The organism is Xanthomonas campestris pv. asclepiadis (genome assembly GCF_020784175.1).
GTDB classification, from domain to species: Bacteria; Pseudomonadota; Gammaproteobacteria; order Xanthomonadales; family Xanthomonadaceae; genus Xanthomonas; species Xanthomonas campestris_D.
On record NZ_JAJGQM010000013.1, the window covers coordinates 1 to 57,671 of the forward strand.

Annotated in this window: 43 protein-coding genes and 2 pseudogenes (1 of these 45 running past the window's edge); 22 read left to right on the forward strand and 23 right to left on the reverse strand. The window is 65.8% G+C overall.

The annotated features are described in order from the left end of the window. Positions 1 to 689: 689 nt before the first annotated feature. The 3 genes from LL972_RS08295 (at position 690) to fhuE (ending at position 6,901) form a co-directional block, all read left to right on the forward strand. Positions 690 to 1,970: a dicarboxylate/amino acid:cation symporter gene (locus LL972_RS08295; protein WP_228327184.1), complete on the forward strand. Its 1,281-nt coding sequence runs from the start codon at positions 690 to 692 to the stop codon at positions 1,968 to 1,970. A 238-nt stretch (positions 1,971 to 2,208) separates the two neighbouring features. Next, positions 2,209 to 4,209 (forward strand): transketolase, encoded by a 2,001-nt coding sequence (gene tkt, locus LL972_RS08300; protein WP_228327185.1) that lies wholly within the window; start codon positions 2,209 to 2,211, stop codon positions 4,207 to 4,209. Positions 4,210 to 4,735: 526 nt separating this feature from the next. After that, complete coding sequence (gene fhuE, locus LL972_RS08305; RefSeq protein ID WP_228327186.1) at positions 4,736 to 6,901, forward strand: ferric-rhodotorulic acid/ferric-coprogen receptor FhuE; 2,166 nt, start codon at positions 4,736 to 4,738, stop codon at positions 6,899 to 6,901. A gap of 290 nt (positions 6,902 to 7,191) precedes the next feature. On the opposite strand, the gene LL972_RS08310 is transcribed toward fhuE, so the two are convergent. Beyond that, positions 7,192 to 8,163, reverse strand: a complete 972-nt coding sequence (locus LL972_RS08310; RefSeq protein ID WP_228327234.1) for a LysR family transcriptional regulator — start codon at positions 8,161 to 8,163, stop codon at positions 7,192 to 7,194. Positions 8,164 to 8,263: 100 nt separating this feature from the next. On the opposite strand from LL972_RS08310, the gene LL972_RS08315 reads away from it, so the two are divergent. Next, positions 8,264 to 9,025, forward strand: coding sequence for an SDR family NAD(P)-dependent oxidoreductase (locus tag LL972_RS08315; protein WP_228327187.1), 762 nt, complete (start codon positions 8,264 to 8,266; stop codon positions 9,023 to 9,025). Between the two features lie 55 nt (positions 9,026 to 9,080). Here LL972_RS08315 and LL972_RS08320 read toward each other — a convergent pair whose 3' ends face one another. From LL972_RS08320 to LL972_RS08340, 5 genes are all read right to left on the reverse strand, one after another. Continuing rightward, positions 9,081 to 9,809 (reverse strand): M23 family metallopeptidase, encoded by a 729-nt coding sequence (locus LL972_RS08320; protein ID WP_228327188.1) that lies wholly within the window; start codon positions 9,807 to 9,809, stop codon positions 9,081 to 9,083. A gap of 2 nt (positions 9,810 to 9,811) precedes the next feature. After that, entirely contained in the window at positions 9,812 to 10,735 is a 924-nt protein-coding gene (locus LL972_RS08325) for a L,D-transpeptidase family protein (protein WP_228327235.1), read from the reverse strand. 371 nt (positions 10,736 to 11,106) lie between these two features. Then, positions 11,107 to 13,821, reverse strand: coding sequence for a TonB-dependent receptor (locus LL972_RS08330; protein WP_228327189.1), 2,715 nt, complete (start codon positions 13,819 to 13,821; stop codon positions 11,107 to 11,109). A 136-nt stretch (positions 13,822 to 13,957) separates the two neighbouring features. Continuing rightward, a complete protein-coding gene (locus LL972_RS08335; RefSeq protein WP_228327190.1) occupies positions 13,958 to 15,133 on the reverse strand; it encodes a phosphatidylinositol-specific phospholipase C1-like protein in 1,176 nt (391 codons plus the stop codon). Between the two features lie 131 nt (positions 15,134 to 15,264). Beyond that, positions 15,265 to 17,223: an acetyl-CoA hydrolase/transferase C-terminal domain-containing protein gene (locus LL972_RS08340; RefSeq protein WP_228327191.1), complete on the reverse strand. Its 1,959-nt coding sequence runs from the start codon at positions 17,221 to 17,223 to the stop codon at positions 15,265 to 15,267. Positions 17,224 to 17,373: 150 nt separating this feature from the next. On the opposite strand from LL972_RS08340, the gene LL972_RS08345 reads away from it, so the two are divergent. From LL972_RS08345 to LL972_RS08355, 3 genes and pseudogenes are all read left to right on the forward strand, one after another. Then, positions 17,374 to 17,742, forward strand: a complete 369-nt coding sequence (locus LL972_RS08345) for a BlaI/MecI/CopY family transcriptional regulator (protein ID WP_228327192.1) — start codon at positions 17,374 to 17,376, stop codon at positions 17,740 to 17,742. Continuing rightward, positions 17,732 to 19,011 (forward strand): annotated as a pseudogene (locus tag LL972_RS08350) (TonB family protein). The gene LL972_RS08345 and the pseudogene LL972_RS08350 overlap by 11 nt, the downstream one beginning before the upstream one ends. Further along, positions 19,011 to 19,595 (forward strand): hypothetical protein, encoded by a 585-nt coding sequence (locus LL972_RS08355; protein WP_228327236.1) that lies wholly within the window; start codon positions 19,011 to 19,013, stop codon positions 19,593 to 19,595. The pseudogene LL972_RS08350 and the gene LL972_RS08355 overlap by 1 nt, the downstream one beginning before the upstream one ends. A gap of 50 nt (positions 19,596 to 19,645) precedes the next feature. Here the strand turns inward: LL972_RS08355 and LL972_RS08360 are convergent, their stop codons facing one another. From LL972_RS08360 to LL972_RS08400, 9 genes are all read right to left on the reverse strand, one after another. Next, positions 19,646 to 20,203: a flavin reductase family protein gene (locus LL972_RS08360; protein ID WP_228327193.1), complete on the reverse strand. Its 558-nt coding sequence runs from the start codon at positions 20,201 to 20,203 to the stop codon at positions 19,646 to 19,648. Between the two features lie 46 nt (positions 20,204 to 20,249). Beyond that, on the reverse strand, positions 20,250 to 20,864 hold the full coding sequence (gene modC / locus LL972_RS08365; protein ID WP_115677306.1) for a molybdenum ABC transporter ATP-binding protein: 615 nt from the start codon (positions 20,862 to 20,864) through the stop codon (positions 20,250 to 20,252). Further along, the gene (gene modB / locus LL972_RS08370; protein ID WP_228327237.1) at positions 20,864 to 21,550 is read right to left on the reverse strand and encodes a molybdate ABC transporter permease subunit; all 687 of its coding nucleotides are present in this window, start codon (positions 21,548 to 21,550) and stop codon (positions 20,864 to 20,866) included. Before modB ends, modC begins: the two co-directional genes overlap by 1 nt. A 15-nt stretch (positions 21,551 to 21,565) precedes the next feature. Next, positions 21,566 to 22,342 (reverse strand): molybdate ABC transporter substrate-binding protein, encoded by a 777-nt coding sequence (gene modA, locus LL972_RS08375; RefSeq protein WP_228327194.1) that lies wholly within the window; start codon positions 22,340 to 22,342, stop codon positions 21,566 to 21,568. Between the two features lie 76 nt (positions 22,343 to 22,418). Further along, positions 22,419 to 23,243 (reverse strand): MBL fold metallo-hydrolase, encoded by an 825-nt coding sequence (locus LL972_RS08380; RefSeq protein ID WP_228327195.1) that lies wholly within the window; start codon positions 23,241 to 23,243, stop codon positions 22,419 to 22,421. A gap of 13 nt (positions 23,244 to 23,256) precedes the next feature. Beyond that, entirely contained in the window at positions 23,257 to 24,189 is a 933-nt protein-coding gene (locus LL972_RS08385; protein WP_429002132.1) for a S1/P1 nuclease, read from the reverse strand. Continuing rightward, positions 24,161 to 24,775: an OmpW/AlkL family protein gene (locus LL972_RS08390; RefSeq protein WP_228327197.1), complete on the reverse strand. Its 615-nt coding sequence runs from the start codon at positions 24,773 to 24,775 to the stop codon at positions 24,161 to 24,163. Before LL972_RS08390 ends, LL972_RS08385 begins: the two co-directional genes overlap by 29 nt. A 119-nt stretch (positions 24,776 to 24,894) precedes the next feature. Continuing rightward, positions 24,895 to 25,518: an OmpW/AlkL family protein gene (locus LL972_RS08395; RefSeq protein ID WP_228327198.1), complete on the reverse strand. Its 624-nt coding sequence runs from the start codon at positions 25,516 to 25,518 to the stop codon at positions 24,895 to 24,897. 287 nt (positions 25,519 to 25,805) lie between these two features. After that, positions 25,806 to 26,318: an SgcJ/EcaC family oxidoreductase gene (locus LL972_RS08400; protein ID WP_228327199.1), complete on the reverse strand. Its 513-nt coding sequence runs from the start codon at positions 26,316 to 26,318 to the stop codon at positions 25,806 to 25,808. Positions 26,319 to 26,825: 507 nt separating this feature from the next. Here LL972_RS08400 and gap point away from each other — a divergent pair. The 8 genes and pseudogenes from gap to LL972_RS08440 all read left to right on the forward strand — a co-directional run bounded on the left by gap (position 26,826) and on the right by LL972_RS08440 (position 38,044). Continuing rightward, positions 26,826 to 27,827, forward strand: coding sequence for a type I glyceraldehyde-3-phosphate dehydrogenase (gene gap / locus LL972_RS08405; RefSeq protein WP_228327200.1), 1,002 nt, complete (start codon positions 26,826 to 26,828; stop codon positions 27,825 to 27,827). 253 nt (positions 27,828 to 28,080) lie between these two features. Next, positions 28,081 to 28,515, forward strand: coding sequence for a hypothetical protein (locus tag LL972_RS08410; protein ID WP_429002133.1), 435 nt, complete (start codon positions 28,081 to 28,083; stop codon positions 28,513 to 28,515). Positions 28,516 to 29,007: 492 nt separating this feature from the next. Next, positions 29,008 to 31,459: pseudogene (locus LL972_RS08415) on the forward strand (DUF2339 domain-containing protein); the annotation flags it as partial. Beyond that, positions 31,456 to 32,814 (forward strand): DUF3999 domain-containing protein, encoded by a 1,359-nt coding sequence (locus LL972_RS08420; protein ID WP_228327202.1) that lies wholly within the window; start codon positions 31,456 to 31,458, stop codon positions 32,812 to 32,814. The pseudogene LL972_RS08415 and the gene LL972_RS08420, both read left to right, overlap by 4 nt. A 313-nt stretch (positions 32,815 to 33,127) precedes the next feature. Next, entirely contained in the window at positions 33,128 to 34,303 is a 1,176-nt protein-coding gene (locus LL972_RS08425; RefSeq protein ID WP_228327203.1) for a phosphoglycerate kinase, read from the forward strand. Continuing rightward, a complete protein-coding gene (locus LL972_RS08430; RefSeq protein ID WP_228327204.1) occupies positions 34,300 to 34,947 on the forward strand; it encodes an HAD family hydrolase in 648 nt (215 codons plus the stop codon). Before LL972_RS08425 ends, LL972_RS08430 begins: the two co-directional genes overlap by 4 nt. A 340-nt stretch (positions 34,948 to 35,287) precedes the next feature. After that, positions 35,288 to 36,754, forward strand: coding sequence for a pyruvate kinase (gene pyk / locus LL972_RS08435; RefSeq protein WP_205393880.1), 1,467 nt, complete (start codon positions 35,288 to 35,290; stop codon positions 36,752 to 36,754). Between the two features lie 285 nt (positions 36,755 to 37,039). Beyond that, entirely contained in the window at positions 37,040 to 38,044 is a 1,005-nt protein-coding gene (locus LL972_RS08440) for a class I fructose-bisphosphate aldolase (RefSeq protein WP_039519292.1), read from the forward strand. A gap of 163 nt (positions 38,045 to 38,207) precedes the next feature. On the opposite strand, the gene LL972_RS08445 is transcribed toward LL972_RS08440, so the two are convergent. From LL972_RS08445 to cobA, 4 genes are all read right to left on the reverse strand, one after another. Then, complete coding sequence (locus LL972_RS08445) at positions 38,208 to 38,747, reverse strand: O-acetyl-ADP-ribose deacetylase (protein WP_024938170.1); 540 nt, start codon at positions 38,745 to 38,747, stop codon at positions 38,208 to 38,210. Positions 38,748 to 38,945: 198 nt separating this feature from the next. After that, entirely contained in the window at positions 38,946 to 39,422 is a 477-nt protein-coding gene (locus LL972_RS08450) for a methyltransferase family protein (RefSeq protein WP_228327205.1), read from the reverse strand. 231 nt (positions 39,423 to 39,653) lie between these two features. Continuing rightward, a complete protein-coding gene (gene cysK / locus LL972_RS08455) occupies positions 39,654 to 40,613 on the reverse strand; it encodes a cysteine synthase A (RefSeq protein WP_228327206.1) in 960 nt (319 codons plus the stop codon). A 16-nt stretch (positions 40,614 to 40,629) separates the two neighbouring features. Then, positions 40,630 to 41,835: a uroporphyrinogen-III C-methyltransferase gene (gene cobA / locus LL972_RS08460; RefSeq protein WP_228327207.1), complete on the reverse strand. Its 1,206-nt coding sequence runs from the start codon at positions 41,833 to 41,835 to the stop codon at positions 40,630 to 40,632. Between the two features lie 163 nt (positions 41,836 to 41,998). Between cobA and LL972_RS08465 the strand changes: the two genes are divergently transcribed. Then, positions 41,999 to 42,982, forward strand: a complete 984-nt coding sequence (locus LL972_RS08465) for a LysR family transcriptional regulator (protein ID WP_228327208.1) — start codon at positions 41,999 to 42,001, stop codon at positions 42,980 to 42,982. Between the two features lie 646 nt (positions 42,983 to 43,628). Continuing rightward, entirely contained in the window at positions 43,629 to 43,910 is a 282-nt protein-coding gene (locus tag LL972_RS08470) for a hypothetical protein (protein ID WP_228327209.1), read from the forward strand. Between the two features lie 548 nt (positions 43,911 to 44,458). Here the strand turns inward: LL972_RS08470 and LL972_RS08475 are convergent. Continuing rightward, positions 44,459 to 45,655, reverse strand: coding sequence for a GAF domain-containing sensor histidine kinase (locus tag LL972_RS08475; protein WP_228327210.1), 1,197 nt, complete (start codon positions 45,653 to 45,655; stop codon positions 44,459 to 44,461). Positions 45,656 to 45,944: 289 nt separating this feature from the next. On the opposite strand from LL972_RS08475, the gene LL972_RS08480 reads away from it, so the two are divergent. The 3 genes from LL972_RS08480 to LL972_RS08490 all read left to right on the forward strand — a co-directional run bounded on the left by LL972_RS08480 (position 45,945) and on the right by LL972_RS08490 (position 50,197). After that, positions 45,945 to 46,379, forward strand: a complete 435-nt coding sequence (locus tag LL972_RS08480; protein ID WP_228327211.1) for a DUF2946 family protein — start codon at positions 45,945 to 45,947, stop codon at positions 46,377 to 46,379. A 195-nt stretch (positions 46,380 to 46,574) separates the two neighbouring features. Beyond that, positions 46,575 to 48,578 carry a TonB-dependent receptor gene (locus LL972_RS08485; RefSeq protein WP_228327238.1) on the forward strand — a complete coding sequence of 668 codons (2,004 nt, stop codon included), beginning with the start codon at positions 46,575 to 46,577 and terminating at the stop codon, positions 48,576 to 48,578. Then, entirely contained in the window at positions 48,578 to 50,197 is a 1,620-nt protein-coding gene (locus tag LL972_RS08490; protein ID WP_228327212.1) for a PepSY-associated TM helix domain-containing protein, read from the forward strand. Before LL972_RS08485 ends, LL972_RS08490 begins: the two co-directional genes overlap by 1 nt. 127 nt (positions 50,198 to 50,324) lie before the next feature. Here LL972_RS08490 and LL972_RS08495 read toward each other — a convergent pair whose 3' ends face one another. The 3 genes from LL972_RS08495 to LL972_RS08505 all read right to left on the reverse strand — a co-directional run bounded on the left by LL972_RS08495 (position 50,325) and on the right by LL972_RS08505 (position 54,709). Beyond that, positions 50,325 to 51,050 (reverse strand): phosphoadenylyl-sulfate reductase, encoded by a 726-nt coding sequence (locus LL972_RS08495; RefSeq protein WP_228327213.1) that lies wholly within the window; start codon positions 51,048 to 51,050, stop codon positions 50,325 to 50,327. After that, positions 51,047 to 52,753: an assimilatory sulfite reductase (NADPH) hemoprotein subunit gene (gene cysI, locus LL972_RS08500; RefSeq protein WP_228327214.1), complete on the reverse strand. Its 1,707-nt coding sequence runs from the start codon at positions 52,751 to 52,753 to the stop codon at positions 51,047 to 51,049. The genes LL972_RS08495 and cysI overlap by 4 nt, the downstream gene beginning before the upstream one ends. Before the next feature lie 108 nt (positions 52,754 to 52,861). After that, entirely contained in the window at positions 52,862 to 54,709 is a 1,848-nt protein-coding gene (locus LL972_RS08505) for an assimilatory sulfite reductase (NADPH) flavoprotein subunit (RefSeq protein ID WP_228327215.1), read from the reverse strand. A 180-nt stretch (positions 54,710 to 54,889) separates the two neighbouring features. On the opposite strand from LL972_RS08505, the gene cysD reads away from it, so the two are divergent. After that, the gene (gene cysD / locus LL972_RS08510) at positions 54,890 to 55,798 is read left to right on the forward strand and encodes a sulfate adenylyltransferase subunit CysD (RefSeq protein WP_228327216.1); all 909 of its coding nucleotides are present in this window, start codon (positions 54,890 to 54,892) and stop codon (positions 55,796 to 55,798) included. After that, positions 55,798 to 57,671, forward strand: the 5' portion of a protein-coding gene (gene cysN, locus LL972_RS08515; protein ID WP_228327217.1) for a sulfate adenylyltransferase subunit CysN. It continues 103 nt past the right edge of the window; only the first 1,874 of its 1,977 coding nucleotides appear in the window; the start codon lies at positions 55,798 to 55,800; its stop codon lies beyond the right edge, outside the window. The genes cysD and cysN overlap by 1 nt, the downstream gene beginning before the upstream one ends.

A 57,671-nucleotide genomic window follows, 5' to 3' on the forward strand; every position in this document is an offset into this window, starting at 1 on the left:
CCATCGCGGGACACGCTGCAAGTACGTCCTTGTAAGCTCTTACGCGGCATCCATGCCGCGTAAGGTCCCGCGACGGTAGGCGGGCAAGGACCAGTCGAGACGGTCGGTGTGCGCAGTTACAAGCAAGGCATGGCTTTCGCTGTTCGAATCACGTTGCGTCCGATCAGTTCCCCGCGCAAGCCGAGCAACAGGCAGGCTTTCGACACGAAATATGGAAATGTCTCGTCTGCCGCTGCAAGCCGAGCGAAACGCTTTCAATAAAGCAGCCGACTAACTTCCTGGTGCGGTGTCCTCGCCGGTTGCGGGACCGTGTGGCGGCAGGGATGCCGCCATCGAGCCCCCAGGGACGGGTTCACGGCGTGTCCCGCAAGCGGTGAGGGCACCGCGCCCTCGACTTACCGAGCTTTTGATTCAAGCATCCGGTCGCGACTAACTGATGCCCTGGGTCCATGTATCCGTTGCTTTACGCGCTGCGTCCCGATGAGGCCTGGGCACTGCGGACAGAGCACTTGCAGCGCGGCTGATCCGCGGGCTGGTCGCAGGGGCCTCGCCCGCTCCAACGGCTGCATCACCTGATGTCGTGAGAGACACCTACCCTCGGGCAGGCGCACGGCGACAGGCCGGGTAGGTGGCCGCGTCGATGGCGTTTGTTAAGCTCCGGGGCTTGTGTCCAGATAAGGCCCGAACAGATGACTGCATCCCCCGCCGCACGCCGCCCGGGCCTGCCCCTGCATTGGAAGATGGGCATTGGCTTCGCCGTCGGTCTGCTGCTGGGTCTGGCCGTCTACTACCTGGCCGGCAGCGATGCCGACTGGGTGCGCGTGGTCACCAAGTACGTCACCACCCCGTTCTCGCAGATCTTCCTCAATCTGATCTTCATGCTGATCGTGCCGTTGCTGTTTTCGGCATTGGTGATGGGCATTTCCGAAATGGGCGACATCCGCGCGCTCGGGCGGGTGGGGTGGCGCACCCTGGGCTACACCATCGTGCTCTCCGGCGTGGCCGTGTTGCTGGGGCTGGTGTTGGTGAATGTGCTCAAGCCTGGCGCGGGCGTGGATCCGCAACTGGCCAACCAGTTGATCCAGCAGAACGCCGAGCGCACCCGCGAGATCATCTCCAGCTCCGGCACCCAGCCGCAGGGCATGGACATGCTGTTGTCGATCGTGCCCAGCAACGTGATCGCGGCAGCGTCCAGCAACGGCGCGATCCTGTCGCTGATGTTCTTTGCGGTGATGTTCGGCGTGGGCATGGTGCTGACCGCCGACGAAAAAGTGGCCACGCTTAAGCTCGGCATCGAGGGCATCTTCGAAATCTCGATGACCCTGATCGGCTTGGTGATCCGGCTGGCGCCGTATGCGGTGGCCTGTTTCATGTTCAATCTGGCCGCGCTGTTCGGCTTCGATCTGTTGATCCGCCTGGGCGCGTATGTGGGCGTGGTGGTGCTGGCGCTGGGCCTGCACATGGTGGTCAGCTACGGGCTGGCGGTGAAGTTCGCCGGGCGTTCGCCGATTGGCTTCTTCCGGCAGACCCAGGAGGCCACGATGATGGCCTTCTCCACCGCCTCCAGTAACGCCACCCTGCCGACTGCGCTGCGCGTGGCCGACGAGATGGGCCTGCCGCCGCGGGTGTCGCGCTTCGTGCTGACCGTGGGCGCCACCGCCAACCAGAACGGCACCGCGTTGTTCGAAGGGGTGACGGTGATCTTCCTGGCACAGTTCTTCAACGTGGACTTGAGCCTCGGCCAGCAGTTCATGGTGATGCTGGTCTGCATCCTGGGTGGCATCGGCACTGCCGGCGTGCCGTCCGGCTCGCTGCCGGTGGTGGCGCTGATCTGCGCGATGGTCGGGGTCAACCCGGTCGGCATCGGCATGATCCTGGGCGTCAATCACTTCCTGGATATGTGCCGGACGGCGCTGAACGTGACCGGCGATCTGGCGCTGACGACCCTGGTTGCCAAGGGCGAGGAATAGGGAATCGGGAATCGGGAATGGGTAAAGCGGGCTGTTGCGATCGGTACGTGTAATGGGAGGTCATGCCGCACCGGGGCAAGGTTGCGGTGCGAGCAGCGATAGCGGTCAACCTGCAACACTGCATCCGATTCCCCATTCCCAATTCTCCATTCCCGACTCGCCATCCCCCTAACGCGCTCTGTGGGAGAATAAGTGTCTCCGCTTCCAGCGGTGTTCCCCTCCGCTTCCATAGACGCCCATGACCCAGCCCACCCGCCGCCAGCTGGCCAACGCCATCCGTTTTCTCGCCGCCGATGCGGTCGAAGCCGCCAAATCCGGCCATCCCGGCATGCCGATGGGCATGGCCGATATCGCCGAAGTGCTGTGGAACGATTTCTTCCGGCACAACCCGCACAACCCGCAGTGGTTCAACCGCGACCGTTTCGTGCTGTCCAACGGCCACGGCTCGATGCTGCAGTACGCGCTGCTGCACCTGTCCGGCTACGACCTGCCGATCGAGCAGCTCAAGCAGTTCCGTCAGCTGCATAGCAAGACCGCCGGCCACCCCGAGCGCAGCGAAACTCCCGGCGTGGAGACCACCACCGGCCCGCTCGGGCAGGGCTTCGCCAATGCGGTCGGGTTCGCGCTGGCTGAGAAGTTGCTGGCGCAGCGCTACAACCGCCCGGAGCTGGAAATCGTCGACCACCGTACCTGGGTGTTCATGGGCGATGGCTGCATGATGGAAGGCATTTCGCATGAAGCCGCCTCGCTGGCCGGCACCTGGGGCCTGGGCAAGCTGGTTGCATTCTGGGACAACAACCAGATCTCCATCGACGGCAACACCGCCGGCTGGTTCAGCGACAACACCCCGGAGCGTTTCGAGGCTTACGGCTGGCATGTGGTCCGCGATGTGGACGGACATGACGCCGAGAAGATCAAGGCCGCCATTGAGACCGCGCTGGACAATACCGACAAGCCCACGCTGATCTGCTGCCGCACCAAGATCGGCTTCGGCGCACCGAGCAAGGCCGGCAAGGAATCCTCGCATGGCGCACCGCTGGGCAAGGAAGAACTCGAGGGCGCACGCAAGGCGCTGGAATGGCCGTACGGCCCGTTCGAGATTCCCGAGGAGATCTATGCTGGCTGGCGCGCCAACGGCACCGGCACGCTGCGTCAGGCCGAGTGGGAGCAACTGTTCGACAAGTACGGCAAGCAGTATTCGGCCGAAGCCGCCGAGTTGACCCGTCGTTCGCACGCTGAACTGCCGGCCGACTTCATTGCCCAGGCCGATGCCTACATCGCCAAGGCGCAGCAGGACGGCCAGACCATTGCCTCGCGCAAGGCCTCGCAACTGGCGATTGAAGCATTCGCACCGTTGTTGCCGGAATTGATCGGCGGCTCGGCCGATCTGGCGCATTCCAACCTGACCTTGTGGAAGGCCAGCAAGTCGGTGGCCACCGATGACCCGAATGCCAACTACGTCTATTACGGCGTGCGCGAGTTCGGCATGACCGCCATCGCCAACGGCCTGGCGCTGCATGGCGGCTTCATTCCGTTCGACGCCACCTTCCTGGTGTTCAGCGATTACGCCCGCAACGGCGTGCGCATGAGCGCGCTGAATCCGGCCCATGCCATCCACGTGTACACGCACGACTCGATCGGCCTGGGCGAAGACGGCCCGACCCATCAGCCGGTGGAGCACCTGGCCTCACTGCGCTACATCCCCAACAACGATGTGTGGCGCCCGGGCGATGCGGTGGAATCGGCGGTGAGCTGGAAGGCCGCCATCACCCGCAAGGACGGCCCGAGCTGCCTGGTGTTCAGCCGCCAGAACCTGCAGCACCAGCCGCGCAGCGACGAGCAGCTCAAGCTGATCGAACGCGGTGGTTATGTGCTGGCCGAGGCCGAAGGCGGCGTGCCGGACGTGATCCTGATCGCCACCGGGTCGGAGGTCGGGTTGGCGGTGGAAGCCAAGCAGACCCTGGACGCGGCCGGTTTGAAGACGCGCGTGGTGTCGATGCCGTCGACCGATGTGTTCGATCGCCAGGATGCGGCCTATCGCGAGTCGGTGCTGCCGAATGCGGTACGCAAGCGCGTGGCGGTGGAAGCGGGCGTGACCGGCTTCTGGCGCAAGTACGTGGGCCTGGATGGCGATGTGGTCGGTATCGACACCTTCGGCGCCTCGGCACCGGCGGATCAGCTGTACGCGTACTTCAAGATCACTGCCGAGCATGTGGTTGCGGCGGCCAAGGCGCTGTAAGGCCTTGCGTATTGCCTAAAGAAAGCCGGCGAAAGCCGGCTTTTTTTGTGGGGCTCGTGCGCGAAGGGGGGGCATCGTGCAACGGACCCATTGCACGCGTCAGTGCGCGTCGTCGGCCAGCGCTGATGCGCGGATCCTTGTCAGCGCCTGTAACTGCGCATCCCGCATCGGCGGATTGGAATCGTGCCCGGTGCGTGGCAGCACAGGGATGCCTGCTGGGCAGACAGTCCATCGAAACAGGCCCTGCTGCTCTTCTTGGGAACGACGGGATCCGGCCTGCGCTGAATTGGGTGGATCGAGTCGGCGAACGACGGAATACGTTGTGCAGATCGATCTGCAGGTCCATGCCCAGGTAGCGCTCGCTTGAGTCAAGCGAATGCTAAAAAAATGTCAATCCGCTATTTAAAATGTGAATCATTCCCATTAAATGGTGCGCTGCCGGTGGTAAGGCACACGTTTCCTCCCCTTGTTGCCGGCGCGGCGTCTTCGCAGCGCGTGGTCTGATCTGTCTGCGTTGGAGTCCCCGATGATCCGTAGTACCGAATTGCGTCTTGCTTCCGTGGGCGCGCGCCGCCATGTCCTGCCGCGCGCGCTGCTGGCCGCGCTGGCCGAGACGCCCGCTGCCGCACCCGATGCCGAGGTCACCACCCTGGACCGGCTGATCGTGCAGGGCGAGCAGGCCAAGGGCTATACGGTGGAGAAGACCACCGCCGGCACGCGCATGGATCTGTCGCTGCGGGAGATTCCGCAGTCGGTCACCGTGATCACCCGCGACCGCATGGACGACCAGAACCTGCAGAGCATCACCGACGTGCTCAACAACGTCACCGGCATCTCGGTGGCGCAGAGCGACAGCGAGCGGCTGGAGTTCTACGCACGCGGCTTCTACATCGACAACTACCAGTTCGACGGCATCCCGGCCTACATGGAGCAGGCCTGGAGCTACGGTGACTCGGCGCTGGACGTGGCGCTGTACGACCGCGTCGAAGTGGTGCGTGGCGCCACCGGCCTGCTCACCGGCTCGGGCAATCCGTCAGCCTCGATCAACCTGGTGCGCAAGCATGCGCTCAGCCGCGACTTCACCGGCACCGTGTCGGTGGGTGGCGGCGATTTCAACAAGACCCGCAGCGTGGCCGATGTCACCGTGCCGCTCAGCCCCAGCGGCAACGTGCGCGCACGGGTGATCGGCGTGTACCAGGACGGCGAGTCGGACATGGACCGCTACGGCCTGCGCAAGAAGATCGGCTCGGCGATCATCGATGCCGACCTCACCGACAGCACCTTGCTGAGCGTGGGCTACGAGTACCAGAAGAAGGAATCGAACGATGTCACCTGGGGCGGCTTCCCGCTGTTCTACAGCGATGGCACCCGCACCAACTATGATCGTTCGTTCAACCCGGCGGCCGACTGGACGTTCTGGGACACGCGTCTGCAGCGCACCTTTGCCAGCCTGCAGCAGAGCTTCGACAACGGTTGGACCCTCAAGGCCAATCTGAGCCACGAGAAGACCGAAGCGGCCAATCACATGTTCTATCCGTTCTATACGATCTTCGGCTTCGACCGCGCCACCGGTGGCGGCGTGGTGCCGTATTCGGGCAACTACCTGACCGAGCGCAAGGCCGATGGCGCCGACGTCTATGCGGAAGGCCCGTTCCAGCTGTTCGGCCGCGAGCATCATCTGGTTGCCGGCGCTAGCTACAACCGCCGCGAGTACGTCAATAACGGCACATTCGATTTCCCTGCGCCGCTGGACAGCTACTTCGGCTGGACCGGCGCGTACCCGGAGCCCAACTGGAGCCCGCGCACGGTGCAGAGCGACGGCACCATCAAGCAGAAGGCTGCCTATGTGGCTGCACGCTTCTCGCTGGCCGATCCGCTGACGCTGCTGGTGGGTGCGCGCTATACCGATTGGCAGATCGATGGCCGCAACTTCGATTCGACCACGCAACGCCTTGTGCCGTTTTCCGACACCCAGACTGAAGTCACCCCGTACGCCGGCCTGGTCTACGACATCAACGATGTGTGGTCGACCTACGTCAGCTATACCGAAATCTTCAATCCGCAGACCCTGCGCGACGCCAATGGCGGCTACCTGGACCCGTTGAGCGGCAAGGGCTACGAGGCCGGCGTCAAGGCCGCGTGGTTCGACGACAAGCTCAACGCCTCGCTGGCGGTGTTCCGCATCGAGCAGGACAACCTGGGCGTGGCCACCGGCGGCTTCGTCCCCGGTAGCAGCGAGTCGGCGTATGAGGCCGCCAACGGCGTGGTCAGCGAAGGCTTCGATTTCGAGGTGTCCGGGCGGGTCACCGAGGGCTGGAACACCACCTTCGGCGCCTCGCACTACACCGCCCGCGACGACAGCGGCACCTCGATCAATACGCATCTGCCGCGCACCACCCTCAAGCTGTTCAACAGCTACACCCCGCAAGGTGCGTGGAGCGATCTGACCGTGGGTGGTGGCGTCAACTGGCAGAACCGCTCGTACTATGTGGACCCGGTCTACGGCGCCTTTCAGCAGAGTGCTTACGCACTGGTCAGCGCGTTTGCGCGCTATCGTCTGTCGCCGCAGTTCTCGGTGCAGCTCAACGTCGACAACCTGCTCGACAAGCGCTACTACGCGCAGTTCAACGGGGGTTATGGCGCATGGGGCGCATCGCGCAACGGCATGCTGACCTTCAACTACACGTTCTGATCGCAGACCGGGCCAGGCGTGATTTCAGCGCCTGGCCTGTTGTTGCAATGCTGCAGGCACCTTGCAAAAGGTACCTGTTTTTTTGTGTCTGCTGCCCCTCTGGGTGATCGTAGATCTGCTGGCTTGCCGCAATGCTTTAACGTCGTGCTTGTATCGGTTTGCTTCGGTGATACCAATGTGGCGCGCAAGCAACTGATGCTTTCCACCAATGTCGGCGCGTTGCAGAGAGACGTCTTGCCCGCACACACAAAAACGCGAAGACGTGTCGGCAATCGCATCGACGGTCAGGGCTACAGGGGTTCCAGATACGGCGCCATCACCTCTGCAACCCAGTCCATGAACGCGCGCACGCGTTGCGGCAGATGGCGACGCTGCGCGTAGAGCAGCGTGACCGGCATCGGTTCCGGCGCGATGGTGGCCAACACCTCGATCAAGGCGCCGCTGTCCAGGTGTGGCCGCAGCGGGCTGGCCGGCGCCTGGATGATGCCCAGGCCCGCCAATGCGGCAGCGAGATAGGCATCGCCGTTGTTGACCGTCACCGGGCCGCGCATTGGCAGCAGATGGTAGGCATGACCATCGTGGTATTCGAAGCCGGGCGAGCGCTGGCCCAGCGTCGGCACGTAATGCACCAGGTCGTGGTGTGCCAGATCGTCCAGGCACTGCGGCGTACCCCGTCGTGCGAGGTAGTCGGCACTGGCGCAGTTGAGGATGCGAAACGCGCCGAGCGGTCGTGCGACCAGGTTGGTGTCTTCGAGCGTGCCCACGCGCAACACGCAGTCGAAGCCTTCGCGCACCACATCCACGCGTCTGTCGGTACCGCTGATTTCTACTTCCAGCTGCGGGTGTTGCGCCAGGAACATGGGCAGCACGGGAATCACGAAATTGCGCGCGATCCCGGAGGACATGTCCACCCGCAGGCGGCCACGCAGCTGGCTGCGTTCGCGCTGAAACATGCTCTGCAACTCGTCCATGTCGTCGAGCAGGTCGCGGCTGCGCTGGTAGAACGCGTTGCCGTCACCGGTGAGCTGCACGCGGCGCGTCGTGCGATGCAGGAGCTGCGTGCCGAGCGAGGCCTCGAGCCGCTGCACGGCGGTGGAGACGCTGGCTTTGGGCAGGCCCAGCGTTTCGGCGGCGCGGGTGAAACTGCCAAGCTCGGCGACGCGCAGGAAGGCGCGCAGCGACTCCAGGGTGTCCATCGATTGGTCGAGGTTCTTGAACGGTGCAATCAGGTTGGACTGATTTATGCGGCGCGGCAAGCGCAATAGTCTTGGCACAGTCAGGCAATGTCACGCACGCCCCGCGGTCACGCACAGCTTTGTTGATCGCTCCACATCGCATCCCAACACGCACCGGAGTCCATCCATGTCGACCACCATACCGATCACCCTGATTACCGGCGGCAGCCGCGGCCTGGGCCGCAATGCCGCGCTTGCGCTCGCTGCAGACGGCAGCGACATCGTGCTGACCTACCGCAGCCAGGCGGATGAGGCGGCTGCGGTGGTCGCGCAGATCCACCAGCTCGGCCGCCGCGCGCACGCACTGCCGCTGGATGTTGCCGACGCCGAGTCGTTCGCGGCATTCGCCGCGCAGCTGAAGCAGGTTCTGGCCGGCTGGGATCGCACGCAGTTCGATGCGCTGGTCAATAACGCCGGCACCGGGTTGCATGCGGCCATCGCCGACACTACGCCGGCGCAGTTCGACGCCCTGGTCAACCTCCATCTCAAGGGGCCGTATTTCCTCACCCAGGCGCTGTTGCCGCTGATCGCCGATGGCGGGCGCATTCTCAATGTGTCCAGTGGCCTGGCACGCTTCGCGCTGCCCGGTGCATCGGCTTACGCGATGATGAAAGGCGGGGTGGAGGTGTTCACCCGCTATCTGGCCAAGGAACTGGGGGCGCGTGGCATTCGCGCCAATACGCTGGCGCCGGGTGCGATCGAAACGGACTTCAACGGCGGGACCGTACGCGATAACGCACAGGTCAACGCAATGGTGTCGTCGGTCACGGCGCTGGGACGGCCAGGACTGCCGGACGATATCGGGCCGGTGGTTGCTGCGTTACTTGCGCCGGGAACGGGGTGGATCAATGCGCAGCGCATCGAGGTATCGGGCGGGATGTTGATCTAAATGCGAAGGCCTGCGCATCAGGCGCAGGCCTATGTCTGCATCGCCACGTCGTGCATCACTGCAGGGGTTGATCGCCATGCAACACGGGATAGGGATTCAAGACCTCTCCCTTCCACCATTGTTTTTCCGGTCCCAAGCGATGGATCTCGAAGTGCAGATGCGGCGCGGCGGGATCGGCATTGCCGGTGCTGCCGACGTAGCCGATGATCTGGCCGCGCTTGATCGACTGCTTTTCCGCCAGGCCGTCGGCATAGCGCTCCAGGTGCGCATAGTAGTAGCAGTACGTCCCGGCCGGGTCGAACTGGTAGACGGTCAGGCCGCCGCGTTCGCTGTTGAACAGTTTCTCGACCGTACCGTCTGCCACCGCAATCACCGGCGTGCCGGTCGGCGCAAGAATATCGATGGCATCGTGTACGCGGCCTTCGCTGCGTGCGTCGGTAAAGGTGTTCTGCAGTTGGCCGCTACTGATGCCTTGCACCGGAATCAGCAGGCCGCTGCCTGAATTTGCAGCCTCAGGAGAGGCTGCAGACGCAGGCGCGGCTGGCGTGTCTGCAGCGGGCATCATCTCGGTGGATGGCGACGATGCGGCAACGGCTGGAGCGGCAACCGCTGGAGCCGCAGAAGGCACTGCCATTGCCGTCTCTGCCGCGTCGGGCTGCGCTGTCACCGCGGGTGCAGCTGCGGACGCCGGTGCCACCGCCGCCTGTGGTGCCTCGCGTTCCAGCCACCAATAGCCGGCTGCACCGAGCAAGACACCGAACACCAGCATCATCAGCAGTTTCATGCTTACTCCTGCATCACCACCGGCATGGACGGGCCCACCACGCTGGCCAGATTGACCACGTCCCAGTTGGTCAGGCGCACGCAACCATGCGATTCGGTCTTGCCGACATGGCCGGGCTCCGGCGTGCCGTGCAGGCCGTAATGCGGCTTGGACAGGTCAATCCACACGCGGCCGACCGGATTGTTCGGGCCAGAGGGCAGGGTGGCCTTCTGGTCGCCCTTCTTCGCGTCCCAGAACAGCTTGGGGTTGTACTTGAACACCGGATCGCGCGCGACGCCCAGCACCTTCCAGCGGCCGATCGGCAGTGGATCGTGCTTGCTGCCGGAGGACACCGGGAACTGCGCATACACCTTGCCGTCGGCATCGAATAGGCGCAGGGTCGACTCGGACTTGTCGACCACCAGCTTGGCCGGCTTGGCCAACGGCGGGACGCCGTCGATGTTCGGCACCTGGATCACGCCACCGGCCTTGTTCAAGTCCACGCCGGGGTTGAGTTGGCGCAGCAGCTCCGGATCGGCATGGAAACCTTCGCCCAGCGCCTCGTCGACCGAGGTATAGCCCAGCGACGTCAACTTGGCCTGTTCGGCTGGCCCCTTCGGAATCGGCAGGAACGGGCCGGCCACATCGGCAGCGGTGAGCGTGTATTGCACCAGCGCCGGCGTGCTGTCGGCCTGCAATGCCTGCCAGGTGGCGTCATCCAGCTCGCCGGTCACCTTGATCTTGTGCGCGGCCTGAAACCCCGACACCGCACGCTTCTGATTGGAGCCACGCTTGCCATCAATCTGTCCCGGCGAAAAATGTGCGCGATCCAGCAACACCTGCGCATGCAGATCCGAACGCGGGCCGGTTGGCGCAACGGTCGCAGCGGGAGTTGCTGCAGGCGCAGGTGTCGTGGCGGGCTGCGGCGCTTGCGCCAGTGCGGCCAGGGAGGTGCCCAGAGCAAGGGCGAGCAAGCAGGCGCGAGCGTAAATGCGTGGTGGCATGAGCAGGTCCGAAAGAGGCATGCGCGCACCTTGCCCGAGCCGCCTGCGTGGTCTGTGTGAAATGGCTGCACCAGGACTGACTGAAGACGCAGTTCCGATGCGAGTCAGAAGTGGATACCTGCTATCTCTTGTCCGCACAGCTGCCGGTTCGATGCGTCCGCCTGCTGCTGATGTTTCTATCCCGGCGACGGAGTGCGTCGCGCACGACGCAGCAATCGATCGCCTGGGTGTCAGTCAGGCGATCGATTTGAAGCAGTGCATACCCGGTCCCTGCAGCGGCAGACATCGCGCCGCAGCTATCTGCAGGTCAGCCGTCAGTAGGTATAGCCCAAGGTCAGCATGTACACCCGCCCGGTCTGCACATAGGCACCGTCGGCACCGGGGTCGTAGGCCATGTAGCGCTTGGACCTGCCCTGGGTTTCGTAGAACGTGGCAGCATTGAGCAGGTTCTTGGCCGACACACCGACGTCGACATGGTGCGGCAGATGATAGGTCGCAGTGAAGTCCAGCGATTTGACCGGTTGCAGATAATAGTTGAGCCGGTCGCTGGTCAGACCAAGCAATTGCAGGCCGGTGTAGTTGTAGCTCAGGTCGGTGCGCAGATGCGTATCGTCGTAGAACATATCCAGGTTGTAGATGCGCTCGGGTGCACGCGGCAGCCAGGTCTTTTCCGGTTGATCGCTGCGTTTGCTGTCTGCTTGGCTGTGTTGCAGCGTGAGGTTGGCGGTGACGCCGACGTTGCTCCACAGGCCCGGCAAATCCTGCAGGCGCTTGCTCGCTGCCAGCTCCAGTCCATAGAGCGTTGCGGTGCCGCCGTTCTGCGGCATGGTCACCGGCACGCCATTTTCGAAGGTGGTGCCGGTCGGTACCAGCCCGCCCAACGTATTGTCGTTGCTGGTCGCCGATTGCGAGGTGTAGATGAAGCCGGTGATGCGCTTGTAATAGGTCGATGCACTGAGTACGCCACCGCTGTGATCGTAGAACTCGGCGGAGAGATCGGCGTTGTCGGCCTTGCTCGGATGCAGATCGGGATTGGGCTTGGAGATGCCAACCACCTGCTGGGTATCGTCGATGGTGTACACCGTCTCGCCGGAAATCAGGCCGAACGCCGGGCGGCTGAAACTGCGCCGCAATGACGCGCGGTACACGGTGAGATCGTCCGGCCGATAGTTGATGCTGATGCCCGGCAGCACTTGCCCATAGGTGCTGCCGGTGCCGACGAAGCTGCCGGTGCTGCCATCGCCGCTGGATTGCCAGGATTGGGCCGAATAGCGTGTCAGCTCGTAGCGCACGCCGGGCAGCACGCTCACCGAGCCGACATGCAGCGCGGCCATTGCATAACCGGAATAGATCGCCTCGGTGCTGGAGGTGGTGTTGGCGTTGTAGTCGTTGGCGGTATAGACACCTGCGCCGTTGGGATCGTTGACATATTTGTATGGCAGCGCCTGCGCAAGCATCCAGTTGCGGTCCAGCAGTTTGAACGGGCCGCCGTAGCGGCCGTCGAACGCGTTGTAGGTGACGCGGCCCGGGATCGCGCTCAGCGGCGGCCCGCCGGCGGTGGGGAACGCGTAATTTGGCCCGCCAAAATAAGGCCCGTTGGTGACGAAGTTGCCGTCCTTGTGGAAGAACGGGTGATCGTAGGCGCCGCGATCGGAGTGGTCTGCAGACAGGCCGAGCTTGACGCTGTCCAGCACATCGCCATCGACCTGGTAGGTGATATCGGTGTGCGCGTTGACGCGGTTGTCGTGACTGCCGGCGTCATGCCCCTGCACCTTCCACAGCAACGACGAATCCAGGTTGTAGAAGAAGTCCTGCAGGCCAGACGAGCTTGGCGCGATGCTGGGATAGCGAGGGTTGCCAAGGTCGAAGGCGAAGCTGCCGGGCGTAAAGCCATACAAACTCGCCGACACGTAGTCCGGGCGGCTGCGGGTGCCACGGCCGACCGAGCCGCCGTAGTCGAAGCGCAAGCGCTCCAGCGTGGTCTGGCCTCCCAATTGCAGCGTCGCCAGCTTCTCGTCGATATCGTGCGTGTTGAAATAACCGCCACGCACGGCGGTGGGCTGGTTGCGATAGGTTTCCAGGCGCGCGCTGGACTGGTCCTGTTGTCCGGTAACGCCGTAGCTGCCGTAGATGGCACGCGCATACAGCGCGCTATTGTCGCCTTGCCAATCGAGTGAGAGGTTGCCGCCGTAGCGTTCGATCTGGCTGGTGTAGAGGCTGTACTTGTAGCGGGTGCTGATCAACGGCCCGACATCGCGCAGGTCGGTTGCAGTGGCCAATGCAGGATCGGCCGGCACGTACTTGCTGTTGGGCGCCGGAGCCTGCGCCATATTGTTGTTCCTGCCGTAATACGCCGATGCGTAGAGGCCGAAGGCATGGCCATCGCCGAACTTCCAGGCCAGCTCCTGCTGGAAGGTGCCGCCGCTGTCCTTGCCGCCCAGCTCCGAGGCCAGCGCATTGAACTGGCCCTGCGCGGTGCTCTTGGCGTAGACATCCTGGCCGAAGTCGAAGGCATTGGGCGTGCGCATGTCGATCGCGCCGCCGATCGAATCGCCGGGCATGTCGGGTGTGGGGGATTTGGACACCTGCACCGACTGGATGCCGAACGGCGCCAGCATGTTCAACGAGATCGCACGGGTCGACGAATCGGTTTCCGGCATGCCGAAGCCGTTGAGCGTGTAGGCGTTGTAGCTGGCGTCCATGCCGCGAATGCTGACGTAGGCGTTTTCGCCGGTGGTGGCCTGGCCCAGATGCATGTCGCTGTATGCGGACAGGCCCGGCATGTGCGACACGACATCGGCGATGCCGCCCGAGGGGATCGCATCAATCTGCTGCTTGCTCATCACGCTGTTGACGCTGCTGGACAGGCGCTGCTCGTTGAGCGATCCCGGCGTGGCGGCGTGCTTGGCCTGCACGTTCACCGAATCCAGCGTGGTGGTGCCGGGCTCCGGCGTCTCGGCAAACGCCGGCGCGGACAGCGCCAGCGCGATGGCGCAGGTCAGGCGATGGATGGTGCGGGGGTGCTGCATGCAGTTGGCTCGCGTGGTTGGAGAACGTGGGGTGCCCGGCCCTCGTGATGCGGGTGCGGGTGTGCAACACCGACGCCTTCCATTGCGACAGGTCTGTGTGTGGTGCGGAGATTGCGACGACGGCAGTGACCCCGATTCAATGCGCGAGGTCGACGCCCTTGCAGTGCGCCTGCGCCAGTTGCGGATTGCAGCGTGCGACCGCAGCGCCATCGAAACGCACCACGTAACCGTTGCCGGCCGGCTCATGTGCGGGGAAGTCGGTGCTGAGCAACTGCGCGCCGCTGGCCAGCATGCGGTCGCGGCGGGTGGTGTCGTGTCGCAGCGCTTCCTTCAGGTCTGCGTCGGTCCGTGTGCGCACCAGATAGCCGGCTTTCACCAATTGGGTGATCGTCTCGGCGGGACCATCGTTGAGTTCGGTGAACGCGGCGTCGTCTTGGCCAGGCACGGCATTGGTGAAGCACACGCGTCCGCGCAGCGACGGATGCCCGGGCAGGTAGCTGGCACCAGCCGCACGTTGGTCGAGCAGGAACACCACCTTGCCGCGTGCCTGGTCCAACGACGGCCAGCCATGCGCACGCACCGCGGCGTTGAGCGTGGCTGCGTTGCCACGGACCTGATCGGGGCTGAGATACTCGCCGGGTCGAAACACCGAGCGCAGTTCGGCATCCAATGCATCCATTGCCTCCGGATCGAACGGCTCCGGCTGCACGGTCGGGAAGGCCAGTTGCACCGGCGCCTGCTTGGTTTCCAGCAGGATGAAGATCGGCACATGCCCGGGGTGCTGCGTCGACCACGCGCGCACTTCCTGCAGGCACGCGAGCAACGGCTGGCAGGTGCTGCGCTGGTCCACATCCTGCACATGCATGACCTTGAAGCCGGGCTTGTCCATCACCCCGGCAGGAGCGCCGGACGCTGCGGGTGGCAAGCCGGCCTTGGCGAGCTGCGCGACAATGGCCGGGTGCGCGTAGCGACCACCGTTGGCATCGGCGAAGACATCCAGTTCGATTTGTCGGACGCCATCGTCCAGTTGTTGGGTCAGCGGCGGATGGCGGTAATCCAGTACCGCGAACAGCTCTGGACTCAGTCGTTGCAGCAGTGTCGCTTCGCTAGGAGCGAAGCCGGCGTGGTAGCTGTTGTGGCTGCCGATATATTGCAGATCGGTGAGGCGGGGCGCGGCATGCGCGGTCACGCCGGCCATCAGCAGCAAGCCAAGACATGCAGCGTTGCGTATGTTGCTTCGCTTCGCGCGCGACGGTTTCGCTCTGCGGTCATCGCCTGGATTCACAGCCGAAACAACAAATAAGCAGCGCATGCAGCCAGGCCGGAAAGAAGGTGGTCGCCATCATCCCGGCCAAATTTGACGCAAGGCTTTCCGCCGTATTGCTGTCGTGCGTCACAGTGCGAAAAACGCGCCATGGCATCGCTTCTCGCGACACGGATGGTTCAGTGCACTGCGGTTTTCCGCAAGGCGTATGCCAGTAGCCGTGCCTGCACGCGCTCGGCAATGCTGCGTGGCGCATCCAATGCCATCCGCTGCAGAGCGGCGGCATCGTTTGCATCGCCGCTCTCGCGTGACAGCAAAGCGCGGTAGATGGTCGTCAGCTTGGCGCTGTTGCCCGCAGTTGCGCGTTTGAGCCAGGTCAGGGCGCGCAGCAGGCGCTGCTCGACCTCGCTGAAGTCGCTGCCGAGCGGGTAGTCGGGCAGGCTGCCATCGCGACGGTACGGCGCCAGCGCCTGTTCCAGTGCTTGCGGCGTGTTGCATTGCGCACGCGCAGGCAGTGCAGGGTCGCCACGTAGCTTGCGCGATGCCTTGGCGGTTGCCAGTAATGCGTCCTGGAAGCGTGCATCGCAGATGCCGGCCATCGCCAGCACGCAATCCTGATCGGTCTGATGGCGCAGGTCGGCGATGCCGTACTCGGTGATGTACAGATCGCGCAGATGGCGCGGGATGGTGGTATGCCCGTAGTTCCAGCGCACGTTGCTCGCTGCATGTGCACCGGCATCGCGCGTGGCCCGCAGCATCAACGCGCTGCGCGCCTGCGGCAGGGCATGTGCCATCGCCACGAAGTTGTACTGGCCGCCGACGCCGGAAACCACACGGCCATCTTCCAGCCCGTCGGACACCGCCGCGCCGAGCGCGGTGGCCATCATGCAGGAGTTGAAGAAGCGCGCATCGCGGCGTTGCAGGCGCTCCAGCGTTTCGTTGCCGCCATATAGCTGGTTGATCTCGCTGATGCGGCGCATGCCGATGGCATCGCGCGTGTCCGCATCCAGGTCGCGCAGCCAGTGGTAGAAATCCGGCGAGCCGAGATAGAACGCACCATGCAGAAACTCGCCTTCGCGTGCCAGGCGCGCGTGATCGGCCGCGTCGGCGCTACCGTCGGCGATGCGCTGCATCAGCGGCAGATCGTCGTGCACCTTGCGGCGGATCACACCACTGTCCACCAGCTGCTTGAAACCTTCATTGAGCATTTCGCTGCAGCCATACAGGCCGATCTCGAACGGTGCCAGGCCACCGCTGGCGCGCACGGCAGGGTGCTGTTCCAGTTCCGGGTCCAGCGCATGCAGCACGCGCCGATAAGTGGCGTTGTCGGTGTGTCGCAAGACCAATGCATGGCTCAGTGCATCGGCCAGGGTGCCGATGCCGATCTGCAAGGTGCCGCCATCGCGGACCAGCGTGCTGGCATACAGACCGATGGCGTAGTCGACTGTCGTCACCGGTTGCCGCGGCAAGCCGAACAGGCGCGGCGACGGACCGGGAATGTCGATGACCAGGTCGAAGAACGCCTCCTCCACCGTCGCGGTGCCACCGATCCACGGCAGTTGCGTGTCCACTTCCGCCACCAGCATGGGGCGCGGCAAGCCGAGTGCCTGCACCGCATCCAGCGTGTCCTGGGTGATGTCGTTGTTGCACGACAACGACAGCCGCGTGCCGCCCGGTTCGCGCGCCACCTTCTGCACGATCAGGTTCGGCGCGCGCTGCGCCACTGCCGCGGCAGCGTGGGTGTAGTTGAGGCTGGTGTAGTCGGCCTGCGCCTGGGTGGAGTGCAGCAGCCCGCCGGACTGCATGTAGAACTCTTCCACCTGCACATGCGCCGGCAGCGCATCGCGCAGCATGTCATCGACGTAGGCAAGGCGCGGGAAATCCTCACCGAAATGGTGCGCAATAAAGGGTGCCGCAAAGCGCGCCTCCAGCCCCGCGCCCGGCTTGGGCGGGTTGAGCGACAACGCCGTGTACAGCGCCAGTGGCCGCGTCGGCGTGTGCTTGAGCTGCGCATATAGCGCGTTCAACAACCGGTGCGGCTTGCCGATGCCCAGCGGCGCGCCGACACGCAGTGGTCCGTCGAGACGTTGCAGGATGTGTGCAACAGCGCTGGGCAGGTCGGTCAGGTGTTCAGTCATCGGTGCAGGGTAGCCGAGGCGATGGCGGGGTGGTTACCCGGATCGTCGACGAGGCCGGGTTGATGCATCCGTTCCCGCAAGGCGGTTGAGACGGACTTGACACGCCAAAGTTTTACACGCGTAATCGATAAAAATTACGGACGTAATCGCATGCCGATCAGTGAAGCCGAAGCGGTGGTGATGCAGGTGCTCTGGGATGCGGCGCCACGTAGCGCCGACGACGTGGTCGCTGCGCTGGCAGGGCACAGCGACTGGGCCGAGCCGACCGTGAAAACCTTGCTCAACCGCCTGCTTGGCAAGGGCGCCATCCGCGCGGTCAAACAAGGGCGACGCTATCTCTACTCGCCGGTGCTGGTGCGCGAGCAGTGGGTGCAGCAGCAGAGCGAGGGATTGCTGCAACGCCTGTTCGGTGGGCGGGTGGCGCCACTGGTGGCGCACTTCAGCGAGCGCGGAAAACTCAGCGCATCCGACATCGCGGAACTGAAACAACTGATCAAGGAACTGGACGATGAACCCTGAGGCCTCGGTCTTGCTGTCGCGCGCAACGCTGTACATCAGCGCTGCGCTGCTGGTCTGTCTGCTCCTGCGTCGCCCACTGCGCAATTTGTTGGGTGCCGCCGCGGCGTATGCGATCTGGTCCTGCGTCCCGCTGGCCCTGGTGGCGGCCTTGTTGCCCGACCCGTCTCTCGGCGTCGCGGTGCCGGGGTTGCCGGCGCTGACTGCCATGTCGGCGCTCCCCAGCGCGCATGGCCAAGGTCAGGCGTGGGCAAGCTGGCTGGCGCGGTGGTGATGGCGATCGGAGTGTGGACGCGGCAACGGTCTTTCATGCGCAGCCTGGGCCCGTTGCACCGGCTTGACGACCGGCTCTGGTCGGCCACGCACGATGTCGGCCTTCCGGCATCGCTGGGACTCTGGTGTCCGCGCATCGTGGTACCGGCCGATTTCAGCGTGCGCTACAACGCCGATGAGCGTGCGCTGATCCTGGCGCACGAGCGCATGCATCTGCGGCGCGGCGATCTGCATGCCAATCTGCTGGCTGCGCTGATGCTCTGCGTCGGTTGGTTCAACCCGCTGATGCATCTGGGCTGGCGTGCGTTCCGGCTGGATCAGGAACTGGCCTGCGATGCGGCCGTGCTGGCGCAACATCCGGGCAAGCGCCGCAGTTACGCCACGGCCATGCTCAAGACCCAGCTTGGAGGCGACTTTACGCCGCTCGCCTGTCATTGGGCTGCATCGCATCCGTTGGCGCATCGGATCGCGGCGCTGCGCGGTTCCCCCATCGCTGCCGGGCGTGCGCGCTGGCGCGTAGCGATGGTCCTGCTGCTGGCGACGACGATCAGTACAGCCACCTGGGCGCTGCAGCCGGCGCGCATTGCGTTAGCGGCACAACCGGCGCTGGCAGCCGGCAACGCGGTGGATTTTTCTACGATGCAACCGCCGAGGTATCCGGCAGCCGCGGTCGACGGCGGTATCGAGGGCTTTGTCGAACTGCAGATTGAGGTCGACCCTGACGGCGTACCGCAGCACATCGCCGTCGTGCAGAGCACGCCGGCCGGTGTGTTCGATCAAGCGGTGCTGGAGGCAGCGCGCCAGTGGCGGCTGAAACCGGCGTCTGCACATGGCAAGGCGATTGCTTCCAAGGTGCGCGTACCGGTGAAGTTCGAACTGGATGCGCCGGAGCAAACGTCTGCGGCCGCCGATGCCGGCGCGGCGCGATCGGAGGCGCCAACGTCCATCCGCCTTGCTGGTTGTGCTTCAGCAGGCTGCGCAATGCAGGAGAGGCCGTGATGCGATTTACTCCGGTATGCGTTGCCGTCCTGGTGCTGTCGCTTGGCGCATGTGCAACGCAAGGCGTGCGGGAACAGCAGCGCAGCCAGCGCGAAGATTCGGTGGACCAGCGCATGCTGAGCGCGCAGTCGGGCGGTGACGGCGCCTCATCCATCCAGTCTTACACGCTGGCGCCGGCACAGCGTTTCCGGATGCCGCGCGCACTGCGCAGCGATGCGCCGGTGCTGCCGGCCGACTCGCCACGGCAGACCCTTCCGCCGACCACCGTATGCGCGCATGTGATCCTGGCCGCCGACGGCGCGGTGCAGCGCGTCGACCCCATGTCCGATCGCGACGAATGCGCGGCTGGTCTGCTGCCGGACAACGCCGATCTGCTGCAGGCGGTGCGTGCCACGGTGCAGCAATGGCGGTTCGTGCCGGCCGCACTGTGCACGTTTGCCGCCGGCGTGGCACAGCCGGCGGCGCTGGACGACTGCAGCGGCGCGATCAGCGAGGAACCGGTACCGGTGACGCTGTCGTTCGCGTTCACCTTCGAAGTACGGCAGGGCAAGGTCAGCGTGCGCACCGGCAAGGTGGCGCAATGAGCACGCGCATCGCTGCAATCAGAGCATTTCGGGTGCGAACAGGGCTGCAATCAGAGCATTTCGGGTGCGAACAGGTGCTGCCGCGAGACTTCGTCGCCGGACAGCATGAAGCGGCCATCGCCGCGGTAGTGCACCGTCCTGGGAAGCGTAGGCCGCCTGGCCACCTGCGCGCTCACCACTTCCCAGACGAAGAGGGCGTGGCGGTTGATCTGCCGCCCGTCGTGCAGGCGGCATTCGAAACTGGCGTAGCACTCGGCGATGGCTGGCGCCGCGACCCGCTGGCCGGGAACTGCAGTCAGCCCGAAGTGGTCGAACTTGTCCATCTGGGCACCGCTGCTGTTGCCAATGCCGATCACGGTGTCGAGCAGCTCGGCGGTCGGCAGATTGATCACGCATTGTTTGCTGCGCCGGACCAGTTCGAAACTGTGGTTGCCGGGAGCGATGCAGCAGGCGATCAGCGAGGGCGAAAACTCCAGCACCATATGCCAGCCCATGGTCATGATGTCGCGTTGGCCCTTGTGGGCCGAGCTCACCAGCACCACCGGCCCGGGTTCGAGGAAGCGGCGCGCCTGCTCCACCGGGAATGCATGTTTCCGATACTGTTTCATGGACACACCAGCTGATTGGATGTGGCGATCGACGGCGTCGATGCGCTCATTCCAGCACATGCACGCTATCGGCGATGCGCTGCACTTCATCGGGATTGTGGCTGACGTAGAGCATCGGCAGGCGGATTTCGTCGCGCACGCGCTGCAGGTAGGGAATCAGTTCTTCGCGGCGCGCCTGATCCAGCGCCGACAAGGGCTCGTCGAACAACAGGATCGCCGGTTGCGACAGCAAGGCGCGGCCGATCGCCACACGCTGCGCTTCGCCCCCGGAGAGATTGCGTGGCCGGCGTTGCAGCAACGGCGCGATACCCAGCAGCGCCACCACATCGTCGAAGCCGAATGGCGCCGCGCCTCGGGCGTGCCGGCCATAACGCAGGTTGCGGCGCACATCCAGATGCGGAAACAGCCGCGCATCCTGAAACACGTAGCCGATCCTGCGCTTGTGCGTGGGCAGGTCCACGCCTTGCCGGGCGTCATACAGGCAGCGTCCGTCGATGCGGATATGCCCGGCCTGCGGCCGCACCAAACCGGCGATTGCGTTGAGCACCGTGCTCTTGCCCGCGCCGGAGGGGCCGACCAGGGCCACCACACGGGCCTGGTCCTGGATGTGGACATGCCGTTGGAAATTGCCGCGCTGCAGGTGCAGGTCGATATCGAGCATCAGCCGTCCTCGCGTGGATGCGGTCTGCGCACCAGCCACTCGGACAGCAGCAACGCCGCCAGCGAGATCGCCAACGCAACGCCGGCCAGCCGCCACACGCCCGATTCCATGCCCGGCACCTGCATCAGCCCGTAGATGGCTGACGACAAGGTCTGGGTTTCGCCAGGGATATTGGACACGAATGTGATGGTCGCGCCGAATTCGCCCAAGGCCTTGGCGAACGCCAGCACCATGCCGGCGACCAGGCCCGGCCAGGCCAATGGCAAGGTGATGCTGAAGAACACCCGCCACGGGCCCGCACCGAGCGTGGCGGCGGCTGCTTCCAGGCGACGGTCGGTCGCTTCGATGGACAAGCGGATCGCGCGCACCATCAACGGGAACCCCATCACCGCGCATGCCAGCGCCGCACCGGTCCAGCGGAACGCGAACTGGATGCCGAGGTGTTCCAGCAACCAGCTGCCGACCGGCCCCTGCGTGCCCAGCACCACCAGCAACGCGTAGCCGGTCACCACCGGCGGCATCACCAAGGGCAAGTGCAGCAACGCGTCCAACAGGGCCTTGCCCGGAAAGCGCCGCCGCGCCAGCAGCCAGCCGCAGGCGATGCCCGGCGGCAGGCTGGTGATGGCCGCGACGATGGCGACCTTGAGACTCAGGCCGATCGCGGTCAGCTCCTGCGGGGTGAACATCGACAACGGCGCGCCTCAATCCTGCAACGAAAAACCACGGCGAATGAAGATCGCCCTGGCCGGCTTGCTGCCCAGCCATTGCACGAACGCGGCGGTGCCGGCATTGCTGCTGTTCTTCAATGCGGCCACCGGATACACGATGGCCTCGTGGCTATCGTCGGGGAAGGTGGCGACCACGCGGACCTTGGGGTCGGCGCTTGCATCCGAGCCGTACACGATGCCCAGCGGCGCTTCGCCACGCGAGACCAGCATCAACGCGGCGCGCACGCTTTCCGACTCGGCCAGGCGATTGCTCACGCCATCCCACTGGTCAAGCTTGCGCAGCGCTGCGGCGGCATACTTGCCGGCCGGCACGCTGTTGGTCTGGCCAACCGCCAACCGACCGCTGTCGCCGAGCGCCCTGGCAATCGCGCCCGGCTGGCGCGGATCCACGCGCAGCTTGCTGGTGGCCGGGGCGATCAGCACCAGGGTGTTGCCGAGCAGGTTGTGACGTTGCGCCGGCACGACCAGGCCGCGCTGCTGCAGATAGTCCATCCATTCCAGGTCGGCCGAAAAGAACACGTCTGCCGGTGCGCCTTGCTCGATTTGGCGTGCCAGTGCAGAGCTGGCGGCGTAGGAGACGCGCACGGGCGTGCCGGTCGCCTTCTGGTAGGCGGCCGCGGCCTCGTCCATGGATTCCTTCAGGCTTGCCGCAGCAAACACCGTCACCGGCGCGCTCTGCGCCGTGGCCAGGACGGGCAGGGCAAGCATCAGCACGCAGAACGCGCGCTGCCAAAAACCGATCATGCGCATGGGGAGCTTCCAGCAGGGTCAGACACCGATCATAGCGGCTGCGCGCGATGCGCCGCGTGGCGGCCACGCTGACGCGTCAGCGAACCACCCCGTCACAGCGTCCGGCCTGCAGATTGGTCTGCAATGCCGGCCGGATCAGCCTGGGCTCGGGCAGCGTGGCATCGCGTGCCTGGCGCTGCGCCACGAACGCATCGACCTCCACGCCATCGCGCACATGGATATTGCTGCGCCGCTGCTCGCCGATGCTGGTCTGGTAGGCCACGTCGCGGCCGCCCGGGCCGTAGTCATGGCAGACGAACACGCGCGTGTCCTCCGGCAGCGCGTACATGCGCTGGATCGAGGCGAACAGTTGCCGTGCATCGCCGCCGGGGAAATCGCAGCGCGCGGTGCCGGCGTCGGGCATGAACAACGAATCGCCGGGAAACAGCGCATCGCCGATCAGATACGCGATGCTGTCGCTGGTATGCCCAGGTACCGCGATGACACGCACCTGCAGCGTGCCCAGAGCGAAGCGCTCGTCATCGGCGAACAGCTGATCGAACTGCGAGCCATCGGCACGGAAGTCCTCCGGCAACGTGTAGCGTGGTGCGAGCGTCTGCTGCACGTCCCGAATGCCGTCACCGATGCCGATGCGTGCCTGCGGCCAGTGTTGCTTCAGCCACTGCGCGGCAGACAGGTGGTCTGCATGCGCATGGGTTTCCAGCAGCCACTGCACCTGCCAGCCGTGGTGGGCGATGGCATCGACGATGGCCTGCGCGGCGCGCGTGCTCACCGCGCCGGTGTCGGCCGCATAGTCCAGCGCCGGATCGATCACCGCTGCCGCCCCGGTCGCCGCGTCGGCGACCACATAGGTGAAGGTGTTGCTGTCGGCGTGAAAGAACGCAAGCACCTCGGGCTGCATCGGCGTCTCCATCTCAGGGCGCGGCCAGCGCCGCGTTGAGCACCGCGGCCAGTCGGTCGCCTGCCACGCGCAATTGGGTCTCGGCAACCGGACGATAGGTCGCGATGTAGTCGCCCGGCAACACGTGCTTGCTCGGATAGACACCGGGCGTGACCGCGATCCTGCAGGAGGCCTGCGCCCATGCCGCAGCCGGCGGTGGCAGCACCGGCGATGTCGCGGCGGCGGCCGGCAACGCCAGCAGGCGTTGCAGATACGCATCGTCATCAAGATGGCGGTCGTTGAGCATGCCGCTGTCCCATAGCGCATGCAGGTTGCTGCCTTTGCCAGCGACCTGCAGCTGGAATGCATTGCCGCCCTTGTCGTGCGCGTAGCCGGCATGCATCGGCTGGTGGATGTCGCCGACAAAATGCACCACGAACTTCAGGGCCTGCCGGCGCACGTCCAGGGGCTGGCTGCGGTCGGCAAGCAGCGCGGGCTGCCGGTCGAGCGCGGCGATCACGCAGTTGCCGTCCGGGCAGTCGCGCGGCGGCGCATACGTGCAGTCGTGCTCGCCAAGATTGACGTAATGCCAGGGCCCGGAGCGCTTGCCCAGCTCCGGATCGTGCTCGCGCAATTCGTCGGCCCAGGTGGCGACACCGGCCAATGTCGGATTGACTTCACCTTTCAGCAATTGCGCCACCTGTGCCCGTGCCTGCGGGCTGAGTTCGGTCTCGGCAATGCGCGCCACCAGACGGTGGCCTTGCGGCCCCCAGGCGAAGGCGCTGATGGGCTGGAGTGCCGCGGCAACGGTTGCGGCAAGAAGGAGGATGCGATGGGAGAAGGTCTTCATCCGGCAATTGTACGCATCGGTCCGGGACGGTTTGATGGCCGTCCCCGGTCGAACACAGCCACGGCTCAGCGTGGCGTCAGCGGCATGCTCAGAAGTACACCAGGTACGACACGCCATAGGTCAGCGGATCGATCCGCGCCTTGCCCAGCCGGCTGCCATTGAAGTCGACGTTGCTGCGCGAATCGGTCCAGCGCGCGTCCACCCGCAGGCCGCTGCGCTCGTTGAAGATGAAGTCCACACCGACATGCGCGGTGGCGCCCACCGAGTCGTCGAAGCTCAGATCGCCATTGCCGAAGGCATCATCGACGTCTTCACCGAGAAACGTGGTGTAGTTGATGCCGACGCCCACGAACGGCGACACCGTGCCGTAGCCGTTGATGTGGTACTGCAACAGCACGCTCGGCGGCACCGACCAATAGCTGCCCACCTTGCCGACGCCTGCAAGCTCCAGATCGTGCTTGCCCGACACCGCGGCATGTACCTCGATACCGAGATTGTTGCGCAGGAAGTATTCGTAGGTGAACGACAGCGCCGGGGCGCCCTTGATCTCGGCACGCGTGCCGCCGAAGCTGCCGCTGTCGGACTTGGGCGAGACATAGCCGGCGCCGTAGCCCGTGGTCCAGTGGCCGGCCGATTGTGCAAGGGCGGGTGCGGCCGAGGCGGCCAATGTGATGGCGAGGGCGGTACGGATCAGCATGCTCATGGAATCCCCGGGTAGGTCGGACAGGCGGTCGACGTGACCAACCTGTCCGCAACTCCGGCGGTGGATTCACGTCCCTGGACGCCAAGTGTGCCAGAGATGCAGCGCGTACGCTGCCGGGCTCAGAACCGGTGCACGTAGGCCACGCCGTAGACCAGCGGATCGATATTGACCGTGCCGATGCGGTTGCCGTCTAGGCGCGCTTCGGTATCGATGTCGATCCAGCGCAGGTTCACCCGCAGCGCGCCGCGCTCGCTGAGCTTGTAGTCCATGCCTGCATGCAGGGCCAGGCCCCAGGAGTCGTCCAGTTCCAGCTCGCTGCCGGCCAGCGCGCCGCGCGTGTCGGTGCTGAAGAAACGGGTGTAGTTGATACCCGCGCCAACGAACGGTGAGAGCTTGCCCTGGCTGTTGAAGTGGTACTGCAGCGAAATCACTGGCGGCAGATGCTTGGTGCTGCCGACCCGACCCAGCCCGCGCAGCGCGATGTCGTGCTCGAACGGCAGCGCAGCCAGTACTTCGATGCCCAGGTTGTCGGCGATGAAGTATTCCGCGGTGAAGGTGGGCTTGATGTCCTTGCCGACGTCCGCCTCGAGCGTACCGCCGACCAGACGGCCGTTATCGGACTTGGGAGCGACCTGGTGGGCACCGACGGCAACGGTCCAGTCGCCTTTGGATTGAGCCAATGCGGGGATGCTGGCGAAGGTGGCGGCCAGGCCGGCGAGCAGAAGGGTAGAGCGCATGCGCATGGAAAGTCTCGTTGTGTGCAGAGGATGGAGAAAGTCTTGGGGCTTTGCCCGATGGATGCCTTGATCCTGATCAATCCGTCCGCGCAATGACGCTGTGGGCCATGCGCGGACGGGAGCAGGGACCGGCAGCGACAACAGCGATCGGCGCCGTGCCGGTGATCGCACCGGCGCATCGCGTCTGACCTGCAACGCGATGCGCTTGGCGCAAGCGGCGGCGCGGGAGGGGCGCGGACGCCTGCATGCGCGGTGGGGCAGGCAGCAAGCGGATGGCTGCAGGGAGCCAGCACTTACTTGACCTTGGCGACCTTGGGCGCATCCACTTCCGGCATCGCCGAGCTGTGGTGGTTGATGATCAGCCACTTGTCGTCGCGCTTTTCGTATACGAAGGTGTAACGCGCCTGCACCTTGCTCTTCTTGCCGTCCTTGTCGGTCAGCGTGAAGGTATAGACGCCGGCATCCACTGCGCTGTCGTCATCGAGCACGCGCACGGTGCGGTAGTTGACGACGCCCTGCGGCTTCTTGGTCAGGAACATCTCGAAGTAGTTTTCGATCTGAGCACGCGAGGCGCGCACCTCGTTGGAGACGGTCGGCAACAACACGCCGTCCGGCGCGTACAGATCGGCCACCTTGTGCGGGTTGCCGGTGGCCAGTGCCGCGTTCCAGGTGTCGAACAGCGCGGCGACTTCGCGCGCTTCGCCATCGGTGGGCAAGGTGGCCTTGTCGGTGTAATGCATCACGCCGCCAGCCAGCGCCGGGGTGGCGGCCAGAGCCAGGACCAGAGAGAGAAGGGTGCGACGCATGGGGAATCTCCGTTGTGATGGATGGGTGCCTCAGCAGGCAGGGCCAGTATCGAAATTCACGGAGCGCCGAAATTCCGCTGTTCGGCATATGCATGGATACGCCTTTCAGCGTATCGCTGTAAGACTTAAGTTATTGAAATAAAATGGATAACTCGAAAAATAAGGCGCTGTTTAGACTGTCGCTTCTGTGCGGCGGGCCGGATCGTCAGGGGTATCAGAATCAGGGACGCATCAGCGCGCACCGCCTCGCGCCTGTGCTGCCGGCCAGCGCATCCTTATCGCGTCGTCGGTTGACGGCACACCTAGGCAGGGTGCCCATCTTCCGATTCCCGATCCCTCAATCCCCAATCCCCAATCCCCAATCCCCACCCCGCATGCACCACGGCACAACGTCCTCACGCTACGTGCTGCAGCGCTGGCTGCAGCACGGCTGCGCCAGTGCGACGCTGCTAGAATGGCCGTCCCTTTCCATCCGCCGCGCCATCGCGGCCGCAGGAGCTAGTGAACATGGCAATCAAGGTTGGCATCAACGGATTCGGTCGCATCGGCCGCAACGTGCTGCGCTCTGCGGTGCAGAACTTCGCCAATGACATCGAGATCGTGGCCATCAATGACCTGCTCGAGCCCGATTACCTCGCCTACATGCTGCAGTACGACTCGGTGCATGGCCGCTTCAAGGCCGATGTATCGGTCGAGGGCAACACGCTGATCGTCAACGGCAACAAGATCCGCCTGACGCAGGAGCGCGACCCGGCCAACCTCAAGTGGGATGCGGTCGGCGCCGACGTGGTGATCGAGTCCACCGGCCTGTTCCTGACCAAGGAAACCGCGCAGAAGCACATCGACGCGGGCGCCAAGAAAGTGATCCTGTCTGCACCGTCCAAGGACGACACGCCGATGTTCGTGTTCGGCGTCAACGACAAGACCTACAAGGGCGAAGCGATCGTCTCCAACGCCTCGTGCACCACCAACTGCCTGGCGCCGTTGGCCAAGGTGATCAACGACAAGTGGGGCATCAAGCGTGGCCTGATGACCACCGTGCACGCGGCCACGGCAACGCAGAAGACCGTGGACGGCCCGTCGAACAAGGACTGGCGCGGTGGGCGCGGCATCCTGGAGAACATCATTCCCTCCTCCACCGGTGCTGCCAAGGCCGTGGGCGTGGTGATTCCCGAGCTCAACAAGAAGCTGACCGGCATGAGCTTCCGCGTGCCGACCTCGGACGTGTCGGTGGTCGACCTCACTGTCGAACTGGAAAAGCCGGCCACCTACGCCGAGATCTGTGCGGAAGTGAAGGCGCAGAGCGAAGGCGCCTTGAAGGGCGTGCTGGGTTACACCGAAGACAAGGTCGTGGCCACCGACTTCCGCGGCGAAACCTGCACCTCGGTGTTCGACGCCGACGCTGGCATCGCGCTGGACTCGACCTTCGTCAAGCTGGTGTCCTGGTACGACAACGAGTGGGGCTATTCCAACAAGTGCCTGGAAATGGTGCGGGTTGTCGCGAAGTAATCCTTGCGCTTAGGCGACGAGTGAAGGCCCCGGCATGCCGGGGCCTTTCGTTTTGTATGTGCCGGAGCGTGACGTGTGCTGATGCCGTCACCGCGTCGTTGGCAGTACGAGAAGTGGACTTTGCGAGGCCCACGTGCGCTAATTTGCGGGCACGGCGGTCGTTCCCGTGTCGTGTACGAAGGATCGGGGAACTCCATGGATCGAGAGAACAAAACTCATGAGTAAATTTCTGGCGGGCGTATTGGCGCTCGGTGTGGTGATTGCGGTGTCGGCTCCGGCGACCACTTGGGCAGCGAAGAAGCAGACCGGTACGCCGGCCTGGATGAATGCCGATGGCGAGGTGATCAAGTCGGCCGATGTCGAGGCGGGCTATGGCGAAACGGTCAAGGGCATCAACGATTACGAAGGCGAGATCACCGGCAAGCCGGCGCCTGACAGCAAGTTCACCCAGCTGAAGATCGGCATGCCGATGAAGCAGGTCACCGATCTGATTGGTCAGCCGAACGATCAGGGCTCCTACGTGACCGGCAAGGCGTTCATCCCGTTCTTCTTCGGCGGCGACCGTTACCGTTATGAGATGGCCTACAAGGGCCAGGGGCGCCTGGTGTTCGCCGGTAAGTCGATGGACACCGGCGGCAACCTGATCTGGATCATTCATAACAAGAACGACAGCGGCTACCGCGAATAAGTGTCAGACGCCCGGTTCTTCCGGGCGTTTTTTTGGGGTGCATGTCCGTGCCTGTAGCCAGTGTGTGCGGGGGCCGTCAACGGCATCGCGTCGTTGCGCTTTCGCCAGTGATTGGCTGCCCAGACGCGCCCTGAGCCTGTATGGTTCGCGCATTCGGCCGGATGCCGACTCAGGGGTTGTGCGTTGGAAACGATGATCGTGTCGGTGGTGCTGTTGCTGCTTGCGGTGCCGGTGGGGTTGGTGATTGCCCTGGTGTGGATCGCCCGGCTGCGGCGGCGCGTGGATGCGCTGGAACAGCGGCTTGCGCAATGGCAGGCCAGTGGCGCAGGGGTCGAGGACGCGACGGCGGTGCACAGATCAGCGCCAACGCCATCGCCTGCCGGGGCATGGGAGCCGCAACAGGCGTCAGACGTCGGTATGTCTGTGTCTGGCGAGCCTGAGCTGCCGCGCGCAGCAGATCTGCAAGCCGCGCCGACGCCGGCGGTCGCACCACTGGCAGTGCCGCCGTCATTGCCGGCAGAAGCTCCCGCATCGTCTGCGGCGCGCAGCGCAGTGCAAGCGCCGCCCCTGGCCTGCCGAGTTCGAGCCGCAAGCGCACGACGTGCCCTCCGGGCCGGGCCCGCTGGCGCGCGTGGCCAGCGCAGTGAAGCGCTGGTTCACTGAAGGCAACGTGCCGGTCAAGGTCGGCATGCTGGTGTTGCTGGCCGGTGTGGCGTCGCTGTTGAAGTACGCCAGTGACCAGGGCTGGATGCGCATGCCGATCGAGCTGCGGCTGGCCGGCATCAGTATGCTGGCGCTTGCCGGCCTGGTCTTCGGCTGGAAGCAGCGGCTGCAGCGGCCCGGCTTTGCGTTGGCGTTGCAGGGCGGGGCCATTGGCGGCTTGCTGCTGACGGTGTTTGCCGCGTTCAAGTTGTACGGGCTGCTCGGCGCAGGCCTGGCGATGGGCATCAGCGTGGTGCTGATTGCCGGCATGTGCGTGCTGGCGGTGGTGCAGGATTCGCGCACGCTGGCGGTGCTGGGTGTGCTGGCCGGCTTCCTTGCGCCGATCTGGCTGTCCACCGGCAGCGGCAATCATGTTGCGCTGTTTTCGTATTACGCGGTGCTCAACGCCGGCATCGTGGCGATCGCCTGGATGCGTCCGTGGCGGGTGCTGAACCTGCTTGGATTCGCCTTCACCTTCGGCATCGGCACGCTGTGGGGCGCACTGCAATACACCCCGGCGAAATTCGCCACGACCGAGCCGTTCCTGCTGTTGTTCTTCGTCATGCATGTGGCGATTCCGGTCCTGCATGCGCGGCGCGGTGATGGCAGTGCGGGCAAGCTCATCGACGGCAGCCTGTTGTTCGGTACCCCGCTGGTGGCCTTCGCATTGCAGGCGCGCCTGCTGGATGGCGAGCGCTTGCCGCTGGCGCTATGCGCGTTGGCGGTGGCTGCGCTGTATGCAGGTCTGGCCAGCTGGCTGCTGCGCCGCGCTACCACGCGTTTGCTGGGCCAGGCGCATGCGATGTTGGCCGTCGGCTTTGCGACCTTGGCGGTGCCGCTGGCATTGTCGGCGCGTGCCACCGCCAGCGTCTTCGCGCTCGAAGGTGTCGGTCTGTTGTGGCTGGGGCTGCGGCAGCAACGTCGGATCTCGCAGTTCAGCGGGGTGGCGTTGCAGTTGCTGGCAGCCGTCGGTGTCGCCTTCGGTGTGGATGCGTGGCGTTACGACGCGGTGGCGGTGGCCAATGCCACCTGCATGAGCACCTTGCTGCTTGCGCTGGCCGGCTGGGCCAGTGCCTGGTTCCTGCGCGATGCAGGGCAGCCGCGCCGCGCGCTGGTGGCGTATCTGTGGGGGCTGGGCTGGTGGACGCTGTGCGGTGTGCACGAGATCTTCCGCTTTGCTGGTGATCTACGCAGCAAGCCGGATCTGCTGCTGGGCTTTGTCGCGCTCAGCGTGTGGCTGGCCGCCGAGGTGCATCGGCGTCGCCCGGCAACGGCACTGGTGTGGACGGCGATGGTCGGGTTGGCGCTGGCGACGCCGCTGGCGCTATGGCAAAGCCATGCGCACACGCAACCGTTCGCGCATTGGGGGGCGCTGGCCTGGTTGGCGTTCGCCGGGGCCGGCGCGCGCGCGCTGTGGTGCCTGCGCAGGCAGCATGGCGCCGGCACCCTGGCCGCACAGTTCATCTGGTGGCTGCTGTGGCCGTTGGTGGTGTCATTGGGCGTGGCCTGGCTGGCCGATACGTTCATGCTGGCAAATGGCTGGCGTTGCGCCTTGCTGGCCGCGCCCTGGTTGATCGTGGCAGCAGTGGGTCTGTTGCGCTGGCCGTGGCTGGCGTGGCCGCAGGGTGCCGGCTTCGATCGGGCACGCAATGCTTTGCTGGGCTGTGTGTTCGCGGTGCTGGGCATCGGTTGGCTGATCGTACTGCTGGACCCGGTGAGCGCCGCGCCATTGCCATGGCTGCCCGTGCTCAATCCGGCCGAGCTGGCGCAGCTGGCGGTGCTGGCCTTGCTGGCGCGGTGGGCCTGGTCTGCGCAGGCGCCGTTGGCCGTGCAACGCTGGCGGGTGACTGCGCTGGGCGTGTCGGGCTGGGCCCTGATCACCGGCAGCACCTTGCACAGCGTGCATCACTGGGGTGGCGTGGCGTGGGATGCCGGCTTGATCGGCGCGACCCTGTCGCAGACCAGCCTGACCATCGTGTGGAGCGTGCTGGGCTGGGTGATCGGCTCGCGGCGCGGTCAGCGAGGGCTATGGCTGGGCGGGGCATTGTTGATGGGCCTGGTGCTGGCCAAGCTGGTGCTGGTCGACCGCCAGCATCTGGGCAATCTGCTCGGCATCGGCTCGTTCATGGCCTATGGCCTGTTGTGCACCGTGGTGGGCTATATGGCACCGGCGCCGCCGCGCCAGCCGGTGGCCGACGAGCAGGCTGTCGGAGACGATGGCGTCGACAAGGATCAGGCATGAAATCGAGGCAATGGGGATGGCTGCTGCTGGTGCCGCTGCTGGCGCAGGCAGCCAATGTGCGCCAGGACTATCGTCAACAGTGGCCGCTGCAGGTAACCGGCGCGGATGCTGGCCTGTATCAGCTGCGTTTGAATGCGGCGATCTATCGCAGCGCCAATGACCCGGGGCTGCGCGATGTCACGGTGATCGACGCGCGTGGCGAGGAGATGCCGGCCGCGCTTTTGCCGATGGATGCCGCGCCGGCTGCTGCGCCGCGTCGGCAACGCCTGCCCTTGTTCGCGCTGCCGGCCGGTGCGGCGCCGGCCAACGGCGATCTGCAGCTGATTGCCGAACGCGATGCCAGTGGCGCGGTGCGTCGGCTGGAAGGCCGCTTCGCCACCGGCACCGCTGCCGTTGCAGGCGCCGGTGGCAGCTGGCTGATCGATGCCAGCGCGTTGCGCGATCGTCCGCGTGCGCTCTGGCTGGACTGGGATGGCAACACGCCGGTGCAGGCCCGGCTGCGTGTGGAAGGCAGCGACGATCTGCGCGACTGGCGCGTGCTGGCCGTCGATGCCACCGTGATGGCGCTGGACAACCAGACGCAGCGTCTGCAGCAGCGCTGCATCGCGTTGGACGCTGGCGCGCGCTATCTGCGCATCGTGCCGGTGTCCGGCGAGCTGCCGGCCTTGCGCGCGGTCGATGCGGAACTGGACGGCGTCTCGGCGCCGCCGCAAGCGCAGTGGCTGGAATTGCCGGGCACTGCGCAGGACAAGGCAGTGGTGTATGCCTTACCCGGGCGCTTTCCGATCACCCAGATCGATGTCAGTGGCGGTCAGGCCGTGGCGGTCGAATGGATCGTGGAAAGCCGCGATGCCGACGACGCGCCGTGGCTGCGGCGTGCCGGGCCATGGTTGGCGTATCGACTCGGGACTGGCAACGGCGCCGCGTCGCCGCCGCAGCAGCTCTCAGCCCCGGTGCGCGATCGCCAGTGGCGGTTGCTCGCCGCACAAGGGCGCAGCACCGCAAAGCCGACGCTGCGGGTGGGCTACCAGCCGGAACGCATGATGTTCCTCGCACAGGGGCAGCCGCCGTATGCGGTGGTCGCGGGCAGCGCGCGGGTGCAACGTGGCGACGCGCCCCTGGCCTCGATGCTGCAGGCGCTGCGTCGTGAACGCGGCGCGCAGTGGCAACCGGCGCCGGCCAGCATCGCCACGCAGGCGCAGCCGCTGGCCGGCGATGCCGCACTGCAGCCGGCCACCACACCGCGCGACTGGAAGCGCTGGTTGCTATGGGGGCTGCTGATCGGCGGCGCCTTGCTGGTGGGTGGTTTCGCCGTGAGTCTGCTGCGCAGTTCAGCGGCCAATCGCAGCCCCTGAAGACGACGTGCGTCGCACGGCGGTTTGCCGCTGCGGCGCGAAGGTCCGACAATGGGCATCCCCCGTCGCCAAGGCAGCCGCATTGCCCGTCGTCCTCGACCGACCATCTCCCGCATCGCCAGCCGTATGGGCGGCGACATGCGGACAGGCAATCTGCAATCTCCGCGACCTGCACGCGGGCCAGACCACGTCGTGCGGCTGCCAGGGCGTCGTCTGCCCGCGCAGCGCCCAGACATCGGCGCCACGTGCACCAGCCGCCTTTTCGATTCCCCAATCCCGATTCCCGAATCCCCAGACTTAGCGAGCTGACCCCATGTCCATCGTCCGCATGACCGACCTCGATCTCTCCGGCAAGCGCGTGCTGATCCGCCAGGATCTCAACGTGCCGATCGACAACGGCCAGATCACCTCCGAGCAGCGCATCACCGCCTCGGTGCCCACCATCAAGCTGGCGCTGGAAAAGGGCGCCGCGGTGATGGTCACCTCGCACCTGGGCCGCCCCAAAGAGGGCAGCTGGACCGAAGAAGATTCGCTGGCGCCGGTGGCCGCGCGCCTGACTGCGCTGCTGGGCGTGGACGTGCCGCTGATGCGCGACTGGGTCGACGGCGTGGACGTCGCGCCGGGCCAGGTGGTGCTGCTGGAGAACTGCCGCATGAATGTCGGCGAGGGCAAGGACGACGAGGCGCTGGCGCGCAAGTACGCGGCGCTGTGCGATGTGTTCGTCATGGACGCCTTCGGCACCGCGCATCGCGCGCAGGCCTCCACCCATGGGGTGATCCGCTTCGCGCCCGTGGCTGCCGGTGGTCCGCTGTTGATGGCCGAACTCGACGCGCTGGCCAAGGCGCTGGATAACCCGGCCAAGCCGCTGCTGGCGATCGTGGCCGGCAGCAAGGTGTCCACCAAGCTGGAGCTGCTGTCCAACCTGGTCAACAAGGTCGACCAGCTGATCGTCGGCGGCGGCATCGCCAACACCTTCATCGCCGCAGCCGGGCATGGCGTCGGCAAGTCCCTGAGCGAGCCGGATCTGATTCCCACCGCCAACCAGATCGTTGCCGATGCGAAGCTGCGCGGTGCGGAGATTCCGTTGCCCACCGATGTGGTCGTTGCCAAGCAGTTCCTGCCCGATGCCGAAGCGACGGTGAAGTCGCTCGACGCGGTGGAGGCCGACGACCTGATCCTGGACATCGGCCCGCAGACCGCCGCGCGCTACGCCGAGTTGATCGCCAGTGCCGGCACCGTGGTGTGGAACGGGCCGGTCGGCGTGTTCGAGTTCGAGCCCTTCAGTCACGGCACCGAAACCCTGGCGCGTGCGATCGCCAGCTCCAAGGCATTCTCGATCGCCGGTGGTGGCGACACCCTGGCGGCCGTGGACAAGTACGACATCGCCAAGGACGTCACCTACATCTCCACCGGCGGTGGTGCGTTCCTGGAATTCCTGGAAGGCAAGACCTTGCCGGCGGTAGCGGCGCTCGAGGCGCGCGGCAAGTGAGTGCAGCCACGCTGTTCTTCGATCTGGACGGCACCCTGGTCGATTCGGAGCCGGGCATCGTTGCCAGCATCGTGCATGCCTTCGACGAGGTGGGCCAGCCGCGTCCGTCGCCGCAGACCCTGCGCGCGTGGATCGGCCCGCCGCTGCGCGACAGCTTCACCGACTGCTTTCCCGGCGATCCGCAGCTGGTGCAGCGCGCACTGGCGGCGTATCGCGGGCGTTACGACGCGGTCGGCTGGACCGAACTGAGCGTGTTCGACGGTATCGGCGAGGTGGTCGTCGACCTGCACCGCGCCGGCCATCGTCTGGCGGTGGTGACCTCCAAGAACGAGCGCTACGCGCGCCGCATCGTCGAGCATCTGCCGTTCGGTGCGTGCTTCGAGGACGTGATCGGGGCCAGCGAAGACGGCGAGCGCCGTTTCAAGCCGGACCTGATCGCCGAAGCGCTGCGGCGCCTGGATATCACCAAGACCGGCTGCGTGATGATCGGCGACCGCCGGATGGATATCGATGGCGCCAACCATCACGGCATCCATAGCATCGGCGTGTTGTGGGGATTCGGCGACGAAGCCGAGCTGCGTGCCGCCGGTGCCGGTGCGATCGCACACACGCCTGCCGGGTTGCGCGCCTTGATCCAGTCGTAGGAGTGACAAACAGAGCAGCTGCGCGCATCGCCAGGCGAGCGCAGCCGGCGCTCGTCGTTGGGTGGCAGCACGCGGATGCGGTGAGGGTCTTGCAGCGTCCGCGCTGCGACGGCCAGTCGCCGTCGTCTGATCGCCGCTGCGACCCGGGGACCTTCACCGCTGCCGCGTTAGGGTGGCAGCCCACAGCACCATCCCGCCGCGCGCCAGCGCTGCGGAAAGCGTACGTACTGTCCCGCACTGTCTTCAGGACATGCCGGGATACGAGGGTGGCTATGCCGCAATGCCATCCTCGGTAGGTGACGCGTGTGTTAAGTTTCGCGGCTTTTACAGGGAGGCCATCATGAAAGAACGTCAACGCCGCACCAAGATCCTCGCAACGCTCGGACCGGCGACGGATCCGCCCGGTGTGCTGGACGCCTTGTTCAAGGCGGGCGTCAACGTGGTGCGCCTCAACTTCAGCCATGGCGACCCGTCCGGCCAGGCCAAGCGCGCGGCCGAAGTGCGCGCCGCGGCCGTGCGCGTCGGTGCCGAAGTCGGCATCCTGGCCGACCTGCCGGGCCCGAAGATCCGCGTCGAGCGCTTTGCCGAAGGCAAGATCAAGCTGACCACCGGCGAGCGTTTCGACCTGGTGGCCGACCCCAATGCGCCTGCGGGCGACCAGCACCAGGTCGGCGTCAGCTACCTCGGCCTGCCGCAGGACGTGGCCGCCGGCGACGTGCTGCTGCTGGACGATGGCCTGGTGCAGCTGCAGGTGACCGAAGTGCAGGGGCAGCGCATCGTCACCACCGTGCTCAACGATGGCGTGCTGTCCGATCGCAAGGGCCTGAACAAGCAGGGCGGCGGCCTGTCGCTGGGCGCGCTGACCGAGCGCGACAAGGAACTGATCGGCATCGTCGCCAAGATCGGCGTGGACTTCATCGCGGTGTCGTTCTGCCGCAACGCCGAAGACATGAACGACGCGCGCCGGATCGCACGTCAGCACGGCTGCGATGCTGCGCTGGTGTCCAAGATCGAGCGCACCGAAGCGATCGAGAACCTGGTCGAGATCGTCGAAGCCTCCGACGTGGTGATGGTGGCGCGCGGCGATCTGGGCGTGGAAATCGGTGATGCCGAATTGCCGGGCCTGCAGAAGAAGATCATCCGCGAATCGCTGGCGCAGAACAAAGTGGTGATCACCGCCACGCAGATGCTGCAGTCGATGGTGGAAAGCCCGATCCCGACCCGCGCCGAAGTGCTCGACGTGGCCAATGCGGTCATCGACGGTACCGACGCGGTGATGCTCTCGGCCGAAACTGCGGCCGGTGCCTATCCGGTGCGTGCGGTGGAAGCGATGGCACGCATTTGTCTGGGCGCCGAGCGCCAGTTCGAGTTCGACACCGACTTCGAAGCGGCGCAACGCAATCTGCAGCGCGCCGACCAGGCGATCGCGATGGCGACCATGTTCCTGTCCGAGCATATCGGCCTGGCCGGCGTGGTCGCCTTGACCGAGTCCGGTGGCACGCCGCGGTACCTGTCGCGTTTCCGTTCCAACATGCCGATCTACGCCTTCACCCGTCACGATGGCGCACGCCGCCACATGGCGATGATGCGGGGCGTGTTCCCGATCAGCTTCGACAGCCGCGGCCTGACCCCGCGTGAAGCCGCACGTGCGGCGATCCGTCTGCTGGTGGAGAACGAGCGCATGGGACCTGGCGACCGCGTGGTGTTCACCAGCGGCGAGCATATGGAAACCCACGGCGCTACCAACACGCTGCGTCTGCTGGAAGTGGGCGAAGACGGCCGCGCCAGCGGTCTGGGCGAGTTGTAACGCCTGGCCTGAGCCGCGCGTGCGTCGCACGTCGATGCATGAGGTGACTCACATTGTTGAGTACAAACACAGCGGCGACCTGCGGGTCGCCGCTGTGCTGTGCGCGGCATGGTCTGCATTGCGGTACGCGCCTGCAGGAGCTCGCAGCGCGAAGCACGCTGCGAGCCGCGCCACACATCCTGTCATGCAGCACGCGTGTAATCGGTTGCAGACATTCCGTGAAGGAATGTCTGCGACTTTCGTCGCTATACTTTCGTTCTCCCCCGCAGCTGCCACAGGAACTACATGAGCATCGAACAGCTTGCCGAAACCGCCCAGGCCATGGTCGCCCCGGGCAAGGGCATCATCGCCATCGACGAATCGACCAGCACGATCGCCAAGCGTTTTGCCAGCGTCGGCATCGAGAACATCGAAGAAAACCGTCGCGCCTATCGCGAACTGCTGCTGACCACGCCCAAGCTGAGCGACTACATCTCCGGCGCAATCCTGTTCGACGAGACCATCCGTCAGAAGACCAAGGACGGCGTGCCGTTCGCCGAGTACATGACCGCCCACGGCATCATCCCGGGCATCAAGGTCGACAAGGGTGCGCAGCCGCTGGCCGGTATGCCGGGCGAGCTGGTCACCGAAGGCCTGGACGGTCTGCGCGCGCGTCTGGAGGAGTACTACACGCTGGGCGCACGCTTCGCCAAGTGGCGTGCGGTCATCAACATCGGCGAGGACATCCCGTCGGGCACCTGCATCGAGGCCAACTCGCATGCGCTGGCGCGTTATGCCGCGCTGTGCCAGGAGCAGGGCCTGGTGCCGATGGTCGAGCCGGAAGTGATCATGGACGGCAACCACGACATCGAGACCTGCTACGAAGTCACCGAAGCCACGCTGCGTTCGCTGTTCGGCGCACTGTATGAGCAGAATGTCGTGCTCGAAGGCACCATCCTGAAGGCCTCGATGGTCATCTCCGGCAAGGGCTGCGAAGAGCAGGCCAGCGTCGAGGAAGTGGCCGAGTCCACCGTGATGTGCCTGAAGTCGACCGTGCCGGCGATCCTGCCGGGCATCGTGTTCCTGTCCGGCGGCCAGACCGACGAGCAGTCCACCGCGCACCTCAACGAGATGCACCAGCTCGGCAACCTGCCGTGGCCGCTGAGCTTCTCCTACGGCCGTGCGATGCAGCAGGCCGCACTGAAGCTGTGGGCCAAGGACATGACCGGCAACTTTGCCAAGGCGCAGCAGATCATCTATGAGCGCGCCAAGGAAAACGGCCTGGCCGCGCTGGGCAAGTGGAAGGGTTGATCGCCGTGCCGGCCGCTTTGCGGCCGGATCGAACGTAGCAAAAAAACGCCGGCAGCGATGCCGGCGTTTTTGTTTGTGTAAATCGCGTTGCGCCTGCACGACTTACCAAACGCAGCGAGCGCCTCGCGGCGCTCGTCATTGCCTAACGTCTGCATTGCAGGCGTCAGGCGGCAGCGGTTTCCTGCGCAGCCAGCGCTTGCTGGTAGGCCTTGAACGTTGCCTCGTTATAGGCCACCAGCACGATGTGCTTTGGCACCTTGTGCGAGCGCTGCCAGTCGCGGGTTTCGGTCACGGCGATGCGCGCGGCCTGGTACAGCGGATAGCCATAGATTCCGCAGCTGATCGCCGGAAATGCGATCGAATGCAGCATCATCTGTTCGGCCAGCTTCAACGACTGCCAGTAGCAGTTGGCCAGTTGTTCCGGCTCGTTATGCTTGCCGTCGCGCCAGACCGGGCCGACGGTATGAAAGACATGGCGCGCCTTGAGATCAAATCCGTCGGTGATGCGGATTTCGCCGGTGGGGCAACGCACGCCCGGACGCACTTGCGGCAATGCTTCGCAGGCCTGCAGCAGACGTGGGCCGGCTGCGCGATGGATGGCGCCATCCACGCCGCCACCGCCCAGCAATGATTCGTTGGCGGCGTTGACGATGACGTCAACGTCGAGTTCGGTGATGTCGCCTTGCCAGACTTCAATCTTCATAGCGCGATAATTATGGGATTTGCATGAGGAACGCGTGATGGGGCGCGCGTTGCGGAATGGGCACGCTATCGCCCATTCATCTCATCTGCTGCGATTGCCGAAAACGGCTGTGGCGGTCGCGCGACGGGAAGCGCGTGAACACGTCAATGCGATCGATCGGCTCAATCGTCGATCAGCCATATTCCGGCGTTAGAGGACTTACAGCCAGCGGCGGACGCGCGCGCAGTAGGCGCTGTAGTGGCGGCCGAATTCGTTGCGCAGACGTGCCTCTTCGAACGGAATCACATACAGCTGCAGGGCCAGCCAGGGCAGCGGCAGCAACGCGACCGCCCACAGCAGGCCAAGCTGCAGGCACAGGCCGACATAGCTGAGCACCAGCGCCAGATACATCGGGTTGCGGGTGAAACGGTACGGGCCGTCGAGCACCAGCCGCGAGGGATGACCGCTGGGCATGATGGTGGTGTGCCGACGCGCGAACAGGAGGAAGCAGCTCATTGCCAGTGCCAGCCCGAGACAGGCCAACGGCATGGGCGCAGGCAATGGCAGCTCCAGTGCGCTCTGCAGCCAGGCGCCCAGGCCCAGGGCCAGCGCGAAGTGCGCGGGCGAGGTGATCTTGACCAGCCATGGTGCCCGCGAAACGCGGGTGTCGCTGTGTCCATACGGCTGGTTGCTCACGGCAGTTCTCCCTGTATTACATCCGCCATCTTAACGTTTCCTTGACACGGACGGGAGTATGCGCAGGTCGGGGTGTGCGCTACGCAGCCACGCATGCGCCGTGGTATCGGATGTCTCTGCGGTACCACGCGAGCGCACGTCGAAGAAGGCCGGGGCGATGCCGGATCGGCCACAAGCAAACAGGCCGCGCTGTGGGCGCGGCCTGTGCATGCAAAGCAACGGCGTGATCGATCAGGGCAGACCGGCCAACCAATCGTCGTCGGAGCCTTCGTTGATGTCGGCAAACAGCGGCGTGGAAAAATAGCGCTCGCCGGTATCGGGCAGCATCGCCAGCACCACTGCGCCGGGCACCGCGCTTTCGGCCACGCGCAATGCAGTGGCGACGGTGGCGCCGCCGGAGATGCCGGTGAAGATGCCTTCCTCGGCGGCCAGACGGCGCGCCACGTTGATCGCGTCGGTGTCTTCCACGCTCAGCACTTCGTGGGCGACCTCGCGGTTGAGCACTTCCGGTACGAAGTCCGGGGTCCAGCCCTGGATCTTGTGCGGCTTCCAGTCCTGGCCCTGCAACAGCGCAGCGCCGGCCGGCTCGGTGGCGGTGATGCGCACTTCCGGGCGGGCCACGCGCAGCACTTCGCCCACGCCGGTGAGCGTGCCGCCGGTGCCCCAGCCGGTGACGAAATGGTCGAGCCGGTGGCCGGCGAAGTCGCGCAGGATTTCGGCGGCGGTGGTATTGCGGTGGTAGGCCGGATTGGCCGGGTTGGCGAACTGGCTGGCCAGGAACCAGCCATGCTGCTCGGCCAGCTCTTTGGCCTTGCGCACCATGCCGCTGCCGCGCTCGGCCGCCGGGGTCAGGATCACCTTGGCACCATAGGCGCGCATCAGCTTGCGGCGTTCGATGGAGAAGGTTTCCACCATGGTGGCGACGAACTTGTAGCCGCGCGCGGCGGCCACCATCGCCAGCGCCACGCCGGTATTGCCGGAGGTGGCCTCGACGATGGTATCGCCGGGCTTGAGCAGGCCGCGCTGTTCGGCATCGAGGATGATCGCTAGCGCCAGGCGGTCCTTGACCGAGCCGCCCGGATTGAACGACTCGACCTTGACGTACAGGGTCACGTGCTCGGGTGCGAGGCGATGGAGCTTGACCACCGGGGTACGGCCGATGGTGTCGAGGATGTTGTCGTACAGGGCCATGGGGTCTCCGTCGGAATCAGGCTGCGTGGGCGAGTGTGGGCGCGTCGGGCGTTGCGATGGGTGAGTGCGGAGGCGGCCGCGCGGTCAACGGCGCTGCGCCGAACCAGTGCAGGCTGGCGGCCAGCCCGGCGACCTCGCCCAGGATCAGCAACGCCGGGGCGCGCACGGCGTGCTGCTGCGCGGTGGCGGCCAGGCTGGCGAGGGTGCCGGTGATCACGCGTTGCTGGGGGCGCGAGCCGTTTTCCACCAGCGCGAATGGGGTGGTTGGCGCGCGACCTGCCTGCAGCAGCCGCTGCTGGATGCCCTCCAGGCCGGCCACGCCCATGTAGAAGGCCAGGGTCTGGCGTTCCTGGCCAAGCGCCTGCCAGTCCAGTGTGTCCAGCGAATCCTTGCAGTGCGCGGTAATCAGCCGCAGCGACTGCGCGTGGTCGCGATGGGTGAGCGGAATGCCGGCGTAGGCGGCGCAGGCGATCGCGGCGGTGATGCCGGGAATGACCTGGAAGCCGATGCCGTGCGCGCGCAGGAATTCCAGCTCTTCGCCGCCGCGGCCGAACACGAACGGGTCGCCGCCTTTCAGCCGCACCACGCGGCGACCGGCGCGCGCATGCTCGCGCATTAGTGCGTGGATCTGCTCCTGGCGCGTGCTGTGGCCCTGGGCGGCCTTGCCGACTTCCACGCGCAGTGCGTCGCGCCTGGCCAGTTGCAGGATCTGCGGGCTGACCAGGCGATCGTAGAGCAGCACATCGGCCTGACGCAGCGCGCGCAAGGCATGCCGGGTGAGCAGGCCGGGATCGCCGGGGCCGGCACCGACCAGGGTCACGCTACCGGGGGCGAGCTGGCCGACCGCGGTGCGGGGTGCCGGGGCCCGCGCAGATGGCGCTGCCGAAGCGGCAGGCGTGGCGTCGTGGGTGAGCAGGCGGCGCGCGCTGGCCGCGGCACGCAAGGCGTCGTTGAGGTCGGGCGCAGTGCTGGCGGCGATGGTGAGCCAGACCGGTTGATCGGGCAGCTCCAGCCATGCCGGCTCGAACCGTCCCACCAGCCAGCGCAGCCGCCCGGCCTGCGCCCAGTCGCGCAGTTGCGGGCTGAGTTCCGGCGCGCCCACCAATGGCAGTGCGCCGGCCTGCAACAGCGCAGCGGTGGCGTGCTCGGCCTCGGCGCCGCCGCCGATCACCAGGACGGCACGGCCACGCAGGTCGGCAAGAAGCGGGAACACAGAGGGCACGGCCAGCGCATCGATAAGGGAGGGGAAGACCGTAACGCCGGCATATAGCCGTCGGAAATGACTTCATACACCCTGAAAATAGCGTTCGGTTATAAGCTGGCCCGCAGAACTCCTCTACAGTCGAGTCCTTCGTGGCGCCTCGCGCTTTTTTGGATATAAGCCCATGACGCTGACCCAACTTCGCTATCTGGTCGCCATCGCCGATGCCGAGCTCAACATCACGCTCGCCGCCGCGCGTGTGCATGCGACCCAACCCGGGCTGTCCAAGCAGCTCAAGCAGCTGGAGGACGAACTGGGCTTTCTGCTGTTCGTGCGCAAGGGGCGCAGCCTGGATGCGGTGACGCCGGCCGGCGTGGAGGTGATCGAGCGCGCGCGCTCGGTGTTGTCGGAAGCCAACAACATCCGCACCTATGCGGCCAACCAGCGCCGCGAGAGCCAGGGCCAGCTGACCCTGACCACCACCCACACCCAGGCGCGCTTCGTGCTGCCGCCGGCGGTGGCGCAGATCAAGCACGCCTATCCGCAGGTCAGCGTGCACCTGCAGCAGGCCGCCGAAAGCGCGGCGCTGGACCTGCTCAGCCAGGGCGATGCGGATATCGCGGTGGTCAGCACCGCCGGCGGCGAACCGAGCGCCGGTATCGCGGTGCCGCTGTATCGCTGGCGTCGACTGGTGATCGTGCCGCGCGGCCATCCGCTGGATCAGGCGCGCACCGCGCCGGACATGCAGGCCTTGTCGCAGCACCCATTGATCAGCTACGAATCCTCCACGCGGCCGGGCTCGTCGCTGCAGCGCGCGTTTGCGCAGGTCGGCCTGGAGCCGAGCATCGCGCTGACCGCGCTGGATGCGGATCTGATCAAGACCTACGTGCGTGCCGGGCTGGGTGTCGGGTTGGTGGCGGAGATGGCGGTCAGCGCCAGCGACGAGGACCTGCGCGCCTGGGCGGCACCGCCGCCGATCGCCGAGTGCATCGCCTGGGCGGTGCTGCCGCGCGACCGCGTGCTGCGCGACTACGCACTGGATCTGGTGCACGTGCTGGCGCCGCAGATCGACAAGCGCGACCTGCGCCGCGTGCTGGACGGCAACCAGGCCCCGGCCTGGCCACTGCCGCCGACCTGGGAATCGCTGACCCAGACCATTACCAGCTGAGCGGTTGTGACGGTGACGATTCGCGTGTTGAGCCGCTATCGAAGGCTGCACGCGTGCAAGTACCTTCGGATGTTGCCGATGGCTGCAGAAAAAGCGAAGGCATTACCTGCCGATGTGCTGCCGCGCGTCGACCAGACTTGATCATGAAGTCTGCTGTGTTTGGGGAATGCTTCGGTCACCGGGGGCGCTTGCGCGCATACCGGCGTGGCCCACGCCGGCTCTCGACGCCCAAACTGCCAGAATCCGAACAGATAAGGCTCTGGCGCGGCATCCATGCCGCTCAAGGTCCCACCCCGGTACGCGCAAGCGCCACCGTTTATTGTCGGTGGCTGCAGGAACAACGCGAGGGCATTGCCTGCCAATTAGCTGTGGTGAAGAGTGGAGGTGTTGCTGCATCCGGGTGCGGCACAACGCATCGATCGACCCCGCAGACGATGTCTGCCGGTTTCAGCTGCGGGCGCTTGCGCGCGTACCAGCATAAGACCCACCGCAAGTACGTCCACGTAGCAACTGTGCAACTGCGTCATGCCGGCGGTCAGTGTTCGGAATCGATGGCGACTGTTCGTACACTGCGGTCTGCGCGCAGGTGTACCGACCCGGTTGGCTGCACGCGATCCCCGTTTGCCACTGTGAGGCGCTGAAACCGATGACCGAGCCACTGCGTCCACCACTGAGCCGGCTGTGGTTGCCCGATCAGGACGGCGGCATGGCCTTGCAGCTGTCGGCAAGCATCGAGGGACGCGAGCATGCGGTACTGACGGTATTGGCTGATGCCCGGGACGAGTCGCTATGGGTGGCAGTGCAGGCCGATGGCGTCCAGGTGCAGATTCCGCTGGCGGTGCTGCGCCAGCTGTTGGAGGTTGCGGCAGACGAGGTGCATTCGGCGGACTGGTTCGCACGCCAGGATGCCGCCGATCCCGAGGGTTGAGACGGTCGAGGGTGACCAGCGACAGCACATCGGAATGCTGCGCCGCAGCGCCCGCTTGCCACAAAAACCATCGCGTTATCAATGACCTGCCTGATTTCCTGTGCTAACCGGACTGCACGCTGTCAGTGATTCTCCCTACAGCTGTCAGGGTGGCGGCGGCGGCGTGGTCTGGCCGCATCAAGTTGGGTGCTGCGCTGTCGTAAATCCTTATAGCAACCATAACGCGACACTCTCGGACGTCTAGGGGTGGACGGCACAGGACCGGCGATGCGGTACATCGCGTGGCCGGTCTGTTGGTCGGTGTCGTCAAGCGGTTGCCAGCGCTGTCGCATCACCGTTGCGCGAGGCTGCGCAATGGAGCGACTGGCGCACCCGGGTCCCTGGGGAGAGACCTGGCGTGCTTGGCGGCGGATCCGGGTCGGGAGCCCGGGTCCGCCTTTTTTTTGCGATATCGGCTGGGTGGAGTGCCGGTCTGCGCGGCGCTGGCAAGCCGGCGCAATCTGCTGCGCGGGGGCGGCGGTCTGGCGCGGCCCGATCGAGCGCCGTTGTCAGGCCAGCGGGATGCGTACCGAAAAGCAGGTGCCGCCGCTCGGGCGTGGACGCACCTCCACGTCGCAGCCCAGGGTTTCGGCGGTGCGGTGCACGATCCACAGGCCGATGCCCAAGCCGTCGCTGCGCGGGTCGGCCTGGCGGAAGGCCTGGAACACCTGTTCGGGGTGGTCCAGGTTCAGGCCGATGCCGCTGTCGATGATTTCCACCACCGCGTAGCCAGGGCGGCGACGGGTGCCGACCAACACGCGTCCGCGTTCGGTGTATTTGATGGCATTGCCGATCAGGTTGCCGAGCAGCGTGGTCAGCAGGGTCGGGTGGCTGCGCACGCGCAGCGAGGTGGGCACGTGGCGCAAGGCCAGGCATTTGTCGATCGCCGGCTGCCGCCACACGCCGAGCACCGCATGCAGCACGTCTTCCAGTGCCAGCGGCTGCAGATCCGGTGAGGCGGTCTCGCTGGCGGCGGCCAGGGTGGCCAGCTCGTCGAGGTTACGCGCCACCAGATTGATCGCATCGCGCGCGGTGACCAGGGTCGGAATGGAATCGACATTGGCATGCCGGCGCATCTTGTCGATGGCGTAGGCGGCGGTGCGCAGCGGGGTTTTCAGGTCGTGCCCGGCGATCGCCATCAGGCGACTGCGGTAGCGGTCGGATTCTTCGGCCACCCGCAGCGCGCGGCGCAGTTCCAGCTGCGCCATGGTCTGGCGCGCGAGTGCGCGCAGGGCATCGACCTGTTCGTCGCTGAGCTGGCGCGGCTGGCGGTCGAGTACGCAGACGGTGCCCAGCGGGAGGCCCTCGCTGGTCTTGAGTACGGCGCCGGCATAGAAGTACAGCGGCGCCTCGCCGGTCACCAGCGGATTGCGCGCGAAGCGCACATCCTCACGGGTGTCCGGGACCACCAGCACGTCGCTGTCGAGCAGCGCATGCGCGCACATCGACTTGAACAGCGGCGTTTCGCGCTCGCCCATGCCGAGCTCGCTCTTGAACCACTGACGGTCGGCATCCACCAGGCTGATCAGCGCGATCGGGGTCTGGCAGATGATCGAGGCGAGCCTGGTGATGTCTTCGAAGGCGGCCTCGCGCGGCGTGTCGAGAATGCCGTAACTGCGCAGCGCCTGCAGGCGCAACGCCTCGCTCGGTGGCTTGGCAGCGCAGGGAAAGGGCTCGGCCGCTGGATCGGACAGGACGGTACTCATGCGCGCGCAGGGTGGATGGAGTGACGTATAAGCATAGGGCATGCCAGGGGCTGGCATGTGTCCACTGTCACGTCCATTACTGGAACTGTGACTGCCGACCTCGACAACGGCGGTGCATCGACGCTTCAGGACTGTGCCTGTAACTGCGCGTTGGCGAGGTTCGCGAGCGGGTCGGCAGATGCCGCTGGCCAGTCTGGCTGCAAGGCGACCGATGCTCGCGGGTGCGACATGCGGTCGCGCACCGGCCGCCACCATCGCCCCGCGGCATGTGGCGGCTTACACTCGCGCAATGCGTTTGCTCTCTCGCCAGCATTGCCTGCACCTGCTTGCCTGTCTGGCGGTGATGTTGATGCTGGTGGCGCCGTTGATCAGCCGTTGGAGCCAGGCGCCGTCGGTCGAGCCGATGTGCATGAGCGGGCCGGCGCTGGACGCGGGCGGTTCGCTGCATGCGGGCCACCAGGCCATGCCGGCGCAGACGGCCGCGCATCAGCACGACGCCGCTGCATCGCCAGCCAAGCCGCATACCGGCGAACACGCCGGCGCGCACGGCGAAGCCTGCGATTACTGCGTGCTGGCCGCGCGCCTGCTGCCGTGGCTGGCGCTGTTGGTGTTGTACCTGCTGCAGCTGCGGCAGGCGCCAGCGCCGGTGCACTGGCAGGCACGCGCAGCATCGATGGTGCGATGGGCCGCGCTCGGGGCACGTGGGCCACCGCTGCACGCGTGAGTCTTGGCCCCATTGCGGGCGTCCGTTGCGGTGTAGCGATTGCGTGCCCGATCTTCTGGCACGCCTGCACGCCGCTGCACGGACGACCCGTTTTCCTGAAGTGATGCCTGTGCCCGCTGCCATGCCGCGGCGCACGGCGGTGTTGCCGTGCCGGCACGGCGAGGGTTGGTCATGCGGTTGCGATTATTGAAAACGCTGTGGTACGCGCCATCGTTGGCGCTGGTGTGGGGACCTGCCTGCAATGTGCAGGCGCAGGATGCGGCATTGACCTTGGGCAAGGTGCAGGTGAGCGCGCAGCCCCAGCGCAGCCCGAGCACGGCACGCGTGCTGAGTTCGGTGGATGTGATCGATGGCGAACTGCTGCACGATCAACACGTGGACTACAGCTGGGAATTGCTGATGCGCGCGCCGGGTGTGCAGGTCACCCAGTTCCGCATGGGCACCGACGCGGGGCGGTTCTCGTTCCGTGGTTTCAACGGCGAAGGACGGATCAATGCGGTGAAGCTGCTGATCGACGGTATCCCCAGCAATGACAACGCCGGCGGCATGCCGTATCTGGATGCGGTGTTTGCGCAGGACATCAGCGCGATCGAGATCGTGCGCGGCACCAACGATGCGCGCTACGGTTTGCATGCGATCGCCGGCAGCGTGGATGTGCTGACCCGTAGCGGCGGCAACGATGGCCGCCTGAGCGTGGCGGCGGGTAGTTTCGGTGCGCGCGAGGTGCAGCTGGGCAAGGGTTTCGAACAGGGCGCGTGGAGCCAGAACTATGTGCTGGCCTGGCGCGACTCCGATGGCTATCGCGAGCATGCCGACGCGCGCAAACGCAGCGTGGCCGGCAAGTGGTTCTATACCGACCCCGATGGTGCGTTCCGGGCCGGGCTCACCACGCGTTACTACGACAATCATGCGCTGGAAGCGGGTTATCTGGATGCAGCCACTGCGCGCGCGGTGCCGCGCAGTTCGCCGGATTATGCGCAGGACGATCGCAGCGAACGTCAGCTGCGGCAGACCGCATTGCATGCGGACGGCACGCTGGGTGCCGCTGCGCAGTGGAGCGTGAAGGCCTACCATAACGACTACCGCAATCGGCGCTGGGTGCGGTTTTCTGCCGCCGGCCTGCAGCAGGAACGCGATACCGATGAAACCCATCGCGGCCTGCTGTTGCGCGGCAACTGGCAACCGGATTGGGGCGCGCTGGCGGCCAATCTCGAAGCCGGCGTGGACGCGCAGTGGCAGGACAATCAGTCGCAGCGTTACCGCACGGTGGCACGGGTGCGCGGTGCACAACTGCGCGATTGGGAGTACGACCTGCGCACGCGCGGAGCCTACGTACAGGCGGTGCTGACCCCGGTCGAGCGGCTGCAGCTGGTGCCAGGCTATCGCATCGACCGCGTCAATGGGCAGCTGCACGATGTGCGTGCCGGTATTTACGCACCGACCTACGACTACGGCACCATCAAGCAGCCCAAGTTCAGTGCCAGCTATCGGCTTGTCGGGCAGAGCAGCATGTACGCCAACTGGGGGCGTAGCTTCCAGATCGGCAGCGGCGATGGCGCGTATCGTCGCCAGCCCGGCAATCTGGGCCCATCGATCAACGACGGCTGGGAGGCCGGTTTCAAGTTCGCGCCATCGGCGGTGATGGACGGGCGCCTTGCGTATTGGGAACAGCGCGCGTCCGGTGAAGTCGCCACCATTCTGGGAGTGAACGGCGTGGCCGGTGTCGGCGATGTGGCCAATGTCGGGCGCACGCTGCGGCGCGGCTGGGATGCGCAATTGAATCTGCAGCCGGCCGAACACTGGCGGGCCTGGATGTCGTATTCGCGGCAGAAGGCCAGCATTGCCACGCCCGACCCGAGTGCGCCGGCCACACGCGGCAAGGAGATCGAGAACGTGCCGCACTGGCTGGCCACCGCCGGGCTGGAGTGGCAGCTCACTGCGGCCGTGCAGCTGAGTGCCTGGGGCAATGCGCAAGGCGATTATTATCTGGAGCGCAGCAATACGCTGGGCCGCACCGGTGGTTACGCCCTGCTCAATCTGGGCGCGCGCTGGAACCTGGATGCACGCAATGCGCTCAGCCTGCAGCTGCGCAATGTCGCCGATCGCGCGTACGTATATGCGTGGTACGACACGGGAAGTTCCGGCTATTCGCCTGGCGATGGACGTGCGCTGTCGCTGTCGTGGGACTGGAGCTTCTGATGCGCGCAATCACGGTGGATGACAGCGTTATCGATCCGCGCCGGGACGGCCGCTGGCGCTTTTATCGCGCGGTGTGGCGCTGGCATTTCTATGCCGGTTTGCTGGTGCTGCCTTTCATCATCTGGCTGGCGCTGACCGGTGCGGCGTTCCTGTATCAGGATGCGATCGACCGCAGCGTGCACCATGGGTTGAAGGTCGTGCCGGTGGGCGAGGTGCGGGTGTCTGCGCAACGCCTGGTCGATGCGGCGCAGCGCAGGTACGTCGGCACGTTATTTCGCTACACCACGCCCGGACGCGCCGATGCCAGTGCCGAGATCGGGCTGGTTGATACGCACGGTGTGCGGCAGGTGGTGTATGTCGATCCGTATCGCGCACGCGTGCTCGGCGCGCTGCCCGAGCATGGCACGTTGGCCTGGACGATTCGCCGGCTGCACAGTCTCGCGTTGGTCGGGCCGTTCGCGCGCGGCTTGATCGAAATGGCGGCCGGCTGGGCAATCGTGCTGGTGTTGACCGGCGTGTATCTGTGGTGGCCGCGCGGGCGCCGCGGCGGAGTGGTCAGCGTACGCGGCAAGCCGGCGCAGCGGCTGTTCTGGCGCGATCTGCATGCGGTCACCGGCGCGGGCGTCGGTGCGGTGTTGCTGTTCCTGGCGCTGACCGGGATGCCGTGGTCGTGGCTGTGGGGCGCGCAGGTCAATCGCTGGGTCAACGGGCAGGATTTCGGGTATCCGGCCGGTCTGCGGGTGCAGCAGCCGATGTCGCAACAGCGCTTGTCCGAGACGACAGATCCGGCGTGGTCGCTGCGGCAGGCGCGCGTGCCGGAATCTGTGGTGCCTGGGCGTGGAGCCGTGGGGGTGGATGAGGGTCTGCATAACGGGCGGGCGGGTGTGACGCTGGCGGATGCGGAACACTCGGAACACTCGGAACACTCGGAACACTCGGAACACTCGGAACACTCGGAACACTCGGAACACTCGGAACACGCGGAACACGCGGAACACGCGGAACACGCGGAACAGCCAAGCCCTTCACAACACGCGGTGCAGTCGGAACATGCCGCCCACGGCGGCACCGGGCATGTCGCTGCGCCCGGTCACGGTGCAATCGGGCTGGATGCGGCGATGGCGCGGTTCGATGCGCTCCGCATCATGCCGGGCTACAGCGTCTCGCCACCGCGTGGCGCCACCGGGGTATATACCGCCTCGGTGTATCCGGCCGACCTGCAGCGCCAGCGCGTGATCCATCTGGATCAGTACAGCGGTGCGGTGCTGCTGGACATGCGCTATCGCGATTACGGGCCAGTGGGGCGCGCGCTGGAATGGGGCATCAACGTGCATCTGGGCCAGCAATACGGCACGGCCAATCAGGTGATCCTGTTGCTGGCCTGCGCGGCGATCGTGCTGCTGTGCGTGAGCGCGGCGGTGATGTGGTGGAAACGTCGCCCGGTCGGCGGCCTGGGCGTGCCGCCGTTGCCGGCAGATCCGCGCACGCTGCGCGGTCTGCTGGTGCTGTTGGTGATCTGCGGGCTGATCTTCCCGTTGGTCGGGGTGTCGTTGGTGCTGATGTGGCTGCTGGATCGCTACTGCATGCAGCGCAATCAGACGCCTGGCCTCGCGCCATGAGCGCTTGCGCGTCACTTCAATGCGCTGAGGATTTGCCGGGGCCGTGACGCGCTTGGCGGTGTGCCCACCGGCAGACGCGACGTGTGGTGGCGCCTGCGCTCCGTGACAGGCGCGCGATGCGTGCTGCTCAGATGTCCTCGTGGATGCCGCACTCGCGCTTCAACCCGAAGAAGCGCGTGTCTTCCTCGCGCATGCCCGGTTCCCAGCGGCGCGTGGTGTGGAAGTCGCCGATGGACACGTAGCCTTGTTCCCATAGCGGGTGATACGGCAGGTCGTGCGCCTGCAGGTATTGCCACACGTCGCGGTCGGTCCAGTCGGCGATCGGGCTGACCTTGTAGCGCTCGCCGCGCTTTTGCACGATCGGCGTCTGTGCGCGTCCGCCGGACTGGCTGCGGCGCAAACCAGTGAACCAGGTGCCCACGTTGAGCTCGTCCAGCGCGCGGCGCATCGGCTCGACCTTGCGCAGGTTGTTGTACTGGTCGATGCCGACCATGCCCTGTTCCCATAGACGCCCGTGGCGCGCCTCCATCCAGGCACGGCTGACCAGCGGGCGGTACACCTTGAGATTGAGCTTGAGCCGGTCGGTCAGCGCGTCGGCAAACCGGTAGGTCTCCGGGAACAGGTAACCGGTATCGATCAGGATCACCGGAATGTCCGGGCGCTGCTGGGTGAGCAGGTGCAGCGTGACCGCCGACTGCGCGCCGAAGCTGGACGACAGCGCCGCCTCCTGCGGGCCGTGTTGCAGTGCCCAGGCCACGCGCTCGTCGGCGCGCAGGCCTTCCAGCTGTGCGTTGAGCGCGTCCAGGTCGTCCAGCGCGGACGCAGTGATCGATGCAGCAGGCAGCGCGGTCATGCGAGCAATTCCAGGTCGAGGTGACGGTGTGTGGGGTAGGGCGGCAGGGCGATGAGGCCGCTGCGATGCAGGAAATCGCCGAAGCCTTCGTCGCCGGCCTGATCGCGTTCGGCCGCATAGCGCGCCAGCAGCGGTTCCAGTGCGGCGAGAATGTCCGCTTCGGTGATGTTTTCGCGGTACAGCGTGTTCAGGCGCTGGCCGCGGCGGTCGCCGCCCAGCATCAGGTTGTAGCGGCCCGGTGCCTTGCCCACCAACGCGATCTCGGCCAGATACGGGCGCGAGCAGCCATTCGGGCAGCCGGACACGCGCAGCACGATCGGGGTGTCGGCCAGCCCGTGTTGCTCCAGCACCGGCTGCAGGGCCGCGCTGAAATCGGGCAGGTAGCGTTCGGCCTCGGCCATCGCCAGGCCGCAGGTCGGCAGCGACACGCAGGCCATTGCGCCGCGTGCCAGCGCGGTGGGCGCGCGATTGCCGGCATCCAGGCCGTATTGCGCGACCAGGGCATCGACGCGCGCGCGCGCGCTGGCCAGCACGCCGGCGATGACCAGGTTCTGGTTGGGCGTCATGCGGAACTGGCCGACATTCAATTGCGCAATCGCCCGCAGGCCGCTCAGGTGCGCAGCGGTGTCGGTATCGGCGATGCGCCCGGCAGGCAGGGCCAGGGTCAGATGCGACAGACCATCGTCGCCCTCGACCCAGCCGTAGCGATCGCCGTTGTGCTCGAACACGAACGGCCTGGCGGGTTGCAGCGCAAAGCCGGCACGACGTTCGATCTCGGCCACGATGGTGTCCAGGCCGTGATCGTCGATGGTGTACTTGAAGCGCGCGCGCTTGCGCACCGCACGGTTGCCGAAGTCGCGCTGGGTGGTGACCACGGCGGTGGCGACATCCAGCAACTGATCGCGGGTGACAAACCCGACGACATTGGCTACCCGCGGCCAGGTTTCCGCATCGCCATGGCTGGCGCCCATGCCGCCGCCGATACTGACGTTGTAGCCGAGCAACTCGCCGTTGTGCAGGATCGCGATGAAGCCCAGGTCGTTGGCGAACACGTCTACATCGTTGAGCGGCGGCGCGGCGAAACCGATCTTGAACTTGCGCGGCAGATAACGGTCGCCGTAGATCGGCTCTTCTTCGTTGCCGGAGCCGAACACGCGCTCTTCGTCCAGCCAGATCTCGTAATACGCACGGGTGTTGGGCAACAGGTGCTCGGACACCCGCGCGGCATCGGCATACAGCGTGGCATGCGCCTGCGACAGCAGCGGATTGGCGGCGACCTGCACATTGCGATTGACATCGCCGCAGGCGGCCAGCGTGTCGATCAAGGTGGCGTTGATCGCCTGCATGGTCGCCTTGAGTTCGCGCTTGATCACACCATGGAACTGGAACGCCTGGCGTGTGGTGATGCGCAGCGAATGATTGGCGTACCGCGTGGCGATGCCATCCAGCGCCAGCCACTGCGTAGGCGAGATCACCCCACCCGGCGTACGGGTGCGGATCATGAACTGATACGCCGGTTCAAGCTTTTGCCGACGCCGCTCATCGCGGATATCGCGATCGTCCTGCTGGTAGCTGCCGTGGTACTTGATCAGGGTCTGATCGTCCTCACGCAACGCCCCGGTCACCGCATCGGCCAGGCTCTGTTCCAGCGACCCGCGCAGACGGCGACTTTCGGATTTGATGTCTTCGACGGAATGGGTCATGGGAATCGGGAGTCGGGAATGGGGAATCGTAAAAAGCTGCTTGGTCTGCCAGGAGAGGTCAGTCGCGGGCTGTACCGATTCCCGATTTCCCACTCCCGATTCCCGGCACTAATAGACATCGCGCGCATGCCGCCCCTCCACCTGCAGCTGGGTGAGATATGCCGCGGCGGCTTCCGCATCCAGCGCGCCGTGGGTGGCAACGATGTCGAGCAGGGCGGCGTGCACGTCCTTGCCCATGCCGATGGCACCGCACACGTATAGATGCGCGCCGCCCTGCAGCCAGGCGTAGACCTCGGCGCCGCGCGCGCGCAGGCGATGCTGCACGTAGATCTTTTCCGCCTGGTCGCGTGAGAACGCCAGCTCCAGCGCGTGCAGTTCGCCGCGCTGCAAGGCCTGTTGCCATTCGGCCTGATAGAGGAAATCGGTATTGAAGTGCTGGGCGCCGAAGAACAGCCAGTTGCGGCCCTTGGCGCCGGTTTCGGCGCGTTCCTGCACGAAGCCGCGGAACGGCGCCACGCCGGTGCCAGGGCCGATCATCAGAATGTCGCGATCGGTATCGGCTGGCACCCGGAAACGCTCGTTCGGCTCGATGTAGACCGGTGCGGTATCGCCTTCGCACAGTGCGGCAAGAAAGCCGCTGGCCGAGCCCAGGTGCGCATGCCCGTGCGCCTGGTAGGTGAGCTCGTCCACGACCAGATGCACCTCCTCGCCCACGCGCTTGCGGCTGGAGGCGATCGAGTACAGGCGCGGGGTGAGCGGACGCAGCGCGGCCAGCAGGCCGGCATGGTCCCAATCCGCCGGCCAGCGTCGCAGCACGTCGATCAGCTGATGATCGGCGAGCAATGACGCCAGGCCGGCGGTCTGGGTCGGGGTGAGCAGCGCTTGCAGCTCGTCGGCGCGCGCACGCTCGGCATGTGCGGCCAGTAGCGGCCGCGACAGCTTGGTCAGTTCGCGCCGGGTGGCCAGCCACTCGTGCAAGGCCAGAGTCTCTTCGCCGACGGTGACCGCGGCATGACCATCCAGGCGCAGCGTCTGCAGCACTGCATCCACCAGCGCGGGCGGATTGCGATGACGGATGCCCAGCGCATCGCCGGGCTCATAGCTCAGTCCGCTGCCTTCCAGCGAGAATTCCAGATGGCGCACGCGCTTGCTCGGCAAGGCGTAGACGCGGAACTGCGGGCCCTTGAAGTCGCGCCCGCTGATGATCTGGTTGGCCAGCAATTCAGCGGGGAAGGGCTGCTGATGTGACCACACCGGCGCGGCCGCGCTGCTGCGTAATGGCGTGATGGTGGCCGATGGCGGGCCGCTCTTGAGCTGCTCGCGTGCGTGCTTGAGCGCTTGCGCGCGCCAGGGAGCAGCGACGCTGTCGATATCCAGATCGGCTTCGCCGCGCGGCTGAACGCGGCTGCCGCCAAGTTCGGCCAGGCGGTCGTCGATGCGGCGTGCGATACCGCAGAATTCCGCGTAACTGGAATCGCCCAGGCCCAGTACTGCGTACTTGAGCTCGGGCAGCTTGGGCGCGCGGCGGCTGGCCAGAAATTCCACCAGACCGATCGCATCGTCCGGCGGGTCGCCCTCGCCCTGGGTGCTGATGACCACGTAGAGCAGCCGCTCGCTGGCCAGTTCGCGGGTGGGGTACTGGTCGGCGCGCAGCAGACGCACGCTCAAGCCGGCGGCCTCGGCCTCGCTCGCCAGCTGCTCGGCTTCCCGGCGGGCATTGCCGGTCTGACTGCCGTACAGCACAGTCAGGCGCTGGCTCTCCTGCGCCAGCGCGTGCGGCTGGCCGCCCGGCAACACCGCCAGCGAGCGCGGTGGCTGGCCCTGCGCCAGCCCGGCGGTGTAACCGGACAGCCACCACAGCGACGCAGCATCCAGGCCGTCGACCAACCGTTCCAGCAGCGCCTTGCGCTCGTCGGGCAAGGGGCTGGGCGGTAGCGCGGAACTGGCGGCGGTCATTCGGATCCAGGGCGGTTGATGAGACCAGTGATGTTAGGGAAGCGTTGCGCCGGCCAGAAAGGATGAGCCGTTATCGCGTTATGCCGGCCGCTTATTTGGGTACGGGCGGCCTGCGCCACACACTGCGGCGCCTTGCCCTACCATCGGCTGGTCTGCCCCGCCGACGCCCACGACACCCTGATGACCCTGTTGCCCCTGTCACACCTGGATCGGCTCGAGGCCGAAAGCATCCATATCCTGCGCGAGGTCGCCGCCGAGTTCCGGGCCCCGGTGATGCTGTATTCGGTGGGCAAGGACAGCTCGGTGCTGCTGCACCTGCTGCTCAAGGCCTTCGCGCCATCGCCGCCACCGATTCCGTTGCTGCATGTGGACACGCGCTGGAAGTTCGGCGAGATGATCGCCTTCCGCGACCGACGCGCGGCCGAGACCGGCGTGGACCTGCGCGTGCACATCAACCCCGACGGCATCGCCCAGGACATCGGCCCGATCAGCCACGGTGCGGCGGTGCATACCGACATCATGAAGACCCAGGGCCTGAAGCAGGCGCTGGAGCAGGGCGGTTTCGATGCGGCGATCGGCGGAGCGCGCCGCGACGAGGAGAAATCGCGCGCCAAGGAGCGCGTGTTCTCGTTCCGCAATGCGCGCCATCGCTGGGACCCCAAGAACCAGCGGCCCGAGTTGTGGAATCTGTACAACGCGCGCACCAGGCCCGGCGAAAGCGTGCGCGTGTTTCCGCTGTCCAACTGGACCGAGCTGGATATCTGGCTGTACATCTACCGCGAGCGGATACCGGTGGTGCCGCTGTATTTCGCCGCGCCGCGCCCGGTGGTGGAGCGCGACGGCGCCTGGATCATGGTCGACGACGACCGCCTGCCGCTGCACGACGGCGAGACGCCGCAGCTGCGCTCGGTGCGCTTCCGCACGCTGGGCTGCTACCCACTGACCGGCGCGATCGAATCGACGGCAGACACGCTGGAAGCGGTGATCGCCGAAATGCTGGTCAGCACCAGCTCCGAACGCCAGGGCCGCATGATCGACCATGCGCCTGGTGCGTCGATGGAACAGAAGAAGCTTGAGGGGTATTTTTGATGGGCAGGGAATCGGGATTGGGGATTGGGGATTCGCAACAGCAGTTTGCTGCAGGCGTTACGACGGAGGAGGACGCCTTTGCGATTCCCGATTCCCGACTCCCGATTCCCGGCGCGATCAGCGCCTACCTGCATCAACACGAATCCAAGCCGCTACTGCGCTTCATCACCTGCGGCAGCGTGGACGATGGCAAGAGCACGCTGATCGGGCGGTTGTTGTACGACAGCAAGCGCCTGTTCGACGATCAGCTTGCCGCGCTGGAGAGCGATAGCCGCCGGCATGGCACGCAGGGCGAAGGGATCGACTATGCGTTGTTGATGGATGGGCTGGCCGCCGAGCGCGAGCAGGGCATCACCATCGATGTGGCGTACCGCTATTTCGATACCGACCAGCGCAAGTTCATCGTCGCCGACTGCCCCGGGCATGAGCAGTACACGCGCAACATGGCCACCGGTGCCTCCACTGCAGATGTGGCGGTGGTGCTGGTGGATGCGCGCAAGGGACTGTTGGCGCAGACGCGCCGGCACAGTTACATCGTGTCGTTGCTGGGTATCGGCCACGTGGTGCTGGCGGTCAACAAGATGGACCTGGTGGACTACGACGCGCAGGTGTTCGCCGAGATCGCCGAGGGCTATCGCGCGCTGGCCGCACAGTTGGGCATTGCCGATGTGCAATGCATTCCGTTGTCGGCATTGGCTGGCGACAATTTGTCCAGCCCATCGACGCGGATGCCGTGGTACCGCGGCCCGCATCTGCTGCAGCATCTCGACACCGTGCACGTGGAAACGCCGGAAGCCGGCAGCGGCTTCCGCCTGCCGGTGCAGTGGGTCAATCGTCCCCACCAGCACTTTCGTGGCTATGCCGGCACCATTGCGGCCGGGCAGGTGCGCGCGGGCGATGCCGTGGTGGTGGTGCCGTCCGGGCGCCGCACGCAGGTGGCATCGGTACTGGATGCCAACGGCGAGGTGGACAGCGCACGCGCCGGCCAGGCGGTCACGTTGACCTTGCGGGAGGAGATCGACATCAGCCGCGGCGACATCATCGCCGCCGTCGACGACCCGCCGGAAGTGGCCGACCAGTTCGCCGCGCATCTGCTGTGGATGGACGATGCCGCCTTGCTGCCGGGGCGCCCGTACTGGCTGAAGATCGGCACGCGTAACGTCACCGCGAGCATCAGCGAGATCAAGCACAAGGTCGATGTGAACACGCAGGAGCGGCTGGCCGCCAAGCGGCTGGAGCTCAATGAGGTGGGTTACTGCAATCTGGCGCTGGACGAACCGATTGCGTTCTCGCCGTACGCGCGCAACCGCGTGCTGGGCGGCTTTATCCTGATCGACCGGCAGAGCAACGCCACCGTGGCCGCCGGCACGCTGGAGTTCGCGCTACGTCGCGCCGGCAACGTGCATTGGCAGCACCTGGATGTGGATCGCGCCGCGCGTGCGCGCATCAAGGGCCAGACCCCGCGTGTGCTGTGGTTCACCGGCTTGTCGGGCGCGGGCAAATCCACCGTTGCCAATCTGGTCGACAAGCGCCTGCATGCGCTGGGCTATCACACCTTCATCCTGGACGGCGACAACGTGCGCCACGGGCTCAACCGCGATCTGGGCTTCACCGACGAGGACCGCGTGGAAAACATCCGCCGCGTGGCCGAGGTGGCGCGGCTGATGGCCGATGCCGGCCTGATCGTGCTGGTGAGCTTCATTTCGCCGTTCCGCGCCGAGCGGCAACTGGCGCGCGAGCGGTTCAACGACGGGGAATTCGTCGAAGTGTTCGTGGACGTGCCGCTGGCGGTTGCCGAGGCGCGCGATGTGAAGGGGCTGTACCGCAAGGCACGGGCCGGGCAGATTCCCAACTTCACCGGCATCGATTCGCC

Bases quoted from the DNA above. Each gene is read 5' to 3' on its own strand.
- modB (WP_228327237.1), bottom strand. From the start codon at position 21,550: ATGTTCACCCCGCAGGAGCTGACCGCGATCGGCCTGAGTCTCAAGGTC.
- LL972_RS08395 (WP_228327198.1), bottom strand. From the start codon at position 25,518: ATGCGCATGCGCTCTACCCTTCTGCTCGCCGGCCTGGCCGCCACCTTC.
- LL972_RS08330 (WP_228327189.1), bottom strand. From the start codon at position 13,821: ATGCAGCACCCCCGCACCATCCATCGCCTGACCTGCGCCATCGCGCTG.
- LL972_RS08400 (WP_228327199.1), bottom strand. From the start codon at position 26,318: ATGCGTCGCACCCTTCTCTCTCTGGTCCTGGCTCTGGCCGCCACCCCG.
- cysD (WP_228327216.1), top strand. From the start codon at position 54,890: ATGACCCTGTTGCCCCTGTCACACCTGGATCGGCTCGAGGCCGAAAGC.
- LL972_RS08340 (WP_228327191.1), bottom strand. From the start codon at position 17,223: ATGACTGAACACCTGACCGACCTGCCCAGCGCTGTTGCACACATCCTG.
- LL972_RS08345 (WP_228327192.1), top strand. From the start codon at position 17,374: ATGCCGATCAGTGAAGCCGAAGCGGTGGTGATGCAGGTGCTCTGGGAT.
- LL972_RS08320 (WP_228327188.1), bottom strand. From the start codon at position 9,809: ATGAAACTGCTGATGATGCTGGTGTTCGGTGTCTTGCTCGGTGCAGCC.
- LL972_RS08505 (WP_228327215.1), bottom strand. From the start codon at position 54,709: ATGACCGCCGCCAGTTCCGCGCTACCGCCCAGCCCCTTGCCCGACGAG.
- LL972_RS08380 (WP_228327195.1), bottom strand. From the start codon at position 23,243: ATGCAGCCCGAGGTGCTTGCGTTCTTTCACGCCGACAGCAACACCTTC.
- modA (WP_228327194.1), bottom strand. From the start codon at position 22,342: ATGCGCATGATCGGTTTTTGGCAGCGCGCGTTCTGCGTGCTGATGCTT.
- gap (WP_228327200.1), top strand. From the start codon at position 26,826: ATGGCAATCAAGGTTGGCATCAACGGATTCGGTCGCATCGGCCGCAAC.
- LL972_RS08480 (WP_228327211.1), top strand. From the start codon at position 45,945: ATGCGTTTGCTCTCTCGCCAGCATTGCCTGCACCTGCTTGCCTGTCTG.
- LL972_RS08420 (WP_228327202.1), top strand. From the start codon at position 31,456: ATGAAATCGAGGCAATGGGGATGGCTGCTGCTGGTGCCGCTGCTGGCG.
- LL972_RS08385 (WP_429002132.1), bottom strand. From the start codon at position 24,189: ATGGCGTGTCGTACCTGGTGTACTTCTGAGCATGCCGCTGACGCCACG.
- LL972_RS08425 (WP_228327203.1), top strand. From the start codon at position 33,128: ATGTCCATCGTCCGCATGACCGACCTCGATCTCTCCGGCAAGCGCGTG.
- fhuE (WP_228327186.1), top strand. From the start codon at position 4,736: ATGATCCGTAGTACCGAATTGCGTCTTGCTTCCGTGGGCGCGCGCCGC.
- LL972_RS08445 (WP_024938170.1), bottom strand. From the start codon at position 38,747: ATGAAGATTGAAGTCTGGCAAGGCGACATCACCGAACTCGACGTTGAC.
- LL972_RS08390 (WP_228327197.1), bottom strand. From the start codon at position 24,775: ATGAGCATGCTGATCCGTACCGCCCTCGCCATCACATTGGCCGCCTCG.
- modC (WP_115677306.1), bottom strand. From the start codon at position 20,864: ATGCTCGATATCGACCTGCACCTGCAGCGCGGCAATTTCCAACGGCAT.
- LL972_RS08360 (WP_228327193.1), bottom strand. From the start codon at position 20,203: ATGAAACAGTATCGGAAACATGCATTCCCGGTGGAGCAGGCGCGCCGC.
- cysI (WP_228327214.1), bottom strand. From the start codon at position 52,753: ATGACCCATTCCGTCGAAGACATCAAATCCGAAAGTCGCCGTCTGCGC.
- LL972_RS08315 (WP_228327187.1), top strand. From the start codon at position 8,264: ATGTCGACCACCATACCGATCACCCTGATTACCGGCGGCAGCCGCGGC.
- LL972_RS08355 (WP_228327236.1), top strand. From the start codon at position 19,011: ATGCGATTTACTCCGGTATGCGTTGCCGTCCTGGTGCTGTCGCTTGGC.
- LL972_RS08295 (WP_228327184.1), top strand. From the start codon at position 690: ATGACTGCATCCCCCGCCGCACGCCGCCCGGGCCTGCCCCTGCATTGG.
- LL972_RS08490 (WP_228327212.1), top strand. From the start codon at position 48,578: ATGCGCGCAATCACGGTGGATGACAGCGTTATCGATCCGCGCCGGGAC.
- LL972_RS08335 (WP_228327190.1), bottom strand. From the start codon at position 15,133: ATGCGCTGCTTATTTGTTGTTTCGGCTGTGAATCCAGGCGATGACCGC.
- LL972_RS08470 (WP_228327209.1), top strand. From the start codon at position 43,629: ATGACCGAGCCACTGCGTCCACCACTGAGCCGGCTGTGGTTGCCCGAT.
- LL972_RS08475 (WP_228327210.1), bottom strand. From the start codon at position 45,655: ATGAGTACCGTCCTGTCCGATCCAGCGGCCGAGCCCTTTCCCTGCGCT.
- LL972_RS08465 (WP_228327208.1), top strand. From the start codon at position 41,999: ATGACGCTGACCCAACTTCGCTATCTGGTCGCCATCGCCGATGCCGAG.
- tkt (WP_228327185.1), top strand. From the start codon at position 2,209: ATGACCCAGCCCACCCGCCGCCAGCTGGCCAACGCCATCCGTTTTCTC.
- LL972_RS08495 (WP_228327213.1), bottom strand. From the start codon at position 51,050: ATGACCGCGCTGCCTGCTGCATCGATCACTGCGTCCGCGCTGGACGAC.
- pyk (WP_205393880.1), top strand. From the start codon at position 35,288: ATGAAAGAACGTCAACGCCGCACCAAGATCCTCGCAACGCTCGGACCG.
- cysK (WP_228327206.1), bottom strand. From the start codon at position 40,613: ATGGCCCTGTACGACAACATCCTCGACACCATCGGCCGTACCCCGGTG.
- LL972_RS08440 (WP_039519292.1), top strand. From the start codon at position 37,040: ATGAGCATCGAACAGCTTGCCGAAACCGCCCAGGCCATGGTCGCCCCG.